The organism is Streptomyces sp. NPDC046122 (assembly GCF_056429965.1).
Genome location: NZ_JBWKLQ010000003.1, coordinates 545,937 through 602,231, shown reverse-complemented (window position 1 = coordinate 602,231; position 56,295 = coordinate 545,937). Strand labels below are relative to the sequence as shown.

52 protein-coding genes (1 of these 52 cut by a window edge) are annotated in these 56,295 nt (G+C 72.0%); 28 read left to right on the top strand and 24 right to left on the bottom strand.

Annotated features, from left to right (window positions below):
- On the top strand, positions 1-388 hold the 3' portion of the coding sequence (locus AC07FK_RS12015) for a hypothetical protein (RefSeq protein WP_479104752.1). 254 nt of this gene lie to the left of the window's left edge; only the last 388 of its 642 coding nucleotides appear in the window; its start codon lies off the left edge, out of view; the stop codon is at positions 386-388.
- Between the two features lie 804 nt (positions 389-1,192).
- On the opposite strand, the gene AC07FK_RS12010 is transcribed toward AC07FK_RS12015, so the two are convergent.
- From AC07FK_RS12010 to AC07FK_RS11990, 5 genes are all read right to left on the bottom strand, one after another.
- Positions 1,193-1,777 (bottom strand): isochorismatase family protein, encoded by a 585-nt coding sequence (locus AC07FK_RS12010; protein WP_479104751.1) that lies wholly within the window; start codon positions 1,775-1,777, stop codon positions 1,193-1,195.
- A 220-nt stretch (positions 1,778-1,997) separates the two neighbouring features.
- Entirely contained in the window at positions 1,998-3,179 is a 1,182-nt protein-coding gene (gene istB, locus AC07FK_RS12005) for an IS21-like element helper ATPase IstB (RefSeq protein ID WP_479104750.1), read from the bottom strand.
- Positions 3,180-3,346: 167 nt separating this feature from the next.
- Positions 3,347-4,180 carry a class II glutamine amidotransferase gene (locus AC07FK_RS12000; protein WP_479104749.1) on the bottom strand — a complete coding sequence of 278 codons (834 nt, stop codon included), beginning with the start codon at positions 4,178-4,180 and terminating at the stop codon, positions 3,347-3,349.
- A 72-nt stretch (positions 4,181-4,252) separates the two neighbouring features.
- Positions 4,253-4,948: a L,D-transpeptidase family protein gene (locus AC07FK_RS11995; RefSeq protein ID WP_479104748.1), complete on the bottom strand. Its 696-nt coding sequence runs from the start codon at positions 4,946-4,948 to the stop codon at positions 4,253-4,255.
- A gap of 101 nt (positions 4,949-5,049) precedes the next feature.
- Positions 5,050-5,454: an ATP-binding protein gene (locus tag AC07FK_RS11990; protein WP_479104747.1), complete on the bottom strand. Its 405-nt coding sequence runs from the start codon at positions 5,452-5,454 to the stop codon at positions 5,050-5,052.
- A gap of 293 nt (positions 5,455-5,747) precedes the next feature.
- Here AC07FK_RS11990 and AC07FK_RS11985 point away from each other — a divergent pair, with 293 nt between their 5' ends.
- The 5 genes from AC07FK_RS11985 (at position 5,748) to AC07FK_RS11965 (ending at position 16,082) form a co-directional block, all read left to right on the top strand.
- Positions 5,748-6,524: a restriction endonuclease gene (locus AC07FK_RS11985; protein ID WP_479104746.1), complete on the top strand. Its 777-nt coding sequence runs from the start codon at positions 5,748-5,750 to the stop codon at positions 6,522-6,524.
- Positions 6,525-6,607: 83 nt separating this feature from the next.
- Positions 6,608-7,495 carry an RNA polymerase sigma factor SigF gene (locus tag AC07FK_RS11980; protein WP_479104745.1) on the top strand — a complete coding sequence of 296 codons (888 nt, stop codon included), beginning with the start codon at positions 6,608-6,610 and terminating at the stop codon, positions 7,493-7,495.
- A gap of 358 nt (positions 7,496-7,853) precedes the next feature.
- Entirely contained in the window at positions 7,854-12,155 is a 4,302-nt protein-coding gene (locus tag AC07FK_RS11975; RefSeq protein ID WP_479104744.1) for a HAMP domain-containing protein, read from the top strand.
- Positions 12,140-14,476 carry a SpoIIE family protein phosphatase gene (locus AC07FK_RS11970; protein WP_479104743.1) on the top strand — a complete coding sequence of 779 codons (2,337 nt, stop codon included), beginning with the start codon at positions 12,140-12,142 and terminating at the stop codon, positions 14,474-14,476. The genes AC07FK_RS11975 and AC07FK_RS11970 overlap by 16 nt, the downstream gene beginning before the upstream one ends.
- Positions 14,477-14,573: 97 nt before the next feature.
- Positions 14,574-16,082: an alpha/beta hydrolase gene (locus AC07FK_RS11965; RefSeq protein WP_479104742.1), complete on the top strand. Its 1,509-nt coding sequence runs from the start codon at positions 14,574-14,576 to the stop codon at positions 16,080-16,082.
- An 88-nt stretch (positions 16,083-16,170) separates the two neighbouring features.
- On the opposite strand, the gene AC07FK_RS11960 is transcribed toward AC07FK_RS11965, so the two are convergent.
- A complete protein-coding gene (locus AC07FK_RS11960; RefSeq protein ID WP_479104741.1) occupies positions 16,171-17,367 on the bottom strand; it encodes a phospholipase D-like domain-containing protein in 1,197 nt (398 codons plus the stop codon).
- A 99-nt stretch (positions 17,368-17,466) separates the two neighbouring features.
- Positions 17,467-18,033 (bottom strand): DUF6328 family protein, encoded by a 567-nt coding sequence (locus tag AC07FK_RS11955; protein WP_479104740.1) that lies wholly within the window; start codon positions 18,031-18,033, stop codon positions 17,467-17,469.
- Positions 18,034-18,186: 153 nt separating this feature from the next.
- On the opposite strand from AC07FK_RS11955, the gene AC07FK_RS11950 reads away from it, so the two are divergent.
- From AC07FK_RS11950 to AC07FK_RS11935, 4 genes are all read left to right on the top strand, one after another.
- Positions 18,187-18,990, top strand: a complete 804-nt coding sequence (locus AC07FK_RS11950; RefSeq protein ID WP_479104739.1) for a maleylpyruvate isomerase family mycothiol-dependent enzyme — start codon at positions 18,187-18,189, stop codon at positions 18,988-18,990.
- Positions 18,991-19,025: 35 nt separating this feature from the next.
- Positions 19,026-20,117 carry a DNA glycosylase AlkZ-like family protein gene (locus AC07FK_RS11945; RefSeq protein WP_479104738.1) on the top strand — a complete coding sequence of 364 codons (1,092 nt, stop codon included), beginning with the start codon at positions 19,026-19,028 and terminating at the stop codon, positions 20,115-20,117.
- 88 nt (positions 20,118-20,205) lie between these two features.
- Positions 20,206-20,859, top strand: coding sequence for a lipoprotein (locus AC07FK_RS11940; protein ID WP_479104737.1), 654 nt, complete (start codon positions 20,206-20,208; stop codon positions 20,857-20,859).
- Positions 20,860-21,080: 221 nt separating this feature from the next.
- Positions 21,081-21,587: a MarR family winged helix-turn-helix transcriptional regulator gene (locus AC07FK_RS11935; RefSeq protein ID WP_479104736.1), complete on the top strand. Its 507-nt coding sequence runs from the start codon at positions 21,081-21,083 to the stop codon at positions 21,585-21,587.
- 41 nt (positions 21,588-21,628) lie between these two features.
- Here AC07FK_RS11935 and AC07FK_RS11930 read toward each other — a convergent pair whose 3' ends face one another.
- The 9 genes from AC07FK_RS11930 to AC07FK_RS11890 form a co-directional block, all read right to left on the bottom strand.
- Positions 21,629-22,837: a PP2C family protein-serine/threonine phosphatase gene (locus AC07FK_RS11930; RefSeq protein ID WP_479104735.1), complete on the bottom strand. Its 1,209-nt coding sequence runs from the start codon at positions 22,835-22,837 to the stop codon at positions 21,629-21,631.
- Positions 22,838-22,960: 123 nt separating this feature from the next.
- On the bottom strand, positions 22,961-23,482 hold the full coding sequence (locus AC07FK_RS11925) for a MarR family winged helix-turn-helix transcriptional regulator (protein WP_479104734.1): 522 nt from the start codon (positions 23,480-23,482) through the stop codon (positions 22,961-22,963).
- A 75-nt stretch (positions 23,483-23,557) separates the two neighbouring features.
- A complete protein-coding gene (locus AC07FK_RS11920) occupies positions 23,558-24,133 on the bottom strand; it encodes a pyridoxamine 5'-phosphate oxidase family protein (RefSeq protein WP_479104733.1) in 576 nt (191 codons plus the stop codon).
- Positions 24,134-24,168: 35 nt separating this feature from the next.
- Positions 24,169-25,353, bottom strand: a complete 1,185-nt coding sequence (locus AC07FK_RS11915; RefSeq protein ID WP_479104732.1) for a globin domain-containing protein — start codon at positions 25,351-25,353, stop codon at positions 24,169-24,171.
- Positions 25,354-25,511: 158 nt separating this feature from the next.
- Positions 25,512-26,810: a PP2C family protein-serine/threonine phosphatase gene (locus tag AC07FK_RS11910; RefSeq protein ID WP_479104731.1), complete on the bottom strand. Its 1,299-nt coding sequence runs from the start codon at positions 26,808-26,810 to the stop codon at positions 25,512-25,514.
- The gene (locus tag AC07FK_RS11905) at positions 26,807-27,820 is read right to left on the bottom strand and encodes a SpoIIE family protein phosphatase (protein WP_479104730.1); all 1,014 of its coding nucleotides are present in this window, start codon (positions 27,818-27,820) and stop codon (positions 26,807-26,809) included. Before AC07FK_RS11905 ends, AC07FK_RS11910 begins: the two co-directional genes overlap by 4 nt.
- On the bottom strand, positions 27,817-28,323 hold the full coding sequence (locus AC07FK_RS11900; protein ID WP_479104729.1) for an ATP-binding protein: 507 nt from the start codon (positions 28,321-28,323) through the stop codon (positions 27,817-27,819). Before AC07FK_RS11900 ends, AC07FK_RS11905 begins: the two co-directional genes overlap by 4 nt.
- The gene (locus AC07FK_RS11895) at positions 28,307-28,717 is read right to left on the bottom strand and encodes an STAS domain-containing protein (RefSeq protein ID WP_479104728.1); all 411 of its coding nucleotides are present in this window, start codon (positions 28,715-28,717) and stop codon (positions 28,307-28,309) included. The genes AC07FK_RS11900 and AC07FK_RS11895 overlap by 17 nt, the downstream gene beginning before the upstream one ends.
- The gene (locus tag AC07FK_RS11890) at positions 28,714-29,547 is read right to left on the bottom strand and encodes an STAS domain-containing protein (RefSeq protein ID WP_479104966.1); all 834 of its coding nucleotides are present in this window, start codon (positions 29,545-29,547) and stop codon (positions 28,714-28,716) included. The genes AC07FK_RS11895 and AC07FK_RS11890 overlap by 4 nt, the downstream gene beginning before the upstream one ends.
- A 447-nt stretch (positions 29,548-29,994) precedes the next feature.
- Between AC07FK_RS11890 and AC07FK_RS11885 the strand changes: the two genes are divergently transcribed.
- The 4 genes from AC07FK_RS11885 to AC07FK_RS11870 all read left to right on the top strand — a co-directional run bounded on the left by AC07FK_RS11885 (position 29,995) and on the right by AC07FK_RS11870 (position 35,612).
- Complete coding sequence (locus AC07FK_RS11885; RefSeq protein WP_479104727.1) at positions 29,995-31,680, top strand: ribonuclease J; 1,686 nt, start codon at positions 29,995-29,997, stop codon at positions 31,678-31,680.
- A 177-nt stretch (positions 31,681-31,857) separates the two neighbouring features.
- Positions 31,858-33,147, top strand: a complete 1,290-nt coding sequence (locus AC07FK_RS11880; RefSeq protein ID WP_479104726.1) for a D-alanyl-D-alanine carboxypeptidase family protein — start codon at positions 31,858-31,860, stop codon at positions 33,145-33,147.
- Between the two features lie 332 nt (positions 33,148-33,479).
- Entirely contained in the window at positions 33,480-34,697 is a 1,218-nt protein-coding gene (locus AC07FK_RS11875; protein ID WP_479104725.1) for a T4 RnlA family RNA ligase, read from the top strand.
- A gap of 3 nt (positions 34,698-34,700) precedes the next feature.
- Positions 34,701-35,612: a phosphatase domain-containing protein gene (locus tag AC07FK_RS11870; protein WP_479104724.1), complete on the top strand. Its 912-nt coding sequence runs from the start codon at positions 34,701-34,703 to the stop codon at positions 35,610-35,612.
- 193 nt (positions 35,613-35,805) lie between these two features.
- Here AC07FK_RS11870 and AC07FK_RS11865 read toward each other — a convergent pair whose 3' ends face one another.
- The gene (locus tag AC07FK_RS11865; RefSeq protein ID WP_479104723.1) at positions 35,806-36,141 is read right to left on the bottom strand and encodes an STAS domain-containing protein; all 336 of its coding nucleotides are present in this window, start codon (positions 36,139-36,141) and stop codon (positions 35,806-35,808) included.
- A 170-nt stretch (positions 36,142-36,311) separates the two neighbouring features.
- Here AC07FK_RS11865 and AC07FK_RS11860 point away from each other — a divergent pair, with 170 nt between their 5' ends.
- From AC07FK_RS11860 to AC07FK_RS11820, 9 genes are all read left to right on the top strand, one after another.
- Positions 36,312-36,692, top strand: coding sequence for a J domain-containing protein (locus AC07FK_RS11860; protein WP_479104722.1), 381 nt, complete (start codon positions 36,312-36,314; stop codon positions 36,690-36,692).
- Positions 36,693-36,728: 36 nt separating this feature from the next.
- Complete coding sequence (gene dnaK / locus AC07FK_RS11855; protein ID WP_479104721.1) at positions 36,729-38,606, top strand: molecular chaperone DnaK; 1,878 nt, start codon at positions 36,729-36,731, stop codon at positions 38,604-38,606.
- On the top strand, positions 38,603-39,235 hold the full coding sequence (gene grpE, locus AC07FK_RS11850) for a nucleotide exchange factor GrpE (protein WP_479104720.1): 633 nt from the start codon (positions 38,603-38,605) through the stop codon (positions 39,233-39,235). Before dnaK ends, grpE begins: the two co-directional genes overlap by 4 nt.
- Positions 39,236-39,312: 77 nt before the next feature.
- The gene (locus tag AC07FK_RS11845) at positions 39,313-39,765 is read left to right on the top strand and encodes a YbhB/YbcL family Raf kinase inhibitor-like protein (protein ID WP_479104719.1); all 453 of its coding nucleotides are present in this window, start codon (positions 39,313-39,315) and stop codon (positions 39,763-39,765) included.
- Positions 39,766-39,913: 148 nt separating this feature from the next.
- Positions 39,914-40,174: a hypothetical protein gene (locus tag AC07FK_RS11840; RefSeq protein WP_479104718.1), complete on the top strand. Its 261-nt coding sequence runs from the start codon at positions 39,914-39,916 to the stop codon at positions 40,172-40,174.
- A gap of 40 nt (positions 40,175-40,214) precedes the next feature.
- The gene (locus AC07FK_RS11835) at positions 40,215-41,360 is read left to right on the top strand and encodes a CapA family protein (RefSeq protein WP_479104717.1); all 1,146 of its coding nucleotides are present in this window, start codon (positions 40,215-40,217) and stop codon (positions 41,358-41,360) included.
- A 92-nt stretch (positions 41,361-41,452) separates the two neighbouring features.
- Positions 41,453-41,644 (top strand): putative ATP-grasp-modified RiPP, encoded by a 192-nt coding sequence (gene tgmA / locus AC07FK_RS11830; protein WP_479104716.1) that lies wholly within the window; start codon positions 41,453-41,455, stop codon positions 41,642-41,644.
- A 19-nt stretch (positions 41,645-41,663) separates the two neighbouring features.
- A complete protein-coding gene (tgmB, locus tag AC07FK_RS11825) occupies positions 41,664-42,602 on the top strand; it encodes an ATP-grasp ribosomal peptide maturase (protein ID WP_479104715.1) in 939 nt (312 codons plus the stop codon).
- Between the two features lie 76 nt (positions 42,603-42,678).
- Entirely contained in the window at positions 42,679-44,730 is a 2,052-nt protein-coding gene (locus tag AC07FK_RS11820; protein WP_479104714.1) for a transglycosylase domain-containing protein, read from the top strand.
- Between the two features lie 155 nt (positions 44,731-44,885).
- Here the strand turns inward: AC07FK_RS11820 and AC07FK_RS11815 are convergent, their stop codons facing one another.
- The 4 genes from AC07FK_RS11815 to AC07FK_RS11800 form a co-directional block, all read right to left on the bottom strand.
- Complete coding sequence (locus AC07FK_RS11815) at positions 44,886-45,278, bottom strand: hypothetical protein (RefSeq protein WP_479104713.1); 393 nt, start codon at positions 45,276-45,278, stop codon at positions 44,886-44,888.
- Between the two features lie 128 nt (positions 45,279-45,406).
- A complete protein-coding gene (locus AC07FK_RS11810; protein ID WP_479104712.1) occupies positions 45,407-46,027 on the bottom strand; it encodes a hypothetical protein in 621 nt (206 codons plus the stop codon).
- 200 nt (positions 46,028-46,227) lie between these two features.
- Positions 46,228-46,701, bottom strand: coding sequence for a DUF5709 domain-containing protein (locus tag AC07FK_RS11805; protein ID WP_479104711.1), 474 nt, complete (start codon positions 46,699-46,701; stop codon positions 46,228-46,230).
- A 95-nt stretch (positions 46,702-46,796) separates the two neighbouring features.
- Positions 46,797-49,208 (bottom strand): ATP-binding SpoIIE family protein phosphatase, encoded by a 2,412-nt coding sequence (locus tag AC07FK_RS11800; RefSeq protein WP_479104710.1) that lies wholly within the window; start codon positions 49,206-49,208, stop codon positions 46,797-46,799.
- Positions 49,209-49,455: 247 nt separating this feature from the next.
- On the opposite strand from AC07FK_RS11800, the gene AC07FK_RS11795 reads away from it, so the two are divergent.
- The 5 genes from AC07FK_RS11795 (at position 49,456) to AC07FK_RS11775 (ending at position 52,682) form a co-directional block, all read left to right on the top strand.
- On the top strand, positions 49,456-49,623 hold the full coding sequence (locus tag AC07FK_RS11795) for a hypothetical protein (protein ID WP_479104709.1): 168 nt from the start codon (positions 49,456-49,458) through the stop codon (positions 49,621-49,623).
- A 69-nt stretch (positions 49,624-49,692) separates the two neighbouring features.
- Positions 49,693-49,989: a hypothetical protein gene (locus tag AC07FK_RS11790; protein ID WP_479104708.1), complete on the top strand. Its 297-nt coding sequence runs from the start codon at positions 49,693-49,695 to the stop codon at positions 49,987-49,989.
- 50 nt (positions 49,990-50,039) lie between these two features.
- Entirely contained in the window at positions 50,040-50,498 is a 459-nt protein-coding gene (locus AC07FK_RS11785; protein WP_479104707.1) for a CBS domain-containing protein, read from the top strand.
- 157 nt (positions 50,499-50,655) lie between these two features.
- Positions 50,656-51,654, top strand: a complete 999-nt coding sequence (locus AC07FK_RS11780) for a Gfo/Idh/MocA family protein (RefSeq protein WP_479104706.1) — start codon at positions 50,656-50,658, stop codon at positions 51,652-51,654.
- Between the two features lie 35 nt (positions 51,655-51,689).
- Complete coding sequence (locus AC07FK_RS11775) at positions 51,690-52,682, top strand: aldo/keto reductase (protein ID WP_479104705.1); 993 nt, start codon at positions 51,690-51,692, stop codon at positions 52,680-52,682.
- 68 nt (positions 52,683-52,750) lie between these two features.
- On the opposite strand, the gene AC07FK_RS11770 is transcribed toward AC07FK_RS11775, so the two are convergent.
- The 3 genes from AC07FK_RS11770 to AC07FK_RS11760 are packed head-to-tail and all read right to left on the bottom strand — an operon-like array spanning position 52,751 to position 56,192.
- Positions 52,751-54,205: a GH1 family beta-glucosidase gene (locus AC07FK_RS11770; RefSeq protein WP_479104704.1), complete on the bottom strand. Its 1,455-nt coding sequence runs from the start codon at positions 54,203-54,205 to the stop codon at positions 52,751-52,753.
- A gap of 59 nt (positions 54,206-54,264) precedes the next feature.
- Positions 54,265-55,191 (bottom strand): carbohydrate ABC transporter permease, encoded by a 927-nt coding sequence (locus AC07FK_RS11765; RefSeq protein WP_479104703.1) that lies wholly within the window; start codon positions 55,189-55,191, stop codon positions 54,265-54,267.
- Positions 55,192-55,208: 17 nt separating this feature from the next.
- Positions 55,209-56,192, bottom strand: coding sequence for a carbohydrate ABC transporter permease (locus tag AC07FK_RS11760; protein WP_479104702.1), 984 nt, complete (start codon positions 56,190-56,192; stop codon positions 55,209-55,211).
- Between the last annotated feature and the right edge of the window lie 103 nt (positions 56,193-56,295).

Here is a 56,295-nt window from a genome sequence, read left to right as displayed (position 1 = left end):
CCACTCGGTCACCACCGAGGAGGAGACCCCGGACCGCGTCGTCGACGCTCTGGAGGAGTGGTGGTACTGGCTGCGGGAGCTCGCCGAGAAGTTCGCGCGGCTCTCCCCCGCCCCCGACGCCCCGGCGGAGGACCGGCAGTGGGCGTGGGAACGGGCGGCCGCTCGGCTGGTGACGGTCGTACTCGACCGCACCTCCTGCGAGGCGGGCTGGTACGGACACTGCGAGCTGGTGCTGGGCTGGTACCTGGAGAGCAACGGCGTTTCGCCCGCGCGAGCGGAGGAGTGGGTGGAGCGAGCGGTGGGAGGCCGGTTCAAGAGCTGGACGGATCCGGGACCGCTGCTGGTCGGTGACGTGGCGGAACGGATCGCCGCCCATGCGGACCGCTGACGCCGCCGGGCCCGACGCCCTGCTGGTGTGGCAGGACGTGCGCGAGCGGGTCGGCTGGGCCCGGGCCTGCCCGGACGTGACCGGCCCGGTGCGCGGCGCCCGCGACGGCATCGCGGATCACGCCGCCGCGTCCGGACCCGCGCGGGGCGAGGAGCGGGCCGCGCGGCTGGGAGCGGCCTGGCGGCTGGCGTACGCCGACGCGTGCGCCGGCCGCCGGCTCGACTTCGAGCGGCTCGCGGCCCGGCAGCGGACCGTACTCGGCGTTCCCCGGGCGGTGTTCCGCACCGGCACGGCCTTCGCGAAGGGGGGACGGGAGCGCTACGGGCTGCACGACGACACGGAGCAGCGCTTCGCGGCCTGCCTCGCCCAGAGCCGCGAGCCGGCCGTCCCGCTGCCCGCGCGAGCCGCCCGCCTGTACCTCGACGTCGCCTTCTTCCACCCCTTCGAACGACGGCAACGGCCGCGCCGCGCTGCTGGCCCTCGGTCATCTCCTCGCGACCGAAGGCGTCGTGCTCGGGTGGGTCGCCCCGATCACGGTGGCCCGTTACGCCGACGACGCGCGAGCGGCGGCCGAACTGGCCCACGTCACGCACCTGCTCGTCCTCAGGACGGCTGCCGGCGCCCGGACCACCGGCGGTGGCGTAGAGCGGACACGAGGGCGAGCCGGCCGGCCGGAAGCCGGTTGACAGCGGGGGGCCTGCTGGGGCCAGTGGCCCCTACGTGAGGACGCGGGTGGGGCACGTCCTGTCGCTCAGGCCGTCCGGCCGGCCCGTGAGCCCCAACCGCCACGCGCCTTACGGCAGTTCACAGGACCGGTGAGGGCACGGCCGTGAACGAGACGTCTGCGGCGTGGGCGGCTATCTCGACCTCGTCGCCAAGGGCCCATTCCGCGACGCGTGAGACCACGGCGGCGGGGACGGCCTCGCTGATCCCGGGCGCCGCCGGGATGTTCTGCGTGGCGTGGGCGTCGTGCGGGACCACGACCCGGTACCCCAGCGCCAGCGCCGTGCGGGCCGTCGCCAGCACGCACATCTCCGACATGACTCCGCAGACGGCGAGCTCCCGTACCCCCGCGCCGGCGAGCACGCTTCCCAGCGAGGTGCCCGCGAACCCGTCGTCCTCGGGCTTGCGGATCACCACCTCGGCGGGACCTGTCTCCACCGGGTGGTGGAGCTCCCAGCCGGGTGTGTGCGGCTCGTCGTCCGCTCCGGCCGGACCGTCGTTCTGGATGTGGACCACGAGCGCGCCGCTCCTGCGCGCCCGCGCGATCAGGTCCGCCGTGCGGTCCACGAGACGGCCCGCGTCCGGCACCGCGCCGTCACCCCGCACGAACGCCGACTGCACATCCACCACGAGCAGAGCCTCCACGGGCTTCCCAGCATTGATCACACCGCCATCATGGCCGTCGGCACCACGTGCCCGCACATGATTTCCAACCGGCCCCGCCTGGACGGCAGTCCGACCGCCCTCCTGACGCTCCGCGCGCTCCGGCACGTTACGAGCCGTCCTCGCCGGGGCAGTGCGGCGCGACACCGTGACGGGCCCTGCCCAACCGGCGCTGCCCTCCGCGACCGTGCTGCCCGCGCTCACGGCGGCAGGTGCGTCGCCGTCAGAGACCGGCTCCCTCGCGTCCCGCGGCTACTACCGCCCCGAGCCCCCGCGTGCGGTAGCTGTCGGCGTCGAGGGTGACCACCTCGGCGTGGTGGGCCAGTCGGTCGACCGTGGCCGAGGCGATCCCGGCGTCCTGGAAGATCTCCTCCCAGCGCCCGAACGGCCGGTCGCTGGTGACGATCAGTGAGGCCCGTTCGTAGCGGTGGGAGACAAGCTGGAAGAGGAGGTGGGCCGCTTCCCCTTTCAGGGGCGCGTAACCGAGCTCGTCCACGATCAGCACGGGGTAGTCGTCCAGCCGAGCGAACTCCTTCGCGAGCCGGCCGACGGCCTTCGCCTCGCCGAGGCGTGCGGCCCACTCGGCCGCCGTGGCGAACAGCACTCGGTGGCCCGACTGGCAGGCCCGTACGCCCAGTGCGACGGCCAGGTGCGTCTTGCCGGTCCCCGGAGCGCCGAGGAAGACCACGTTGCGCCTGCTGCCGACGAAGTCGGCCTTGCCCAGCCGGGCGAGCGTCTCGGGTCCCGGCGAGCGCAGGAGACTGTCGTCGAACATCTCCAGGGCCTTGCGCGCGGGGAAACCGGCCGCCTCGATCCGCGCTTCGGCCGCGCTGCCCGGCTCGTCGGGCGCAGCGTCCCGCTGGCGCGGCAGGACGACCGGCTGCGGGACGGCGGCGGCCTGCCCCCGGTGCTCGTGCGAAGCCATCGGGCCGGACATGTACGCGAGGATCGCGGCCGAGGCGATGAACGCCATGTGGATCACCGTCCCCCACAGGAGGTCGTGCTGGGGCGTGTGGTGCACGTCCACGAACATCTGCAGCAGGTGGACCGACGAGATGCCCACGATGGCGGTGGCAAGCTTCACCTTCAGGACGTTGGAATTGACGTGCGAGAGCCATTCCGGCTGGTCGCGGTGGCCCTGGAGTCCGATACGGGAGACGAAGGTCTCGTACCCGCCGACGATCACCATGATCAGCAGATTGGCGATCATCACGACGTCGACCAGTTTGAGAACGGCGAGCATGACATGCGTTTCGTCCGCCCGCCCGCTGACCACATGGTCGATGAGGTGCCACAACTCGTTGAAGAACTTGTATACATAGACCCCTTGTGCGGCCACCAGGCCGAAATACAGCGGAGCTTGCAGCCATCGGGTGGCGAACAGCGCGCATCCGAGCGTGGTCATGGTCGGTGGGGGCGAGGCGGGGTGGGACACAGGACCTCCGGCCGTGGGAGAGGTTCGTATTCTTGTGGTCCACGGCCGAAAATCTGAATTCGCACCACCCGTTGGGGTTAATAGAATTCCAGTAGGACAGCCCTCGGCGCACCCGGGGCGACGCGCGGCCCGCCCGCCTACACCGGCTGGGGGGCGAAGGACATCAGCTCGTCCGCGCCCGGCTGGACGACGGCGCACGTGGCCTCGGGGAGCTCGTTCCAGACGCCCGGCAGGTCGCCGAGCGGCTCGGACACGATGAGGCGCGTGTCGGGCGAGACATCCCTCAGGAACGCGAGGTCGGGGTGGAGCTCGCGTACGGTGGCCGCCCGGGTGCTGTAGAACAGCGACCGCGACCGCATCTGGCTGGAGTACCGGAAGGCCCACAGCCGCTCACTGTCGGTCACCGCGACGGTCATCTGGAGCGGGAACTCCACCCCGTGCTCGTGCCCCATCTCCTCGACCAGGCCGGCCATGCGCGCCACCGCGCCCGGGGCGTCCTGATCCAGGCCCAGGGTGATGGCCAGGTAGAACATCACCTCGGAATCCGTCGAACCCTCGAGCGACGAGAACAGGGCGGGGTCGATGGCCATGCACAGGTCGCGCCGCATCCGGTGGAAGTCGGTGATCACGCCGTTGTGCATCCACATCCACCGGCCGTGACGAAAGGGGTGGCAGTTCGTCTGCTGGACGGCCGTTCCGGTCGAGGCCCGGACGTGGGCGAAGAACAGCGGCGAGCGGACGTGGTCGGCGATCTCCTGGAGGTTCCGGTTGTTCCAGGCGGGGCCCGTGTCCCGGACGATGGCGGGAGTGGCGGCGCCGGATCCGTACCAGCCGATACCGAATCCGTCGCCGTTGGTCGTCTCCACGCCCATCCGCGAATGGAGGCTCTGGTCGATCAGGGAGTGAGCGGGCTTGTACAGGATGTCACCCAGCAGTACGGGAGTCCCGGAGTAGGCAAGCCATCGGCACATGGAGCACACTCCCTGCCTCGACGCAGTTTCCCCTGGCGGATGCCCAGCGGGACCGCCGGGAAACGGGTCTCCTCAGGTACCGGGCTTGCGGCCGTAGACGAAGACGTCGTCGCCGTTTCGGAGCATGTTCCAGTACTTCGAGGCGTCACCCTTGGTCATGTTCACGCACCCGTGCGAGCCGGGCGGCGCCCAGACGCTGATGCCGACGGAGTGGAAGGCCTGCCCGCCGTCGAAGAACTGGCTGTACGGCATCGGCACGTCGTAGATGCTGGAGACGTGGTCGATGTTGCGCCAGTAGATCTTCTTCAGGCCGGTGCGCGTCTCGTATCCGTTACGGCCGGTGCGCACCGGGACCGGTCCGTACTTCAGCTCCCTGCCGTCCTGGATCCAGCTGAGCTGGAGCGTCAGGTCGACGCAGGCGATACGGCCCTTGTTCGTCGGGCAGTTTCCGGCTCGGTTCGGGTTCGTCCCTACGGCCTTCTGCTTGTTCATGAGATTCATGACGCCCCAGGTGACGGGGCCCGCATAACCGGCGTTCGGGCTGATCGAGTGTTTCGTCTGGAATGCCTGGATCGCCCGGCAGTCTGCCGCCGACTGCCTTCCGTCGACCGGCCGGCCGAGGAACTTCTCCACCTGCTTCTGGTGGGGACCGGTCTGCGTCGTGCACGAGGCGGCCTGAGCCGGCGCGGCGCCCATCGCCACCGTGAGCGGAGCCACCAGCGCGGTAATTCCGGCTGCCACGATTCCTCTTCGGCGTATGTCCCTCACTGCGTCCGCCTCCCTGAGCGCCCGTGATTCACGTTTCGCCTAATAGACGGCGGAAAAGCGGCCGCAGTTGCACAGAAGAAGGAGACAGTTCGGTAACCGGCTCAGCGCGGTGAGGTGACGGCGCCGGGCACGAGGGCCCAGATGCACTTGCCGTCCGTGTGCGTTTCGACACCCCATCGCGAGGTCAGCCGGTCCAGAATGTGCAGCCCGAATCCGCCGACGCCGCCGTCGAGGTCGGGAACGCGCCGGGAGGGCGGTTTGGGGCTGGCGTCGCGGACGGTCAGGCGGACGCCGTCGTCGGTCGGGGCCATGTGGAGCCAGGCGTCCGTGCCGGCGTGTCGGTGGGCGTTGGTGACCAGCTCGGAGACGAGGAGCACCACGACCTCGATGCGTTCCGCCGGCCAGCTCCACGCCTCCAGCGTTTCCCGCGCGAGATCGCGGGCACGGCCGAACGCGCCGGGCCCCTGAGCGATACACCAGCCGTGGCCGGTCACGGCGTCAGACATCGCTTTCGCGCGTCCGTCTGGAAATGATCACGTCCATGGGTCCCTCGGCCGAACTCCAATGATGGGGCAAAGGCTACGGGATTGACGGCGGATTCCGTCAGGCCCTCGCATCGAGCCCCCGTCCGCCCCTTTTGCCCGGCCACTCCCCCGCCCGCCCTACCCCAAGTCGTCAGCGTGCGGAGCGTGGTGGGGATTTTCCCGGTTGTTCAAATGGCCCGATCGGGGCAGACGGCAGCAATAGATGATCTTCACACTGCCGCATTCAGGGGTGACCTTCACATATGACCATATCCATGCGCAGGCCGGGACGGACCGAGCGGAGAAGGGCATTCAGCCTCCGGCAGACGATTCTCTGCTTCGGCCTGGTGGCCGTCGTGCTGTGCGGCGCCGGGCTCACCGTCAGGCTCGCCGTGCGAACCGCCGACAGCCGTCCGCTCGTTGCCGTGGGTGTCGCGGTCGCCGTCGCCTGGGCGGTGGCGGCCTCGCGCAGGGCACGCGGGCGCCGGAGTGCGGCGCGCGTCGCCGAGGCCGTGGTCGACGCCACGTACGAGATGGCCGAGGGCGCCTCGGCCGAGGCGCGGCGCGAAGCTCCCACGACCGTCCTGGTGACGGAGGGGCAGGCGGCCGTGGAAGTCCCCGTCGAGACCTTCGCCGCCGCGGACTACGCCGCCATGGACCCGGCGGACTTCGAGCAGGCCGTCGCCGCGCTGTGCGAGCGGGACGGCTGCCGGGGCGTCGAGGTCGTCGGAGGAGCCGGGGATCTCGGCGCCGACGTCGTGGGCACCACGCCCGACGGACGGCGCTTCGTCATCCAGTGCAAGCGCTACGGCCCCATGAACAAGGTCGGCTCCCAGGACGTCCAGCGCTTCGGCGGCACGTGCTTCGCGGTGCACGAGGCCCAGGTCGCGGCCGTCGTGACCACCGGCGAGTTCACCCAGCCCGCCGCCGAGTACGCCGAGCAGTGCGGGATCCTCTGCGTCGACCACGCGGGGCTCGCGGCATGGACCGACGGCACCGGCCCGGCCCCCTGGGAGGCGCAGGTGGGAGCGTCCGCCGGCGATTGCCCCTGATTCATTGCCGTACAGCATGAATACAAAATTAAAGCCAGGGCACACCGTCGTGGGAACACGCTCTACCAGGGAGGGACAAAGACATGACAGCGACTTCCGCCCAGGCCGACACCGACGCCACGCGGGCCGCGGCCCCGTCAGGCGTCGGTTCACCGGCCGGTGCCGAGGAGTTGCCTTGGATCGAGGACGCGGGGAAGGTCGCCCCGAAGGACGCTCGAGCACTGTCGAAGCTGTTCTTCGAGCGGCTCCAAGTCCTTGAAGAGGGCACTCACGAGTACCAGTACGCCCGCAACACCCTCGTCGAGATGAACCTCTCTCTCGTGCATTTCTCCGCGCGCCGGTTCCGCAACCGCGGCAGCGGCGAGATGGAGGACATCATCCAGGTCGGGACCATCGGTCTCATCAAGGCCATCGACCGGTTCGACCTCTCGCGCGAGGTCGAGTTCACGAGTTTCGCCCTCCCCTACATCATCGGGGAGATAAAGCGCTTCTTCCGTGACACCTCGTGGGCCGTCCATGTTCCCCGGCGGCTGCAGGAACTGCGGGTCGAGCTCGCGAAGGCCAAGGAGCGCCTCTCCCTCGACCTCGGCCACGAGCCGACCGTCAAGCAGCTCGCCGACCACCTCGACCTCAGTGAGGAAGAGGTCATAGAGGGCATAGTCGCCTCGAACGGCTATGTGGCGGGCTCCCTGGAGACGCCCAGCGACGGCGGCGACCACGGCGAGGGGGCGCGGACCGTGGCCGACGTGCTGGGCGAGCCGGACCCCGCCATGGAGACGATCGAGGACCTGCACACGCTGGCTCCCCTCCTGGACAAGCTCGAGGACCGGGAACGCCGTCTCATCGAGATGCGTTTCGGCCAGGAGCTGACACAGGCCCAGATCGGGGAGCACCTGGGCGTCTCGCAGATGCAGGTCTCACGCCTGCTCAGCCGTACGATCGCGAAGCTTCGGGCGGGCATGCTCGCCTGACCCTCCGCCCCTGCCGGGCCGACCGGACAGGCCGCCGCAGGGCCATGAGCCACTCCGTGGGCGCTCATGGCCCTGCGGCGGCCGTACGCGTGCGCGCCCGGGTGGGCGCGCCGTCGGCCGGCGGGCGGCCACGGGGCCCGACGGTCGCGCGCAGGACTGTCCCGCGCCGGGTTTCGGCCGGGGCCCGGGCGTACAGAAACCACTGCGGGGCCGGCGGCGCACCAGAATGCTTGCCGCATAGCAACTGTGGCAGGATGAGTCCGACCGTACATCCGGACCATTCGGCCCAGATTCGCCGCGGTCGGTTCCCTGACGGTCGGTCCACGGGGGCTTGCAGAACGAGGGGCGGGAAAACACGATGGCTGTGGGCCAGGGGCAGGGAAAGCGTGCCGCGGTACGGGTACGAGACGCCGAGCGGAACGGCACCGCCGGGGCCGTGGGCGAGCCGGAGCTGCGGCAGCTGCTCGCCGGCCTGACCGCGGTGCGCGACGGCGACTTCGGCACCCGCCTGCCGGCGGACAGTGACGGGCTCCTCGGGGAGATCGCCAGCGTCTTCAACGGCATGGTCGACCAGCTGTCGCTGTTCACCTTCGAGGTGACACGCGTCGCGCGCGAGGTCGGCACCGACGGCAGGCTCGGCGGCCAGGCGCACGTACCCGGCGTGGACGGTACGTGGAAGGACCTCACGGACTCCGTCAACGCCATGGCCGGCAACCTCACGACCCAGGTGCGGGACATCGCCCAGGTGGCGACCGCCGTGGCCAGGGGCGACCTCTCGCAGAAGATCACCGTGGACGCGCGCGGGGAGATCCACGCGCTGAAGAAGACCATCAACACCATGGTCGACGAGCTGTCCGCGTTCGCCGACGAGGTGACCCGGGTGGCCCGCGAGGTCGGCACCGACGGCCGCCTCGGCGGCCAGGCGCAGGTCCCCGGAGTCGGCGGGACCTGGCGCGACCTCACCGATTCGGTGAACTTCATGGCCGGCAACCTCACGGCGCAGGTGCGGTCCATCGCCCAGGTCGCGACCGCCGTGGCCCAGGGCGACCTCACGCGCAAGATCGATGTCGACGCGCGCGGCGAGATCCTCGAACTCAAGACCACCATCAACACGATGGTCGACCAGCTCTCGTCCTTCGCCGCCGAGGTCACGCGCGTCGCCCGCGAGGTCGGAACCGAGGGACGGCTGGGCGGCCAGGCGGACGTCAAGGGCGTCTCAGGCACCTGGAAGGACCTCACCGAGTCCGTCAACGTGATGGGCGACAACCTGACCGCACAGGTGCGGTCCATCGCCCAGGTCACGACCGCCGTCGCCCAGGGCGACCTCTCGCAGAAGATCCGCGTGGACGCGCGCGGCGAGATCCTGGAGCTGAAGGAGACCATCAACACGATGGTCGACCAGCTCTCCGCGTTCGCCGACGAGGTGACCCGGGTGGCCCGCGAGGTCGGCACCGAGGGCAACCTGGGCGGCCAGGCCACCGTGCGCGGTGTGTCGGGCACGTGGAAGGACCTCACCGACAACGTCAACGTCATGGCGTCCAACCTCACCAGTCAGGTGCGGTCCATCGCCCAGGTCGCGACCGCAGTGGCCCGCGGCGACCTGTCCCAGAAGATCACCGTGGAGGCGAAGGGCGAGGTCGCCGCGCTCGCCGGTGTGATCAACACCATGGTGACGACGCTCTCCGCGTTCGCGGACGAGGTGACCCGGGTGGCCCGCGAGGTCGGCACCGAGGGCATTCTCGGCGGTCAGGCGCAGGTGCCGAACGTGGCGGGCACCTGGAAGGACCTGACCGAGAACGTCAACTCCATGGCGAACAACCTGACCGACCAGGTCCGGAACATCGCGCAGGTGACCACCGCCGTGGCCCAGGGCGACCTCACGCGCAAGATCGATGTCGACGCGCGCGGCGAGATCCTCGAACTCAAGACCACCATCAACACGATGGTCGACCAGCTCTCGTCCTTCGCCGCCGAGGTCACGCGCGTGGCCCGCGAGGTGGGCAGCGAGGGCCGCCTCGGCGGCCAGGCCGAGGTCGAGGGCGTGTCCGGGACGTGGAAGCGCCTGACGGAGAACGTCAACGAGCTGGCCGGCAACCTCACCCGGCAGGTACGTGCCATCGCCGAGGTCACCGGCGCCGTGGCCGAGGGGGACCTCACCCGCTCCATCACGGTGGACGCGTCCGGTGAGGTGTCCGAGCTCAAGGACAACATCAACTCCATGGTGGAGTCGCTGCGCGAGACCACCCGGGCCAACCATGAGCAGGACTGGCTCAAGACGAACCTGGCGCGCATGTCCGGCCTGATGCAGGGCCGTCGCGACCTCAAGGTCGTGGCCGAACTCATCATGGACGAGCTCACGCCGCTCGTCGGGGCGCAGTACGGCGGCTTCTACCTCGCCCAGGAGCAGGGCGGCGTCAGCGAGCTGGAACTCATCGGCTCGTACGGTCATCCGGGCGACGCCTCGGACACCGGGAGCCCGGTGCGCTTCCGGTTCGGGCAGTCGCTGGTCGGGCAGGCGGCGCGCAGCCGCCGTACGATCGCGATCGACGAGCTGCCGGCCGGATACATCACGATCTCCTCCGGCCTCGGGTGCACCGATCCCGCCAGCCTGATCGTGCTGCCCATCGTCGTCGAGGGCCAGGTGCTCGGCGTGATCGAGCTGGCCTCGGTCACCGCGTTCACCCAGGTGCACCGCGACTTCCTCGACCAGTTGATGGAGACGGTCGGGGTCAACGTCAACACGATCGTGGCCAACGCCCGCACCGACGAGCTCCTCGGCGAGTCCCAGCGCCTGGCCGCGGAACTCCAGGCCCGGTCCGGGGAACTCCAGGTGCGCCAGGAGGAGTTGCAGAACTCCAACGCGGAGCTGGAGGAGAAGGCCGCTCTCCTGGCCTCGCAGAACCGTGACATCGAGACGAAGAACCTGGAGATCGAGCAGGCCCGCCAGGAGCTGGAGGAACGCGCCCGGCAGTTGTCGCTGGCCTCCAAGTACAAGTCGGAGTTCCTGGCCAACATGAGCCACGAGCTGCGCACGCCGCTCAACAGCCTGCTCATCCTGGCGCAGCTCCTGTCGCAGAACCCGACCCGCAACCTGACGCCCAAGCAGGTGGAGTACGCGGGCATCATCCACTCGGCCGGCTCGGACCTGCTCCAGCTCATCAACGACATCCTCGACCTGTCGAAGGTCGAGGCCGGGAAGATGGACATCAGTCCCGAGCGCGTCTCGCTGCGTCGTCTGCTGGACTACGTGGAGGCGACCTTCCGGCCGATGACCGCCCAGAAGGGCCTCGACTTCCGTATCAGCGTCGCGCCCGGCGTGCCGACCGACCTGATCACCGACGACTCCCGGCTGCGGCAGGTCCTGCGCAACCTGCTCTCGAACGCGGTCAAGTTCACCGAGGAGGGGGCCGTCGAACTGCGGATCGCCCCGGCCGCCGACTCGGACGTGCCGCCGCAGGTGCGCGAGCACGGACCGGCCCTGACCTTCCGCGTCCTGGACACCGGCATCGGCATCGCCGAGCCGCAACTCGAAGCGATCTTCGGGGCCTTCCAGCAGGCGGACGGCACGACCAGCCGCAAGTACGGCGGCACGGGCCTCGGGCTGTCCATCAGCCGGGAGATCGCGCACCTTCTGGGCGGCGCCATCCAGGCGACCAGCGTCCTCGGCGAGGGCAGCACGTTCATCCTGCACCTTCCCGTGGCGAGATTCGAGGAACGCGAGACGGTGGGGGACGAGGACGCGCAGCAGCCGCTGGCGCTGTCCGCGCCCCAGCTCATTCCGGCGCAGCGCCGTCTGCTCGTCATAGAGGACAGACCGCGCGGTCTGCTCTCCCTCGTCGCCGAGAGCGCCGTCGCCGAACTGGCCGAGAACCAGAGCCTCGTCGACGCCCGCGGGCCGGTGCGGCTGCGTACCGCCGTGGGCCCGGAGGAGGCGGCAGCCGCCCTGGCGGCGGAGCCGTGCCACTGCGTCGTCCTGGGACTGGACATGGCCGGCGGCGCCGCCATGCAGCTGCTGGAGGCGCTCAACGGCGACCCCGGCCTGCGTCAGGTGCCGGTGCTCGCCCACCACACGCGGCGCCTGGACCAGCAGCAGGAACGCCGGCTGCTCGAACTGGCCCGTATGAAGCCCCTCGAACTGCTGCCCAGCCTCGACGAGCTGCGGGAGCGCATCGCGCTGCACCTGACGGCCGAGCGGCCGTCCGACGTGCTGCCCCTGGCGCGTTCGGCGGACTCCGCGGCGCTGACGGCGTCCGCCCCGGATCTGGGCGACAGCCCGGACGGTCAGCTGGCGGGCCGCGTGGTCCTGGTCGTCGACGACGACGCCCGCAACGTCTACGCGCTGACCGGGATCCTGGAGATGCACGGTATGCAGGTGCTGCACGCCGACAACGGCCGCAAGGGGCTGGAGGTGCTGTCCCGGCACGACCACATCGAGCTGATCCTGATGGACGTCATGATGCCCGAGATGGACGGGTACGCCGCGACTGCGGCGATCCGTGCCATGCCCGAGCACGCCGACCTCCCGATCATCGCCGTGACGGCCAAGGCAATGGAGGGCGACCGGGAGAAGAGCCTGGCCGCCGGCGCCAACGACTACATCACCAAGCCGGTCGACGCCGATGTGCTCGTCGCCTGCATGCTCCGGTGGCTCAACCGGTGACGCGGCACAACCAGCGGCTCGACGCACTCGCCGCCACCGTCGAACAACTGCGCCAGGACCTGGCCCTGGCGCAGGAGTCCACCGACGCCCGCGCCCTGATCGGGATCGCCACCGGCATCCTCGTCGAGCGCGGCCACGGCGGACCGACGGAGGCGGCGCAGCACCTGGAGACCCTGGCGGAAGCCGCCCGGCTTCCGCTGCTGGAACTCGCGGCGGACGTGGTCAACGCCGCGTCGGGCGACGCCGTCACCGAGGTGCTGCCGCCGACCGCGGCGCACGGGGACAGGCAGGGCGCGCCGGGTGCGGTGCTGCGACTGCGGGCGGCGGAGGCCGGCTCGCTGTCCAGCGATCCGCAGTCCGCCGCGGAGTCGCTGCTCGACAAAGCGCTCGCCCCCCTCGGGGCGGACTCACTGGCGCTGTGGGCGGCCGGACAGGACGGGGCCCTGGTCCTGGCGGGCCACGCCGGTTTCCCGCGCGGGGAGGCGGAGCGGTGGAGGTACGTCCCGCCCGGCGTCGGAACGCTCGCGCAGCGTGTGCTCGGCGCACGCAAGCCGCAGTGGTACGGCAGCCTGCCCGCCGGCTCCCTCGGCATCGGCGTACGCGCCGGCGGAGCCCGGGCCGTGCTGCCCGCGGAGAGCGCCGGCCGCCTCCTCGGCGTACTGGAGATCTGCTGGCCGCACCCGCAGCCGCCGCTCACGCCCGCCACCACCCGGCAGCTCGACGCGCTGGCCGACCTGTGCGCGCACACGCTGCCGGGCGCGGACATGGCGGGCACCTCCACGGACCAGCACCCCGACGACGCCAAGAACGCGCTGGGCGACCTCGCGGACGGGCTGCTCGATCCCGCGCTGGTGCTGCTTCCGCTGATCGACGGCCAGGACGCGGTGTCGGACTTCCGCATCGCGCACACCAACACCCACTTCACCGATCTGGCGGGACGCCCGCGCAGCGCCGTCACCGGCATGAGTCTGCTGGAGGCGTACCCGCTGACCGCCCGCGAGGGCGGTCTGTACGAACACGTCGTGCGGGTCCACGCCACGGGTGAACCGTTTCGCTCCGAGCGGATGGCGCTCGGCACCCTGGTGGCCGACGTCCCGCTCCGGACGATCGCCTCGGTGGGCATGGCCCGGTTCGGCGACGGCGTTCTGCTGACCTGGCGCGTGGAGAGCGAGACGACGCGGCTGGCCGAACTCCTCCAGCACGCGCAGCGGCTGGGACGCATCGGCGGCTTCGAGGAGAACCTCGTCAACCGGCAGGTCATATGGAACAGTCAGCTGTTCTCCCTGTTCGGGCTGCCGCCGACCTCGTCGCCCGTACCGCTGGAAAGGCTGCACAAGCACGCCCACCCGGACGACTCGGTGGCCATCGGCCGCTTCCTGCGTACCCTGATGCACCACCGTCACTCCGCCTCCACCGCCTTCCGGCTGCAGCGCGCCGACGGAGTGGTGCGCCACATCCGTATCGTCGCCGAGCCCGTCATCGGCCCGGTGGGTCAGCTGGTCGCCGTCCGCGGCGCGTACCAGGACGTCTCCTCGCAGCACTGGACCGAGGTCGCGCTGGCCGCGACCCGCGACCGGCTGGCCGACTCGGAGCAGCAGTCCGCCGAACGCAACCGTCTCGCCCTGCAACTGCAGCAGGCGATCATGCCGCCCTCTCCCCCGGCGGTCGACACGTCCGGGCTGCGGGTCGCCGTGCGGTACCGCCCGGCCGAGGAGGGCCACCTGGTGGGCGGCGACTGGTACGACGCCGTCGTGCTGCCGTCGAAGATGGTCATGCTGGCGGTGGGCGACGTCGCCGGGCACGGCATCAAGGCGGCGACCGGCATGGTCGTCCTGCGCAACGCGCTCCGGGGCCTCGCCGCTACCGGCGCCGGTCCGGCGCAGCTGCTCGGCTGGCTGAACTCGGTTGCCCACCATCTGACCGACCAGGTGACGGCCACGGCGATGTGCGGCATCTACGACCCCGACACCCGGCAGTTGCGCTGGGCGCGCGCGGGGCACCCGCCGCCCGTCCTGGTCCGCGGCGGTGAGGCCACCGCGCTGCCGCTGCCGGGCGGCATCCTGCTCGGGGCCGTGGCGGAGGCCCCGTACGAGGAGCACCTCGTGACGCTGCGGGCCGAGGACCGGCTGCTGATGTACACCGACGGGCTGATCGAGCGGCGCGACCTCTCGGTGCAGCAGTCGCTGGAACACCTGTTGTCGATCGCCAAGGATGCGGCCGCGGAGACCGCTGAGCTCGACAAGTACCTGGACCAGTTGCTGACCCACAGCCGTTCGGACACCGACGACGACACGTGCCTGATCGGCGTGCGTGTGCGATGAGTTGAATCTCCCTCAGGGGGAGTTCCTAACGTAGCGGCGAGCGCGGAGCGGCCCGTACGTACGGGTCCCGCGGACCACGGCGTACGAGGAGTGACTCATGACGGCATTCGTCCTGGTGTCGGACACCTTCACCGGCGGCTGGATATGGCACGGGGTGGCCGGACGGCTGCGGGAGGCCGGGGCAGAGGTCCTTCCCGCGCTGCTGACCGGCATGGGTGAGGGCCACCCGCCGGCGGGCCCCGGCACCGATCTGGAGACGCACGTCCAGGACGTGGCGCGGCTGATCGACGGTGCGCGGGCGTCCCAGGTGGTGCTCGTGGGTCACGGGTACGGCATCCACCCGGCGCTCGGCGCGGCCGGCCGGCGCCCGGGGCGGATCTCCCGGATCGTGTACCTGGACGCGGGCATGCCCCAGGACGGCGACCCGGCCGCCCGTCTGGTGGCCGACCAGGCGGTCCGCGAACGGCTGCTGGACCCGGCCGGGCCGATCGGCGGCGATCCGCTCGTCGCCCCGCCGTCGGGCGACGGGTGGCAGCGCTGGGGCAGCACCGCAGGAGTCCCCGCCGAAGCGCTGGAGCGACTGTCGCGCCGGGCCGCACCGCAGCCGCTCGGCACGCTGACCCAGCCGCTGCGGCTGCCGCCGGAGGTTGCCGCGCTGCCGACGACCGGCGTCCTGTGCACGGCGAACGGGTCGAGCATCGCCATGGTCGAGAGGCTCGTGGGCTTCGGCGACCCGCGCCTGCGCACCCTCACCGACCCGCGCGTGACCTTCTTCGAACTCGACACCGGGCACTGGCCGATGCTGTCCTGCCCCGACGAGCTGGCGGGCGTACTGCTGAGGGCCGGGGCGGGAGAAGGCCGCCGTCTGAGCACGGAGGCGGGCGAACAGCCGGCGCATCTGCGGCCGTTCCTGCTGGACGTCGAGCGGCGGCGGCGCGAGCGGACGGGCCGGATCGATCTCCACCTGCCCGACGCCGAGGGCCCCCGTCCGGCGGTCCTGTTCGTCCACGGCGGCCCGGTCCCCGCCGGGGCGCGGCCCACACCGCGGGACTGGCCGGCCCTCGTGGGGTACGGCCAGTACGCGGCGGCCCTGGGAGCGGTCGGCGCGACGGTGGACCACCGGCTGCACGACCTCGCCGACTACGGGCGCGCCGCCCAGGACGTCGCCGACGCGGTCGAGTGCGTACGGGCCGATCCGCGGGTCGACGGGGAGCGCGTCGCGCTGTGGTTCTTCTCCGGCGGCGGGCCGCTGTCGGCGGACTGGCTCGCAGCGCCTCCGCCGTGGCTGCGGTGTGTGGCCGCGACCTATCCGGTCCTCGGGCCGATGCCGGGCTGGGGGCTCACCGATTCCCGGTTCCGGCCGTCGGCCGCCGTCCGGGGAGCGGGGCGGCTGCCGGTCGTGCTGACCCGGGTGGGGCTGGAGCGGCCGGAGATCGCGGCGACGGTCGAGGAGTTCCTGCGCGCCGCCGAGGACTGCGACGCCGCTGTCGAGGTGGTCGACCTGCCGCTCGGCCACCACGGGTTCGAGACCGTCGACCGGACGGAGGAGGCGCGCCGGGCGGTGGAGCGGGCGATGCGGTCCGTGCTCGGGCACCTGGAGCGCTGAGGCGGGCCGCCTGGACGTCGCGGGCGGGCCCGAGGCTCGCCGGCGTACGCGTCCTGGTCCGTCCGGTGCCGCGGCACCGAGAGCGGCGTCACAGAAAACGGCGTATGGGCTGGACGGCCAGTTCGCGGGCGCGCTGGGCCAGCGAGCGTCTCTTCCAGCGGCCCTTTTTGATGAGTTCGCTCACCGCCACGTCGTCGTCGAAATGCGCGTCCAGCGTGGCGGTGAACTCCTCGTCCAGGACGGCGAGCATGACTTCCTCGTCGTGGTCGAGGGAGCGCCGGTTGAAGTTCGTCGAGCCGATGAGCGCGGCGGTACGGTCGACCGTGATCACCTTGGCGTGCATCATCGTCGGCTGGTACTGGTAGATCTTCACGCCGCAGGCGGTGAGTTCTTCGTAGAAGTGCTGACCGGCCAGCTTGCAGACGCGCTTGTCGGTGTGCGGGCCCGGCAGGAGGATCTCCACCTCCACCCCGCGCCGCGCGGTGGCGCAGAGCAGTTCGACGAAGAACGCGTCCGGGGAGAAGTAGGCGGTGCACAGCCGCAGGCGTTCCTCGGCCGACTCCAGCATGACCCGCATGAGGGTCTGCATGTCCTGCCAGCCGAAGCCGGCCGACCCCCGCACCACCTGCACCACCGCGTCGCCCTGCGGGCGGTGCTCGACGAACCGGTCGCGCTCGTCGAAGAGTTCGTCATGGCACTCGGCCCAGTTCTGCGCGAACGCGGCGGCGATGCCGTCCACCGCGGGTCCGGTGACCCGCACGTGGGTGTCGCGCCACTCACTCGTGTCACGGGCGTCGCCGCACCACTCCTCGGCGATCCCCACACCGCCGGTGAACGCGGTCTGCTCGTCGACGACGAGAACCTTGCGGTGGCAGCGGTGGTTCTGCTTGAAGGGGGACAGGCGCAGCGGCTTGCGGAACCACATCACCTGCACTCCGGCCCGCTTCATGGTGTCCAGTTGGTCGGTCTCGATCAGACGGCTGCCGAAGCCGTCCAGCAGCAGTCGCACCCGCACCCCGGCGCGCGCCCGCTCGGCAAGCGTCTCGGCGAACTGGCGGGCGATGTCGCCCTTCCAGTACACGAAGGTCATCATGTCCACGGTGTGCCGGGCGGAGCGGATGCCCTCCAGCATCGCCGTGAAGATCTCGTCGCCGTTGCGCAGGGGGACGACCGCGTTGCCCTCGGTCGCCGCGATGCCTATGAGCCGCTCCAGCCGTCGGCGTATGCGCGCGCTCCGGTCCTCGCCGGACACGGCGGCTTGTGCTCCGAGGGTACTGGCGGTCATCTGCGACGGCTCCTTGGTACTGGTCGGGGACAGGCGGCGGTGCGTTACGGGGCCCTGGCCGCCCGGTCGAGGCGCGGCGTGCGGCCGTCGCGGCCGGGCCTAGGCGTCGCCGTCGGCCCCGGCGCGCTTGGCGGCGCGGCGCCGCAGCCACAGCGGCAGCGCGTACCAGCACAGGCCGAACCAGAGCATGACGCCGCCGACCAGCGTCCCGGCGAGGAAGTTCGGTGCCACGACGCGCAGTATGAGCAGGAGCGTGCAGCCGATGGTGAGGGCGAGGAACACCATGCCGCACATCATCAGGCGGCCGGCGACCTCCACCACGTCGTCCTTCAGCCGCTGGCCCGACAGGAAGCGGTGGATCGACACGGGGGCTATCAGCGACCCGGTGGCCGCCGCGCCGAGGACCACGGTGACGACGTAGACGGCCCGGTCGAACGTGGCGAGATCGTGGAACAGCGGGGTGAAGGCCACGCTGAGCAGGAAGCCGAAGAGGATCTGCACACCTGTCTGCGCGACCCTTGTCTCCTGCAGGATCTCGTTCCAGCGGCGGTTGACCCGCTCGCGCGCGCTCTCGCTCGATGCGTCACGGGGGTCACTGACACCGCCGGCTCTGCAGGCGTCGCAGACGGCTTCTCCCGTCTGCGACTCCACGGTCTGTCCAGTCATGGTCATGGCATCCTCCAGGCTCCAGCACACCAGTTGCCCCGTCCGGACGGATCCATGCGGGTGCGGCCCCGGGAGGAGGGCCACGCCACACGCGACCCGTGCCGTCTGCGACGTGCGGCGTAGCCTGAGACTGAGGGGAAAGGAGCGTGCGGCATGGCCACTCCCGCTGTCACCGCCCAGGACATCCCCCGTACCTCCCCGGCACGAGCGCGTGAGGTCAACGCGGCGGAGATTCGCGCCTCGCTCGCCATGCTGGCCACCCTGGACCGCGAAGCCTGGTCGAAGCCGACGGCGTGCACGGGCTGGACCGTACGGGACATGGTCGCCCACGAGGTGGGCCAGTACGAGGAACTGCCCAAGCCGTGGCTCATGATCACCCGGGTCCGGCGGGCCCGTCGTGCGCACCCCGAGCTCGGCTCGCTCGACGGTCACAACGCGGCCCAGGTCGAGGACCGCGACGGCGTGCCCGGACGCCAGCTGGTCAACGAGCTGGCCCGGATCGCCCCCGGGGCGGTGCGCGCCCTGGACCGGATGCCGTCCGCGATGCGCCGCCGGGTGCGGACCAGCCTGATCTTCCCGGAGGCCAAGCAGCTCGTGGAGGACTCGGTGGAGTACCTGAACAGCGTCCTCGTCGCGCGCGACACGTGGATGCACCGGGTCGACATCAGCGACGCCACCGGGGCCCCGCTCGTCCTCGACGCCCACGACCGCGAGATCGTGAACCAGGTGGTGCTGGACCTGGGACTCGAATGGACCGGCCCGCCCTGTCTGCTGGACCTGTCGGGTCCGGCCGGTGGACGCCACCGGCTCGGGAGCGGACCGCCGGTCCTCACGCTGCGGGCGGACGCGGTCGCGTTCGCCCGTCACCTGGCGGGCCGGCCGCCACGCGGCGAGCTGGAGTTCGAGGGCGACGAGGACGCAGCGGAGGTCCTCAGGGCGGCCCGCGTCATGTTCTGACTCCGGCGGGACACGCGCGTACGAAGAGGGCGGTCATGGGGCGGACACAGCGGAGCGGCGTGGCCGTGACCCGGGAACAGGCGCTGGCTCACCGGGTGGCGGTGCACGGGTTCGCGCGCTCCTCCCCCGCACCGGACGTGCTCGTCCTGGGCGTGCAGGACACACCGAACGGATCCGCCCGGCAGGCCCTGGCCGCACGGGGCGCGTCCGCCGGAGGGCTGGAACGCGTGTGGACGTTCCGCGGCGCGCCGTACCTGCACCGCCGCACCGACCTGCCGGCGCTCGCCGCCGCCCTGTGGCCGGTGGACGACGCCGACGCCACGGCCCGGATCGACACGGCGGTGATCAAGGAAGGGGCGCGCCTCGGCATCGAGGCGTTCCGGGTGACCGCCGAGGCGTTTCGCGCGGTGGTGACCGCGCCGGTGGCCAAGGGCGAGGTCAGTACGGCGGTCAGTGCGGCCGTGCCGGAGTCGCTGACGTACTGGTGCGAGCCGTGCGGCGCGCGGCATATCTCCGGGCTGCTGTTCCAGCAGGCCGGGATCTTCGGGGGCGTCCGCGTCCGGCCGGAGGGCGGCGGGACCGTGCTGGCCCCGCTGGGGGCGGAGTACCCCGTACCGGTCACGGCGTCCGGGACGGCCGGGCTGGTCCGCGCCTATCTGCGTTTCCTCGGCCCCGCCACCCCCGCCGAGGTGGCGAAGCACCTCGGCACGAAGGCGTCGGCCGTCCGGCGGGTGTGGCCGGACGACCTGGCCGAGGTGGTGCTGGACGGCAGGAGGGCGTGGCTGCCCGCCGGTGACCTGGACCCCCTGCTGTCGGCGAGGAGCGGGAAGCTCGTACGACTGCTCCCGCCGGGTGATCCGTTCCTGCAGGCGCGCGACCGGGATCTGGTCGTGCCGGACAGGAACCGGCAGAAGGCGGTCTGGCGTGCGGTCGGCGGTCCGGGGGCGCTGCTGGCCGGCACGGAGATCGCCGGTACGTGGCGGGCCAGAGTGGCCGGCCGCGGGATCGACCTGACCGTCACGCCCTTCGCGCCGCTGCCCTCCGCCGTGCGCCGGGAACTGGAGGCGGAGGCCGACACGGTGGCCGCCGCGCGTGGCGCGGCCGGGGCGCGGCTGCGCATCGTCTAGCGGTTGCCGCCGGCGGACCGCCCCGGGAGCCGGCGGCGTCGCCTGGGATAGCCTGCGGCGATCGATCAAGCTCAGGGGTGGGGTTGCGATGGGGCAGGACAGGACACGGGGCGTCGTCCCGGCGGCGCTGGCGGTACTGCTGCTGGCGGGCTGCTCGCCGGCGCCGGACGCCGGCGCGGCGGGTGGCAGACCGGCCGAGGAGCCGGGTGGGAGCGCGAAGGGCGGCGCGGGGGTGAAGGTCACCGCCGGGGAGGCGGCCGTCGGGGGCGCCGGAACGCCGTGCGCCCTGCCCGTGTCGTTCCGTACCGCGGCCGACTGGACGGCGGAGAAGGTGACGGCGGGCGACGAGGACGACGCGTTCGCCTCGCTCGCCCGGCAGGGGCCCGTGAAGCTCGTGTGCGAGATCGACGCCAAGCCGGCCGGGAACATCGGCTTCCTGCGCGTGTGGACCGGCCCGAGCGCCGGCACACCGCGCGAGGTGCTCGAAGCCTTCGTGTCGGACGAGAAGAACGCCGGGACCGTCCGCTACCGGGAGACCAAGGCCGGCGGCCTTCCCGCCACCGAGGTCACCTACGTCGTCACCAGCGAGTTCCTGGACGAGCCGAAGAAGGAGCGCGCGCTCGCCGTCGTCGCCCCCGACGGCGCGGTGGTGCTGCACCTGGGCGGGCTGGACACGGCGGAGCACGAACAGATGCTCCCCGCGTACGAGCTGGCCAGAAGCACGATGGCGGTCACGGGCTGACAAGCGCCGCTCGTTCGTACGCGCTCACCCCCAGTGTGCGCACGGGTGTCGAGGGCGACGGCGCGATCGGCTGAATTCCGGTGGGCCCCCGGCGCCGCCCGTCCCGGCACGAGCGAAAGACACCTGTGCGGGGATACTTTCGACAGAGCGGGCAGACGACCCGTACTAGAGTCGGCGAATGCGTGCGACGACAGCGTCGGCCTCCTGCAGGAGGTGCGCGGATGTTTCCTGGGAGTGACGGCCGTATGCAGCGCGCGGGACCACCGGACGACCCCGTCGACGACATCGCCGTCCAGGTGGCCGCGGCCGCCGAAGCGGTGGTGTCCACCTGGACGCAGGCCTCGCGCACCGCGTCTCCACGGCTGTCCGCGCTCCAGTTGGAGGCGCTGCTGTTCGTCCGGCGGTGGCCGGGCGTCAACCTCACCGGACTGGCCGAAGAGGTCGGCGCCGCCCCGCCCGCCGTGAGCCGGCTGTGCGACCGGCTGGAGGCGGCCGGGCTGCTGCGCCGCGAGCCGGTTCCCACCAGCCGGCGGGAGATCGGGCTCGTACTGACGTTGCAGGGGCAGGAGCTGATCGACGCCCTGTTCGCCCGTCGCCACGCGATGTTCGCCGCGGTCCTGGCCCGTATGCCGTCCGCGGAACGCGAGAAGCTGCTGTCCGGGCTACTGGCCTTCTTCCAGGCGGCTCAGCCCGGCGGCATCGACACCGACCGGCAACCGCCGGGCTAGCCGGTGCTTCCGGCGGGCACCCGGCCGGCCGGTCCTCACGGCTACCGGCGAGTGCCGGGCCGGGCGGTCCTGCCGCGCCAGTCCAGGCAGACGACCGCGGCGTCGTCGGGCAGGTCGTCGCTGCCGTGGTACTGCATCAGCGCCTCGACGACGGCGCGGGCGGTCTCGTGAGCCGTGGAGCTCCCGGTCGCGGCGATCGTCTCGCACAGGGCGTCCTCACCGAAGACGCCGGCCTTCTCACCCGACCGCGCTCTGTGCACGCCGCTGCTCACGACGACCAGGCGGTCGCCGCGTTGCAACTGGAACGACTCCTCGTGGTAGTCCGTCTCCTCGAACATGCCCAGCGGGATCTGCGTCTCCAGCTCCAGTCGTTCGACGCGGTCGTCCCGCCGGCGGAACACATGGGGCGAGCCCGCGTCGACCGCCCGCACCCGGCCGGTGGCCAGTTCGCACTGCAGCAGGAGCGTCGCCGAGTACCGCTCTCCGCCGTATTCGCCGTAGATGGCCTGGTCGGCGAGGCACGCCTGGTCGGCCAGGGAGACTCCGCCCCGGCGCGCGTTGCGCAGGGCGCTGACGGTGAGGCCGGCCAGCAGAGCGGCCTGGATGCCCTGCCCCTTGCCGTCCGACACGGTCAGGTGCAGGTGCTCGTCGGTGACCGACCAGTCGAAGTTGTCCCCTCCGATCGCGTAGGCCGGCTCCAGGTGAGCGCCGAGAGTGAACTCGGCCTCCTCGATCCCCCGGCCGGGCAGCAGCTGCCACTGCATCTCCGCGGCCAGGGTGAGGCGCTTGCGCCGGCGGGCCTGGAGGTAGAGGTCGGTGTCGCGTTCGGCGACGATCAGTTCATGACCGACCGCCGTGGTGAAGTCGGCCAGCTCCAGCACGCCCGGCGCCCCCGCCGACGGCTCCGGCAGGTGCACGGACAGGACGCCGAGGCGGTCTCCCCGTACGGTGACGGGGAGATGCACCGTGACCATGCCGGGGTCTCCCGTGACCTCCATGACCGGGGCCTGTGCCGAGAAGGCGCGTGCGGCGGGGTGTCCGCCGCGTACCGGGAGCGTCTCGCCCGTGTGGGGCAGGCGTGTCACCGGCTGAAGCACCGCCAGGCCGTAGTCGGCGAGCAGCAGTGTGACCGAGCGGGCGTCCACGGCGTCGGCGAGCAGCGAGCGGGCGATGGACAGCAGACCGGTGGGCGGCGCCGCCCGCAGCGCGCTCTCAGCCGCGCCGAGCCATCGGCCGGGCTGGTTGTTCATGTCTCTTCCCTCGGGTCCGACGAGCTCCACGCGGACGGCGACAGGGTTTCGCTTTCCATCGCCGCGCCGTACGCAGATCTCATCTGCCCGGCCGACGGCCGGACATGCTCGGCCGCCCGGGCGTCAGGCGATGTCCGCCGAGTGCCCCGCCATGTCCGCCGTGTGCGCCGCGCCGGGCGCGCCGCCGGGGCCGATGCGGGCGGCGGCCGCGGTGTGGAAGGCTTCGAGCCCTTCGGCGAGGGACACCAGTTTCGCGGGCTCCATCTCACGAAGGACGGCTTCCAGTTCGCGCACCCGGAACGTACGGAAGTCGGCGAGCACAGCGTGCCCGCGCCGGCTCAGCCGTACCTCGATCTCCCGGCGGCTGGTCGCGCTCGGGAACCGCTCGACGAGGCCGGCCGCCTCCAGGCGGTCGCACAGGCGGCTCACTGACGAGGGCCGCGATCCGAGCGCCTCGCCCAGGGCGCGGAGGTTGACGCCCTCCTGCCCTTCCAGCGCGGTCAGCGCGCGCAGCTGCGAGGGTGACACCGGGCCGGAGGGAACGGCTTCCTGGCCCCGGCCCCACAGAAGCTGCAGCAGTTCCAACGCCGCGCATGCGTCATGGGCCACCTGCTCATGGCCGGTGGAGTGCAGAGTGCGGAGCATCGCACCACTCTCTCACTCCGGTGGGTGATTTGTCAGCCGCCGTTTTGTGCGGCCCCTCGGGCGAGACGCCCGGGGCTACCGGTCCGCGACGAGACGGTCGGCCGGCGCGGCGACGAAGTAGTCGGCGTCCTTCGGGCGCTTGAGGGACGGGCTCTGCGGACGGCGGGCGGGCTCGAGGTGGGGTATGTGCTTGGAGCAGTGGATGTACGCCTCGACGACGGTGACGCGGACCCAGAACTCGGGCTGCCTTCCCGGGGCTGTGTCGACCGGCAGGAAGGGGTGGGCGGCCCGCAGCTCCCGCTCGTCCACCAGCCGGGCGGAGCCGTTGACGTGCAGTCCGATGTGGTGATGGGTGAAGTCGAGGAACAGCAGTCCCAGGTGCGGGTTCTCCGCCATGTTGCCGGCGCTTGCCATGACGCCGTTCCCCCGGTACTCGGGGTAGGCGAGGGTGTGGTCGTCGAGGACGGTCACGAACCCCGGCGGGCCGGCGCGGAAGCTGGCGTCGCAGTGGCCGCGGGCGTCCGACGTGGAGAGGAAGAGCATCGACTGACGGCCGATGAAGTCCCGCATCGTGTCGGTGAGACGGGGATGGACCTGCCGGTCGTAGAAGGCGTCGGCTCTCTGCACGGTGCCGAGGTGGTCTTGCAGCATGCGCTCCCCGCGCGAGGGTGAGGCGTCGTGGCTGTTCACAGGTTTTCGCTCTCGGGCTGGTGTCGGGGCGGTGCCAGGGGCGTGGTCAGGACGGGATCGCCGAGCGGGTCGTGGTGGATGCGGGCGGCGGGGACTCCCTCGTTGCGCAGGATCCGGGCAGCGGCGGTGACCATGCCCGGAGGCCCGCACAGGAAGGCCTCATGCTGCCCCCAGGGTCCGAATTCGCGCAACACCTGCGGCAGGGTGCCCTCACGGCCGGCTATGTGCTGGTGCGAGACGGCGGCCCGTACGGAGAGCCAGTGCTGACGCTGCGCCATCCGCAACATGTCGTCCAGGCCGTAGAGTTCCTCGGCGGTGCGGGCGCCCACGAAGAGGTCGACGTAACGCCGCATGTCGCCGAGGGCCGCCTGTTCGAGGAGGGCGCGGATCGGGGCGAGTCCGGTGCCGCCCGCGACGCACACCAGGTCGCGGTCACCGGCCGCCGTCAGCGTCATGTCGCCCTGCGGCGGTCCGAGGGTGACGACGTCGCCGGCGGCCGCACGGTGCACCAGGGCGTTGCTCACCCGGCCGCCGGGCACGGCACGGATGTGAAAGGTGAGTGTGGAGTCCGTGCGGGGAGCGTTGGCGGGCGAGTACTGACGCCATGCTTTGGGCTCCCAGGGCGTCCGCAGGCTCACGTACTGGCCCGCCTCGTAGGCGTAGGGCACGTCCGTCCGTACGGTGATCTCCGCGATGCCGTGGCCGCGGTGTTCGTGCCGGACGATCTGCGCCTCCCAGGTGGCGGGGCGCAGGCGGGTGTCGTCGGCTGCGGCCAGGATCATCACACGCGCCGCCGTGGTGTACGCCCGCGTCCAGGCCGCTTCGACGTCCGCGGTCCACGCGGCGCCGGCGTAGCGGGCCAGGGACGCCAGGAGACACTCGCCGACCGCGGGGTAGTGGGCTTCGAGGGCCCCGAACTTGCGGTGGTCGCGCCCCAGCAGGGTGCAGAAGCGTACGAGGTTCTCCGGGTCGTCGACCAGCTCGACGATGCGCAGGAGGCCGCGCAGGAGCCTGTCGCGCTGTCCGTCCATGTTGTCCGGGAAGAGCTCTCTGACCTGCGGGTAGCGGGCGAAGAGAATGCTGTAGAAGTACACCGTCAGGTCGGCCGCGTGCGGTGCGACCACGGCGAGCCCGGCGCGTACGAGCGCGATCTCGTGGGCGGTGAGCGGTGTGGGCGCCATTCCGGGGACGGGACGGTCGGTGGGCGCGTGCGCCCCCGCCGAGAAGCTGTCCGGGTGCATCGGGCGTGCAGGCAAGAAACGTGTCGCAATCGCGCAGGGCCGGCCGTGGGCAGGGCCGGGCAAGGATGGTCGGTCGGGCGCCCCGTGGGCCGGGAGGGTCAGGCGCCGCTCCGCGCGGCGGGCACCCCCACCCGGGAGGGTCCGGTGCAGCGGATGGCCAGGGCGAGGGTGTCGTCGGGGTGCAGGACGACGGTGTGCATGTCGGCGGCGATGGCCGCGGGGATGTCGGTCAGCGGCTTCGTCGCGTGCCGGCGCGCCGCCTCGACGAGGCGGATCTCGCCCTCGGTGGGATCCCTGCGGCTCTCGGTGAGACCGTCGGTGTAGAGGATGAGGAGGTCTCCCGCCTCGACGTCGAGGTGCAGGATCTCCTCGCTCCCGGGCAGGGGGAAGCCGATGCCTCTGCCGCGCAGCTCGAGGTAGCGGGCGGTGCCGTCGGCCCGGAGGAGGAGGGCGGGCGGGTGGCTGCCGTTCGCGATGCGCAGTTCCCCGGTGGCCGGGTCGAGGCGGGCCAGCAGGACGGTGGCCATGAGTTCGGGGTCCAGCGGCATGAGGATCTCGTGGGTGCGGGCGAGAATCGACTTGAGGGGGTGGCCCTCCAGAGCGAGAGTGCGCACCGCGTGCGTCACGTTGAGGGCGCTGCGGGTGCTGCGTACGCCGTGTCCGAGGGCGTCGACGACGGTGATGTGCAGAGTGCCGTCGGGGAGCACGAACCAGTCGTAGTGGTCGCCGCCGGTGGGGGCGTTCGAGTCTGCCGGGGCGTAGTGGACGGCCAGTTCCAGACCGTCCACGGTGAGTGGTCTCGGGCGCAGGGCGTCTTCGAGTTCCTGGAGTATCTGACCGTGGGCCTGGCGCAGCTGCTCGTCGCGTTCCTCGAGCTGGACGTACAGGGCGAGGACTCCGGCGTTGGTCTCGGCCAGCTCGTGCTTGAGGCGGCGGTGTTCGGCGACGAGGCCGTCGGTGCGGGCGAAGGCCGCGCGCAGCTCCTCTTCCACGGCGCGGGTCTCCGTCCAGCGGGCGTCGCCGGGCGGATGCGTGCCGGGCGCGGAGCCGTCCTCCGGTGCGGGCACGGGGATCCGCCAGGTGACGGAGTCGTGGGACGGGTTCGCCGCGGGCAGGGGCAGGTCCGCCGTGGCGAGCGGGCCGGCTGCCTCGGGCAGGCGCAGCGTGACGGCCAGCACGTGGGAGTGCGGCGTCTCCGTACCGGCGTCCGCGCCGGGGTCCGGTTCGTGCGCGGCACTCAGGGCGGCCGGCCGGCCGGCGCGCAGCTCGCTGTCGGCCACGTCGGTCACGGACAGCACGAGGCGGGCCCTGACGTCGGCGGGCAGGCCGTGTTCGCGCGCGATGCGGCGCACGGCCCGGCGCAGCGGCGGCAGGCTGCGGAAGAATCTGTCGGTCATCGGGGCCCTTGGTGAGGCTTGGCGGCGAGCACGGTCGCGTCGTCGCGGCCGGAACGGTGTCCGTGGGCGACGGCTGTGGCGAGCAGCGGGGGTGGCAGGCGCAGGTGGAAGGGGGACGGGGCGTGGGCCCATGAAGGTGTGATGCCGTCGCTGTGGAGTACGGCTGTTGTGCCCGGGTCCAGAGGGATCATGCGTGACTGCGGTATAGGCATCTTCCAGCCGACGACGCCAGGCTGGCCGGTCAGCCTGTGGTGGACTCCGCGGGGGGAGAGGGCCAGGGCCCGGACGTTGCCGATGCCGCAGTACTCCGCGTGGTCCGGGCGCAGGCGCAGGAGTCCGACCGCGGCGCCGCGGGTGTGGCGCAGCGACCGGTGCAGGGCGGTGAGGATCTGGGGCAGCGCCCGGTCGGCGGCGGGGCCGAAGGCGCGCAGGGCGGTCTGGGCGGCCTCGGCGGCGTGCGGTCCGTGCCCGAGTCCGTCCAGGACGATCGCGGTACGGACGCCGTCGTCCTCGACGAGGGCGGCGGCGTCCCCGCAGTCCCGCTCGCCCTCGGCGGGCAGGCAGACGAAGCCCGCGTCCTGGAAGACCGGCCGGGGCAGGCCGGGCAGGACGAGCCGGGCGCAGACCAGGGTGCCGACACCGACCCGGGTGCGGATGGTGAAGTCCGACGCGATGCGCTTCACCGCCCCGAGCCCGGCGCCGAGGGTGCCGGTGGTGGTGTATCCGTCGGCGAGACAGCGCTGCAGTTCGGGCATGCCGGGACCTCGGTCGGCCGCGAGAACCTCCAACCCGGCGCCCTGCGGCAGCGCCTGGATGTACAGGGCTCCGTCCTTGGCGTGCTTGTCGAGGTTACTGGCCAGTTCGGAGGCCAGCACGGCGGCCCGGTCCGGCATCGCGCCGGGGAGGCCGCACTCCTGCGCCAGCGAGCGGGCCGTCGCCGCCGCCAGGTGCACGGCGCTGTAGTGATCGATGCGCACCAGGGCGGTGGGCGGCACGATCTGACGCGTCAACGCGGCACCCACCGCGTGGCGATCACGGTCGTCCCGCGACCCGGCGCGGTCCGGACCTCGAACTCGTCCATGAGGCGGCGGGCGCCGCCCAGGCCGTGGCCCAGCCCCGCTCCGGTCGTGAAGCCGTCCACGAGTGCCGCTTCCACGTCGGGGATGCCGGGGCCCTGGTCACGTATCGTCAGCTTCAGCCCCTGCCCGCCGTGGCGACGCGGGAAGTCGATCGTGAGCACCCCTCCGCCGCCGTGGATGTAGGCGTTGCGGGCCAGCTCACTGGCGGCGGTCACCACCCGCGTCTGGTCGACGATGCCGAACCCGACCGCGAGAGTGGCCGCGCGCACCGCGTGGCGGACCGTCAGCAGGTCCTCCTCCGTGTGCAGGGCCACCCGCGTGACGGGCTCCGCGGCGGCGTCGGGGTCCGCGGCGCCGAGGTGTGCGGTGTCCGGGCGCCCGGCGTCCGGGCGGTTGTCGCGCGAGGTGGTGGAGGTGTTAGCGAGTTGAGTCACGGTGGGCCCCTTCCGGGGGCTGCGGACTTTGGTGCCAGCCCAGGGCGGCCATCCCTTGTTCTGCGTTCAGGGCGGTTTCCACGCCGACGAGTTCGATGCCCAGTTCGACCAGGGTGATGGCGACGGGCGGCCGCATGCCGGCGACGACCACCCGCGCTCCGAGCAGCTTGGCCATCGTGGTCAGTTCCATCAAGGTACGGGCCACGAAGGAGTCGATGATCTCGAGACGCGAGATGTCGATCAGGACGCCGCGTACCCTGTCCGCCGAGATGCGCTCCGTGAGTTCATGGGTGAAGGCGAGAGCGGCCTTGTCGTCGAGCTCGTTGAGCAGCCCGGTGATCAGGACGTCACCCAGGCGCAGTATGGGTACGCCGGTCGATGCGAACCCACTCATCGCGATGCCGGTCCGTCGGGGGTGGGCAGGGGACCGGCGGTGAGTTTGATGGCCTCGGACAGCGCGTCGGAGAGCGTGGCCCGCGTCATGATGGTCGACAGGTCGATGCCCAGCTGTGCGATGGTCTGCGCGATCGGCGGCCGGATGCCGCTGATGATGCAGTCGGCCCCCATCAGCCGTACCGCGTTGACCGTCTGCATCAGATGCTGCGCCACGGCGGTGTCCACCGTCGGCACACCGGTGATGTCGACGATGGCGACCGTCGCCTCCTGGTCCTGGATGGCCTGGAGGAGGTTCTCCATCACCACCTGCGTGCGCGCCGTGTCCAGCGTCCCGATCAGCGGTACGCCCAGAACCTGACGCCAGAGCCGGACCACCGGGGTCGACAACTCCAGCAGCTGCCTGCTCTGCCGGCGGATGATCTCCTCGCGGCCCTCGACGTACGTGTCGAAGGACAGCGCCCCGGCCGAGTCCAGCAGCCGGTTGATCAACAGGGCCGCCGAGAACAGCTCTCCGCTGTCCTGCGTCGTCTCCTGCACGGCCTCCAGCAGCGCCTCTTTGAGCACGAGAACGGCCAGCGCCGTAGCGGTGGGAGACTCCCCTCCCCTCGCCCTGCGCAGGGAGAGGTCGGTGACCGCGCGGTTGAGCTCGGCGTGCGAGTTCGCGATGCGGTCGATCGGCAGCGCGCTGTCGAGACCGGTCACCAGGGCGGCGACCACCGTGTCCGCCTCCTCGCGCAGTTCACTCTCGCTCGTCATGCCGCTCAGGGCAGCCTGCTGCACCTGCAGCCGCACCCACCGGTCCGCTATCTCCTCGACGCGCCCCCGCATGGCGTTGGCGACGTGCTTCCGGGCCACGGCCTCGCTGCTCCTGCTCACCAGACTTCCCTTCACGACCCCCACCGACGCCGCCGACCTGGCAGTCGGCCGGGGTGATCTTGCTCCGTTCGATTGTTGTCGTGCGGCAAATATAAGCACGGGACGCTCACACAAGAAAAGCAGGGCCACCGCCGTCACTCGATCGATCGATCGCGCGGCGGCCTGTCCCCTCCTGCCCCTGCCCCGTGATCGCGTTCACGAACTGAGTCCACCGTCACAACCGGGTGATGTCCGGGGACCCCGTGGTGACCCCCCGCCTTCCCGAACGGCCGACGGCCTGGTCGGCGGCCGGTCGAGGGCGCTCTCGGGCGGGTGGAGGCCCGCTTCGGGGGTCCTGGTGAATCTGCTGGGTGAACCCGTAAAGGATCTGCGGCGCGCCCTCCGGTAACGTCACAAGCTATGAGCCATCCGCATCCCGAACTCAAAGCCGCCCCTCCTCTGCCCGCCGGAGGGCTGAGGGTCGTCGCCCTGGGCGGTCTGGGGGAGATCGGCCGCAATATGACCGTCTTTGAGCATGCCGGCAAGCTGCTCATCGTGGACTGCGGCGTGCTGTTCCCCGAGGAGACCCAGCCCGGGGTGGACGTGATCCTCCCCGACTTCACTTCGATCCGCGACCGTCTGGACGACGTCGTGGCGGTGGTGCTGACACACGGCCACGAAGACCACATCGGCGCCGTTCCGTATCTGCTGCGCGAGCGCTCGGACATTCCCGTCGTCGGCTCGAAGCTGACGCTGGCGTTCCTCGAAGCCAAGCTCAAGGAGCACGGCATCAGGCCGCGCACCGTGCGCGTGCGTGAGGGCGACCGGCGGTCGTTCGGCCCCTTCGACTGCGAGTTCGTGGCGGTCAACCACTCCATCCCGGACAGCCTCGCCATCGCGATCCGCACCGGCGCCGGGATGGTGCTGCACACCGGCGACTTCAAGATGGACCAGTTCCCGCTGGACGACCGGATCACCGATCTGCGCGCCTTCGCCCGGCTCGGCGAGGAGGGTGTCGACCTCTTCCTCACCGACTCGACCAACGCCGAGGTGCCGGGCTTCACCACCTCCGAGCGCGACCTGAACCCCGCGATCGAGCAGGTCATGCGTACGGCCCCGAGGCGGGTCATCGTCTCCAGCTTCGCCAGCCACGTGCACCGCATCCAGCAGGTGCTGGACGCGGCCCATCAGCACGGCCGCAAGGTCGCCTTCGTCGGCCGGTCGATGGTCCGCAACATGGGGATCGCCCGCGAACTGGGCTACCTGAAGGTGCCGTCCGGCCTGATCGTGAGCATGCGGGAGCTGGAGAAGCTTCCCGACAACAAGATCACCCTGGTGTGCACCGGTTCCCAGGGCGAGCCGATGGCCGCCCTGTCCCGGATGGCCAACCGCGACCACATGATCCGCATCGGGAAGGGCGACACCGTCCTGCTCGCCAGCTCCCTGATCCCGGGCAACGAGAACGCCATCTACCGGGTGATCAACGGACTGACCCGGTGGGGTGCCCACGTCGTCCACAAGGGCAACGCCAAGGTGCACGTCTCCGGGCACGCGAGCGCCGGTGAGCTCGTCTACTGCTACAACATCGTCAAGCCCCGCCACGTCATGCCCGTGCACGGCGAGTGGCGCCACCTGCGGGCCAACGGCGACCTGGCCATCCGTACCGGGGTCGACCCCGACCGGGTGGTCATCGCCGAGGACGGAGTCGTGGTCGACCTCGTCGACGGCCGCGCCTCCATCACGGGCAAGGTGCCGGCCGGTTACGTGTACGTCGACGGCATGACCGTCGGCGGCGCGACCGAGGCCTCGCTCAAGGACCGCCTCACCCTCGCGGAGGAAGGCGTCGTCACGGTCGTGGCGATCGTCGACGCCGACACGGGGGCACTGGCCGAGACTCCCGACTTCCTGGCCCGGGGCTTCGTCCACGACGACACGACGTTCGAACCGGTCGTGCCGGTCATCGAGAAGGTCCTGGCCAAGGCCGCCGAGGAAGGCGTCGGAGACGCCCACCAGCTCGAACAGCTCATCGCCCGCGCGGTGGCGTCCTGGGCGTTCCGGACACACCGCCGCAAGCCCCTCATCATCCCGGTCATCATCGACGCGTGAGAGGGCGGCCCGGCTCCGGTGCGGGGGACGCCACGACCGGCGTCCCCGGCACCGGGCCGGGCCGACGAGGTGTGCGTGCCGGCCGGCCGACGGCGCCCGCCACCGCACCCCGGCCCCCATTCCGCCGGTCGGCCCAGCGGCCCTGCGCGTGAGGCGGTCCGTTTTTACGCTGGTCGCATGATCACCAGGTCCAGTGTTCGCGGGGCTCTCACCGGTGCGGCGTTCGCCCTCGGTGCGCTGGCCCTCCTTCAGCCACCGGCTGCCGCCACCCCCCACAACGACCCGCTGCCGCCGCCCCGGCCCGCGTCCGTCGGCAAGGCCCTGTTGCACCGGATGGGCACCCACGTACGCCCGAAGCCGGGGGCGCCCGCCCTTCCGCGCAAGCTGTCAGCCCTGTCGTGGCTGGTGGCGGACGTCGACACGGGTGACGTACTGGCCGCCCACGACGCGCACCGGCGGCTGCCGCCGGCCAGCACCATGAAGACCCTCTTCGCCCTCACCGCCCTCCCCCGCCTCTCCGGCAGCGCCCTGCACACGGTCGACGACGCCGAACTCGCCGCGGTGGGCGAGGGCAGCAGCATGGTGGGCGTGCAACCGGGACGCACGTACCGGATCGCGGATCTGTGGCGGGGCGTCTTCCTCAGCTCCGGCAACGACGCCGTCCACGTGCTGGCGAAGCTCAACGGCGGCTGGAAGGCCACGGCGGCGCAGATGCAGGCCAAGGCGCGGACACTGGGCGCGCTGGACACCCACGTGGTCTCGCCGGACGGCTACGACGCTCCCGGCCAGGTGTCCTCCGCGTACGACCTGGCGGTCTTCGGGCGGTCCGGGCTGGCCGACCCGCAGTTCGCCCAGTACGCGGCGACGGCCGCCACACGCTTCCCCGGCGGCACGCGCCGGGACGGGAGCCCGACCTGGACGTTCGGCATCCGGAACACCAACCGGCTGCTGACGGGCAGCGACGGGGTGAAGAGATACCCGGGCATCATCGGCCTCAAGAACGGCTACACCACCCGCGCCGGCCACACCCTGATCGCCGCCGCGCAACGCGACGGCCGACGCCTGCTGGTGACGGTGATGAACCCGCGCAAGGGCGGCGGCCACGCCGTGTACGAGGAGGCCCGCTCCCTGCTCGACTGGGGCTTCGCCGCCTCCGGCCGGGTCCACCCCGTCGGATCGCTGCTCCCGCCCTCCCTGCACCGGGATCCGGGCGCCACAGCCGTGTCCGCCGCCCAGGCGGCGGCTCTGCAGCGCGAGGAGCCCGGCTCCGGCATCGCGTACTCCTCGGTGGGCGCGCTCGTCGGCGCGGCGTGCCTGACGGCGGGCGTCATCCTGTGGACCCGGGGCGGCCGCCGCCGGCCGGCGTACGCGGGCCGGTTCTCCTCCGCTCTCGGTTCGCTCCGGAACCGGGCGTCGAAGCGGCCGCCGCGTGGCCCGCGGCCTCCGTCCCGGCCCGGGCCGCAGTAGGACGGCCACCCCGGCCGACCGGCTCCGGGCGCCGGCCTCTCCGGAGGACGACGCCGAGCCGTACGGCAGAGAAGCGCAAGGCCCGGTCCGCATGTGCGGTCCGGGCCTTCCAGCTGTGGAAGCACGCGTGGGGCGCTGCCCCCAACGCAGTTCCCCGGCCCGCCGGTCTCAGCCGGCGTCCGCCTGTCCACGGGCCGACGGAGAGCCGCGTCGCGAACCAGCCGGGTCCTGCCCCGCACGACGCGTCCCGCACACCCTTTGACGACGGCTTATTCGCTGTCTGCCGGAACCTCCCGCACGAGAGAATGGCGCATCTGAATCTGGGAGGAACCATGAGCCAGGTCTACCTGACTCTCGAAGAGCTGCTGCCGCGCGCGGAGTTGGCGGCGGCGCTCGACGCCGGGCACGTCACCCGCAAGCCGCACCCCGAGCTGCCGCTGTCGATCTACACGTACACACGGACGTGTCAGTACGAGCGGATCTGGAACGAGGTGACCACGCGGTGCCGCGGACTCGTGGCCGACGACGCCACGGGCGAGATCGTCGCGCTGCCGCTGCCGAAGTTCTTCAACGTCGGTGAGCACGAGTCCGGTCAGCCGTACGCGCCCGCCCTGCCGGACGAGCCGTTCGAGGTGTACGACAAGGTCGACGGCAGCCTCGCCGTCGTCTTCCACTACGCCGGCCGGTGGCGCGTCGCGTCCAAGGGTTCCTTCATCAGCGCGCAGGCCGGGTGGGCGCAGCGCCGGCTCGACGCCCGGGACACGTCGGCCCTGTCGCCGGGCGTGACGTACCTGGCGGAGGTCGTGTACCCGGAGAACCGCATCGTCGTCGACTACGGCGACCGCCGGGACCTGGTGCTCCTCGCGGCGTTCGGCCGTGACGGCTCGGAGATACCCATGGCCGAAGCCGGGGCAGCCTGGAAGGGCGTCGGTTCCGTGGTCACGGTGTGGCCCGCCATGCCCCTCGCCGACCTGATGGCGCTGACCGCGTCCAACACCATGCCCGGCGGCCGGCGGGCCTCGGGAACCGACGCCGAGGGTTTCGTGCTGCGCTTCGCGTCCGGCGTGCGGGCGAAGGCCAAGCTTTCCGAGTACGTACGTCTGCACAAGGTCATGACGGGGGTCACGGAGCGGGACATCTGGCGCAGCCACGGCATCCAGCGGTTCGCGGGGATGTCCGCGAACCGGCTGGCACAGGGCCTGGGCTGCTCGCGCGCCGAGCTGGGGGGCGTCACGGCGGCGGGCGGACGTCCGCTGGACGCGCTGCTGGAGCAGGTGCCGGACGAGTTCGACGCCTGGGTGCGCGGGGTGATCGCGCGCCTGGAGGCCGAGGCGGCGGCGCTCGAGTGCGCCATCGACGAGGCGTACGGGAAGCTCGTTCCTCTCGCCGCCGACCGGGGCGCCTTCGCCCGCGCGGTCAAGGAACTGCCCGACGCCCGGATCCGGGCCGCCATGTTCCTGCGACTCGACGGCCGCTCGACGGACCTCGTCGTGTGGCGTGCCGTGCGGCCGGAGGCGTCCGACCCGTTCAAGACCGATGAGGAGAACTGACCCGTGCCCGTAGTACATGTCATGACGGGGCTGCCCGCGTCGGGCAAGACGACCGCCGCGCGCGAGCTCCAGGCGCAGGCCGACGGCCGGATGCGCCGGGTCAACCTCGACGACCTGCGGGCGATGCTCGACCTGCCCGCGGCCGAGCGCAGGTCGTGGGCGCACGAGCAGACGGTGCTGGAGATCCAGGACGCCGCGGTGCGGGCCGCCGTCGACGGCGGGTTCGACGTGGTGGTCGACAACACGCACATGACGCCGCACATCCCCAAGCGGCTGAAGGCGGCGGTCGCCGGCCTGGCCGAGTTCACCGTGCACGACTTCACGGACGTACCGGTCGAGGAGTGCATACGCCGCGACTCCGAGCGGGAGAAGCGCGTCGGCGAGGAGATCATCCGGATCCTGGCCGACCGGCACGCGCAGGCCAGGCGTGGCGGGTGGCGGCTCACCGACGCGTGGCTGAACGACCAGGCGCCCGTCGAGCCGTACGTGCCCGACCCGTCGCTGCCGGCGGCGGTCATGTGCGACATCGACGGCACGCTCGCGCTCACGGGCGACCGCGGACCGTACGACTTCACGCGCTGTGAGGTCGACCTGCTGAACGTCTCGGTCCGCCAGGCCCTGCACTCGTTCCGGCGCGCCGACAACGACGTGATCGTGCTGCTGTCCGGACGGGGCGAGGAGTACCGGACGCAGACCGAGTCGTGGCTGCGGCGGCACGACGTGCCGTACGACGAACTGTGGATGCGCCCGGCGGGCGACGGGCGTCGCGACGACGTCGTGAAGGCCGAGCTGTTCGACCGGCACGTGCGTCACCGGTACGCGGTGCGGGTGTCGCTGGACGACCGCGACCGCGTGGTCGCCCTGTGGCGGCGTATGGGACTGCCCACGTGGCAGGTCAACTACGGCGCGTTCTGAGGGGGGACGGCGGGGGGGGGGGGGGGGGGGGGGGGGGGGGGGGGGGGGGGGGGGGGGGGGGGGGGGGGGGGGGGGGGGGGGGGGGGGGGGGGGGGGGGAGAGCGTACAGAACCAATCGCCCTCTCCCCCCCCCCCCCCCCCCCCCCCCCCCCCCCCCCCCCCCCCCCCCCCCCCCCCCCCCCCCCGCCGCCGTCTACCGTGCTTGGGCCGGCTCTTGATCGATCGTGAACGCCCCCGAGGTGTGGGAGAGGCACAGGAGCCGGGCCAGCGCGCGCGGCACGGCGCACAGCCGGAAGTCGGCTCCACCGCTTTTCGCCGCACGGGCGGCGAAAAGCAGCGCGTTGAGCCCGGAGCAGTCGCAGAACGTCAGGTTGCGGCAGTCCACCAGGACCTGCCGATGGCCGGCCACGGCCGCCTGCACGGCTTCTCTGAGCTCCGGGGCGCCGACGACGTCGAGGTCGCCCGCCAGGGTGATCCGGCAGGTGCCGGGGCCGGTGGCCTGGACACCGACCTGAAGCGTGTCGTTCACGGCGCCCCCTTGCGATCACGGTGCGGGGTGTACCGGCGGTTTCGCTCCTCCAGGGAAACCCCTGACCGTGCGTCCTGTCCACCCGCCGGCGCCCTTGACAAGCGCGTCGGCGCGTTTTATGCAGGATCTTGTAGGGATTTCCTCCATATCCGCAGGTCAGAGCCGGGGAGGTGAGCGCAGTGGCAGGGCTGGAGCCGTCCGGTCGCCGACGCGACCACTACGCGGTGCTCGGCGTGGATCCGACCGCTTCGGCCGGACAGATCGCCTCGGCGTACCGCAGGCTCGTGCGCGCGCTCCACCCCGACGCCCACCCGGGCCGGACGGCGGCGGACAGCCGGTTCGCGGACGTCGTGGCCGCCTACGGGACCCTGCGCGATCCCGTCCTGCGTGCGGCGTACGACTCCCGGCTCGGCCGGAGCCACGACCGGGGCGCGCGCCCCGGCGACGGCACGGGCGCGCGCCCGGTCAAGGTGACGCTGCACCCCCCTCCTCCGCCCCGGCCCGGTGAGCCGCCGCTGTGGGCGGGTCCCACCCGGTGGAGCGCGGGGTGAGCCGGTGAGCAGCGTGAGCAGGGTGAGGAGAAGGCAATGGCACGTGCAGTGGGTATCGACCTGGGGACGACGAACTCGGTGGTCTGCGTGCTGGAGGGCGGTGAGCCGACGGTCATCACCAACACCGAGGGCGCCCGTACGACGCCGTCGGTCGTCGGTTTCGCGAAGAGCGGCGACGTTCTCGTGGGCGAGATCGCCAAGCGGCAGGCCGTGACGAACATCGAGCGCACGGCGCGGTCGGTCAAGCGCCACATGGGCGAGGCGCAGTGGCGTTTCCCGGAGCACGGGGACATCGACGGCAAGCGCTACACGGCGCAGGAGATCTCCGCGCGCGTACTGCAGAAGCTCAAGCGGGACGCGGAGAGCTATCTCGGCGAGGATGTGACGGACGCCGTGATCACGGTTCCGGCGTACTTCAACGACTCCCAGCGCACCGCGACCAAGGAGGCCGGGGAGATCGCCGGCCTGAACGTCCTGCGGATCATCAACGAGCCGACGGCGGCGGCCCTCGCGTACGGGCTCGACAAGGAGAACGATCAGACGATCCTCGTGTTCGACCTCGGCGGCGGCACGTTCGACGTGTCGCTCCTCGAGATCGGCGAGGGCGTGGTCGAGGTGAAGGCCACCAACGGCGACACGCATCTGGGCGGCGACGACTGGGACCAGCGTGTCGTCGACCACCTGGCCAAGCAGTTCAAGAACGCGTACGGCATCGACCTCTCCCAGGACAAGATGGCCACGCAGCGGCTGCGGGAGGCCGCCGAGCGGGCCAAGATCGAGCTGTCGGCCGCGACCGAGACCAACATCAACCTGCCGTACCTGAGCGCGTCGGCCGAGGGACCGCTGCACCTGGACGAGAAGCTCACGCGCTCGCAGTTCCAGCAGCTGACCGCCGACCTGCTGGAGCGGTGCCGGGCGCCGTTCCACAACGCGGTCAAGGACGCGCGGATCAAGGTCGCCGACATCGACCACGTGATCCTCGTGGGCGGCTCCACGCGCATGCCGGCCGTGACCGAGCTGGTGCGGGAGCTCACCGGCAAGGATCCGCACAAGGGCGTCAACCCCGACGAGGTCGTCGCGATGGGCGCGGCCCTGCAGGCCGGTGTCCTCAAGGGCGAGGTCAAGGACGTCCTGCTCCTCGACGTCACGCCCCTGTCTCTGGGCATCGAGACCAAGGGCGGCATCATGACGAAGCTCATCGAGCGCAACACGACGATCCCGACCAAGCGCTCGGAAGTCTTCACCACGGCCGAGGACAACCAGCCGTCCGTGCAGATCCAGGTCTTCCAGGGCGAGCGCGAGATCGCGGCGTACAACAAGAAGCTCGGCATGTTCGAGCTGACGGGCCTGCCGCCGGCCCCGCGCGGTCTGCCGCAGATCGAGGTGACCTTCGACATCGACGCCAACGGCATCATGCACGTGACCGCGAAGGACCTCGGGACGGGCCGCGAGCAGCGGATGACCGTCACCGGGGGTTCCTCGCTGCCGAAGGACGACATCGAGCGCATGGTCCGCGACGCGGAGCAGTACGCGGAGGAGGACCACAGGCGCCGCGAGGCCGCCGAGACGCGCAACCAGGGCGAGCAGCTCGTCTACCAGACGGAGAAGTTCCTCAAGGACAACGAGGACAAGGTTCCGGGTGACGCGAAGACCGAGGTGGAGACCGCCGTCACCGAGCTGAAGGAAAAGCTCAAGGGCGAGGACACGACCGGGATCCGCACGGCGACCGAGAAGGTCGCGGCCGTCTCGCAGAAGCTCGGCCAGGCCATGTACGCCGACGCGCAGGCGCAGGGCCCGGGGTCCGGTGGCTCCACGGGTGGAGCGGGTGACGGCGGGACCCGTGCGCAGGGCGAGGAGGAGGTCGTCGACGCGGAGATCGTCGACGACGACAAGCAGCAGGGAGGCGCGGGATGAAGCGCCCGACCGGCGGTGGCGGCCGCCCCCGTGTGCCGTCGCTGGAACTCGTCCAGGACGGGCGACGCGGCGGCGGCGCTCCGGCGGCCTTCCCCGCTCGTACGGCGGAGCGCGGAGAGGTGCGCTCCGAGCGGGCCGCCGGTGCGCCCGGCGGCGGCCCGGGAGACAAGCCTCACGCGTCCCGTGAGGAGGCGCTCGGCGTACGGCTGCGGGAACGCACCGCCGACCTGCAACGGCTGAAGGCCGAGTACGACAACTACCGCAAGCGGGTACGCCGCGACCGCCTCGCGGTCCGCGAGATCGCCGTGGCGAACGTGCTCGGGCGGCTCCTGCCGGTGCTCGACGCCCTCAACGAGGCGGCCGCGCAGGGCGAGGTGACCGGCGGCTTCGAGCGCGTCGCCCGGGAACTGCGGTCGGAACTGGCGGCCCTGGGGCTGGAGTCGTTCGGCGCGGTGGGCGACCCGTTCGACCCGTTCGTGCACGAGGCCGTGTCGTACCGCCGCACCGACACGCTCGAGCGCCCCACCTGCACCGCGATCCTGCGGCCGGGCTACCGCGTCGGCGGCCATCTCCTGCGGCCCGCCCAGACAGCGGTCGCCGGGCCTCCGGCGCGCGGCCCGCAGGGGTAGCACCGCCGCTGCGCCAGTCGGTGCATCTTGCGGGCCCCGACGGCGGTGGGGCGCCGCCGCGGGGTAGCACTTCGTGCATGGCCGGTATCGAGCTCAGGAGTTCGGCGTTCGACAACGGTGCGCCCGTCCCGCGCCGCTACGCCAAGGAGGGTGACGACGTCTCCCCCGACCTGTCGTGGTCCGGGGTTCCGCAGGAGGCCGCGGAGCTGTTGCTGCTGTGCGAGGACCCCGACGCGCCCTCGGGGACGTTCGTGCACTGGCTCGTCACGGGCATCGACCCGGCGGCCGGCGGCGTGGAAGCGGGGCGGACGCCCGAGGGCGGACAGCCCCTGATGAACGGGTTCGGGGAGTCCGGCTGGGGCGGCCCGCTTCCTCCGCCCGGCGACAGGGCCCACCGGTACGTGTTCCGCCTCTACGCGCTGCCGGAGCCCCTCGAGCTGCCCGAGGAGGCCGGTGCCGAGGAGGTGCACGCGGCGGTGGACGGGCGGCAGTTGGCCGAGGGCACACTGGTCGGTCTCTACCAGCGCTGAGGTGCTCGGGGAGAGGGCCGCGCCGCGTCCCACCGGAGTTCCGGCGTACGCGGGTCCCGTACGCTGAACCGCGGCAGCGGCCGGGGCGATCAGCCCGGCCGCCCCCATGCCACCCCTCTCACCAGCGACTTCAGGATGGAAACAGCTCATGGGAATGCTGATTGCCATCGGTGCGGGAATCGTGGGCGCAGTGGTCCTCGGCCTCGTCGTCACACTCGTCGTGGTCCGGCGCAACCGCCGTGGCGGCGGCGCGGCGCCCGTTCACGGCGGCTACCCGCACCAGCCCCCGCAGTACCCGGCGCAGCCGCGCCCCCCGGCTCAGCCGTACCACCCCAACCAGCCCCCGTACCCGTCGAATCCGTACGCTCAGCAGCCCTCCGGGCAGCAGCCTCCCTACCCGGGGCAGTAACCAGCTCCGGCGACGGGCCCCCGGTGGGAGAATGGGGCGTATGGGCCGGGATTCCGTCACGCTCGTGCTGAGCGGCGACGTGATGACGGGCCGGGGCGTCGACCAGATCCTTCCGCACCCCGGCGACCCGGCGCTGCGGGAGGGGTACATCCGTGACGCCCGTGACTACGTGGCGCTGGCGGAGGCCGCCAACGGCCCGGTCCCCTCGCCCGTGGACCCCGCCTGGCCGTGGGGCGCGGCGCTGGACGCGATGGAAACGGTGGCGCCCGACGCCCGGGTCGTGAACCTCGAGACGAGCGTGACCACGAGCGACGACTTCGCCCACGGCAAGGCCGTGAACTACCGGATGCACCCGGACAACGTCGCGTGCCTGACCGCGGCACGGCCCGACGTGTGCGCGCTCGCCAACAACCACGTACTGGACTTCGGCCGCCGCGGCCTGGAGGAGACGCTGGACGTCCTGCGCGCCGCGGGTCTGCCGTACGCCGGTGCGGGCAGGGACGCGGCAGAGGCGCGGCGGCCGGCGGCCGTCGCCACCAGAGGCGGCGGGCGGGTGCTCGTGCTGTCGTGCGGCACGGCGTCCAGTGGCGTTCCGGCCCGCTGGGCGGCCGGGGAGCGCCGGCCGGGCGTCGACTTCGTACCCGATCTGTCCGTCCGCGGCGCGGACGCCCTCGTACGACGGCTGCGGGCGGTACGCCGGGACGGGGACATCGCGGTCGTCTCGATCCACTGGGGATCGAACTGGGGTTACGCCGTTCCGCCCGCCCAGACCGCCTTCGCGCGGCGGCTCGTCGAAGGCGGCGTGGACGTCGTGCACGGTCACTCCTCGCACCATCCGCGCCCGATCGAGGTGTACCGGGGCCGACTCGTCCTCTACGGCTGCGGCGACCTCATCGACGACTACGAGGGAATCCGGGGCTACGAGCGGTACCGGGACGACCTGCGCCTGCTGTACTTCCCCACTCTGGACGCGCGTACGGGCGAGCTGACCGCGCTGCGGATCGCCCCGCTGCGCGCCCGCCGGATGACCCTGCGCCCCGCGTCGGCGGCGGAGGCCGACTGGCTGTGCGAGACCCTGACGAGGGCGGGGCGGGACTTCGGCACCCGGCTGGAGCGCGGTCCCGGCCCCGGCGGATTCCTCACGCTGCGGGCGGCGCGGACGCGGCGTACGACGCGGCAGGGTTGACGCGCGTCACACCGCGCACGCTGAACTCCCGCGCCGGTGCGTGCGTACTGCCCCGTGTACGCCCGATGATCAGGCCACGAGGAGCCCGTTCCATGCGACCGTTCGTACTGAACTACGCCCAGCAGAGCGCGGTGCCGGACGTCCCGGTTCCCTACGACTACAGCAGTGCTCTCCAGCTGAACCTGCTGCCCGACGGGCGTCCCGCCATCGGCGACCGGGCGCTGCTCCTGGCCGTCGGGACCACGACGTCGACAGCCGGTTCCCAGACGCACTTCGACGACTGACCGCTCCGGCAGCCCTGCGATGACCGTACTGATCCTGACCTGCCCTCAGGACGTCACGGCCGACATGGTGGTGGCCGAGCTGCACGCCCAGGGCGTCCCCCTGGTACGGCTGGACCCCGCGGACCTTCCCGTCACGGTCGGCCTGTCGGCCGAGTACGCGCGGGGCGACTTCCACTGCCACCTGTCGGCGGACGGGCGCGTGGTCAGCTCCGAAGCCGTGCGCTCGGTCTGGGTGCGCCGGCCGGGCGAGCCCGCGGGGCACGCGCCGGAGCCGTCGGGGTGGCTCACCGCAGAGACCGGACAGGCGCTGTACGGCGCGCTGTACTCCACCACCGCGCGCTGGATGAACCATCCCCGCCGGGCGGAACGGGCCCGCCTCAAGCCCTGGCAGCTGCGGACCGCCCAGCAGAGCGGCTTCGCCGTGCCGCCCACCGTCGTCACGACCTTTCCGCGCGTGGCCGAGCAATTCGCGGCGCAGTACGGCAGGGTCGTGGTGAAGTCCCTCTCCGGGCCGCCGCGCGCTGACGCCGCCCTCGCCCTGCCCACCGCCCTCGTCGAGCCGGGCACGGATTTCGGCGCCGTCGCGGCCTGCCCCACACTGCTCCAGCGGTACGTGGCCAAGCGGGCCGACATCCGGCTCACGAGCGTCGGCGGCCGGCTGTTCGCCGCCCGTAAGGCCGCCGCGCCCGGTCAGGTCGACGGGCGGTTCGGCGACTGCGGAAGCACCTGGGAGCCCGTGGCCGTACCCGGCGGCATCGCCCGCGCCGTGCACGAGTACACCGGCCTCGCCGGGCTCGCGTACGCGGCGTTCGACTTCGCCGAGGACGCCGAGGACGTGTGGTGGTTCCTGGAGTGCAACCAGGGCGGGCAGTTCGGCTTCGTCGAGCTGGAGAGCGGCCAGCCGATCGCGGAGGCCGTCGCGTCCTGGCTGGCCCGGCCGCCTCGCGAACGCCCCTGAACGGCGGACGGGCCCGCCGCGTAGTAGGGGGCGTCGGAGTGACCGGGATCGTGGAGAAATGGGGCGAGCGTCTGTGATGCGTCGAACGGGACGGAACGTGGGGGCGGCGCCGCGCCGGCCGTGGCGCGACGGGCGGCGGCTGCGCGTCGACTACCCCCGTCGGGGGCGGCGCGGCCTGGCACGTTTCGTGCCGTCGTGGCGCCAGCTGACCGGCCTGTTCCTGCTCATCTGCGGAACCGTCGCCGCCCTCTTCGGTTACGTCTACTCCACCGTGCAGATCGAGGACGTGAACGCCACCGCGCGGGCCGAGGCCACCGTCTACTACTGGGCCGACGGCACACAGATGGCGAGCGTCGGAGCGGTCAACCGCCAGAACGTCCCGCTGTCCGACATCCCGCCCGCCCTGCAGAACGCCGTGATCGCGGCGGAGAACGCCGACTTCTACAGCGACCCCGGCTTCTCCGTCGCGGGCGTGGGCCGGGCCGTGGTGAACATGGCACGCGGAGGGGAGGTCCAGGGCGGTTCGACCATCACCCAGCAGTACGTCAAGAACACGTACCTGACGCCGGAACAGACCCTGGACCGCAAGCTGCGGGAACTGTGCCTCTCGGTCAAACTGTCCCGGTCCCTCTCCAAGCAGGAGATCCTCCAGGGATACCTCAACACCAGCTGGTTCGGACGCAACGCCTACGGCGTGCAGGCCGCCGCCCGGGCCTACTACGGCATGGACGCCAGGGACCTCGACCCCGCCCGCAGCGCGCTGCTGGCCGCGCTGCTCAAGGGAGCGCAGGACTACGACCCGTCCCTGAGCCAGGCGAACCACCGCCGGGCCGAGGCGCGGTGGCGGTACGTCCTGGACCGGCAGGTGGAGCTCGGGCTCATGTCGCGGCAGGAGCGGGCCGCATACACCGTCTTCCCCGAGCCGCGCGCGCAGTCCGTGTCCACCGGGCTGTCGGGGCAGACCGGCTACCTGGTGGACGTGGCGAACAAGTACATCGCGAAGCGCACCGGGCTGACCGCCGCTGACCTCGGACGCGGTGGCTACCGGATTCGCACCACCTTCGACCGGAACAAGGTGGAGCGACTGCGCCGGACCGTCGACGACGTCACGGCTCGGACGCTGGACCCCGGACGCCGCAGCGGCGACCGGCACGTCCAGGTCGGCGCCGCGTCGGTCCGTCCCGACGACGGGGCGGTGCTGGCGCTGTACGGCGGGCCCGACGCGACCGAGCACTTCACCAACAACGCCGACACGGCGGGGGTGCCGGTGGGTTCGGCCTTCAAACCGTTCGTCCTGGCGGCGGCCCTCCAGCACGGTGTCCGCCCGGCCGACGGTGTCGCGGTCGCACTGCCGGTGACCGCCGACAGTTTCTACGACGGGACGGGCTCGCTGACCTCCGGGACGCCGTTGCCGCCGCAGGAACAGGTCTCGGACGCCGGCCCGTTCGCGCGCGGCGTGCTGCCGTTCGCCGCCGGCCTGCCCACCTTGCGCGAGGCGCTGGTGCGGGACGGCGACAGCGTCTACAGCCGCCTCGGCGAGGACGTCGGCCTGGCGCGGGTGCGCGATCTGGCGGTCGGTACGGGCCTGTTGCCGCAGAGCATGGCTCCCCTGGAACGCCGCTTCTCCGTCGGCACCTCCACCCCCAGCGCCATCCGCATGGCCGACGCGTACGCCACCTTCGCGCAGGACGGCCGGCGCACGGACCCGTACTCGGTCACCGCGGTCACCTACCGGGGCACACCGCTCGAGGGCCTGGAGCGGCCGCCCGGCCGGCAGGTCCTGGACACCGAGGTGGCCCGCGAGGTGTCGCGGGCGATGCGGGACGTCGCCGTGGACGCGCTGGCTCCGGGCACGCTCCGCGCGCTGGCTCCGGTCGCGGCGGGCCGCACCGGCGCCGACGACCAAGTCCGGGCCGCGTGGTTCGTCGGCTACACCGACGAGCTGTCGACCGCGGTGACCGTCTTCCGGACCAGGCCGGGCGAGGCCGCCCTGCTGCCGGTGTCGGGTGTGGGCGGACCGGACACGGAGCGGGGCGATTTCCTGCCGCTGCGGGTGTGGTCGGCGTACATGGCGGCGGTGTCATCCGAACGGGGCGGGGCGGCTACGGCGGCCGACACCGCCCGGTAGACGGGCGGCCGCGCCGCGTCGTCCCTCGCGGGGCACGCGCAGGAGTACGCCGAAGGGGCCGGCGTCCTGGACAGGACGCCGGCCCCTTGTCGTCCGGCTCCGGGGGGTGAAACGGACGCCTCACCGCCGGCGGCCGCCGGGCGGACCGGCGGTGTTCACCGCTGGGCCGTGGTGCCCGCCCCCACCGGGGTCTGCGCCGAGTGGGCGGCGTGCGAGGGAATGGAGGCCACCGGCGCCGTCTCGCTCAGGTGCCCCACGTGCGGCCGGGGCCGGTCCGCCGCGGACGTGCCGGTGAGGGCGGCGGGCGGCGGGCCCGGTGGAGACACCGTGCCCTTCCGTTCGTCCGGGGCGTTCGCCACCGACGACCAGGTGCGGAGCCGGTGACTGGCGGCCTCGTCGAGCGTCACGGGCGCCCCGCGCTGCTCGGCCAGCCGGCTCGCCTCGCGGCCGAGCGCGGCGACGTCGTCCCACCGCAGGGTCAGCACCACCGAGAGTTCGGCCCCGCCGCCTGGGAGACCTTGCATCATCGATTCCACGCGATCCGTCATGTCCGCTCCTGTCGTCGACACAGAGACGTTTCACCACACCTGGCTCGGGCGCAGGTAGCCCGTAGTACGCACGGTGGGGACGGCGTGTTCAGTGCGTGTTCGATTCTCTGCGGTCGCGGCGGGGGCCGTTACGCGCCGGTCCCGGCGCCCGCGGCGGCCGGCTCCTCCGTCGCGCCGTCGTTCTTGACGGCCCGGTAGTACACGGACTTCTGCTGCTTGGACCGTTCGCTCTGGTTCTTCGCGACGGAAGCCTCCAGTGCGTTGCGCACCACGGTGACACTCAGCGCGCGTCCGGGGTGTGCCTCCGTCAGTTCCTTGGTGACTTCGGCCGCCGACCGGGGTTCGTCGTGCTTGGCGAGGACCGCGACGACGAGTTCGCGCAGGGGAGGCGTGGCCTTGTCCGCCTCGTCCGCCTTGTCCGCCTTGGCGCCGGCGTTCGGCTGTGACGTCCCGCGGGCGCTCTTGTCGTCACCGGACGCCGGCTTCGCGCGGCGGGCCCTGGGCACCTTCGCCGCGGGGGTGGCCGCCTTCGCCGCCTTGGCCGGCCTGGCCTTCTTCGCGGGCGGCGTCGTGCCCAGGGCCGCGCGCATGCTCACCAGCAGTTCGTGGTCCTTCTCCAGCGCCTCCAGCCGCTTGCGCAGAGCGTCCACCTCGGAGCGCACACGTTCTTGTTCGGCGGTGTTGCGCGCCAGGTCGGCGTCGACCTGGCCGGCGTACTGGGCCTGCAGCGTGGGATTGTCCTCTGCCATGACAGCTCACTTTCCTTGCACGACTGTTGGGGGCGGATGGTACTCACATCTGTCGTCCACGCAGAACCACGTGCGTGCCACCATTCGACATCACCCCTGCGTACGCCGTCGAGCAAGGCGCCGGGTTTCACTCGGTGTAGTGCCCTCGCGGTGTCACATTCCGGCGCGCGGCCGCCCGGGGGTGCGACATGCCGCCGGCGCTACAGCGCCTCTTCGCCATCCGCCGGTTCGACGTGCATGGCCGCCTCCTCGGCCGACGCCGCACCTCCGTCGACACCGACGTCCCGTCCCACCACGCCGATGTTCCGCCGGGGCGCCTCCTCCACCACCGGGGCGATGCGACCCGCACGCGCGTCGGCGGCCTGTTCCTCCAGGGGTTCGCCCTCGCCCTCCGGCAGGTCCCCCACCTCGTCGCCGTCCGGCGGCCGCACGTCGGGAATCTCCTGTGCCAGACGCTGGTCGAGGGACTCCCCCTCGCGCTGTTCCTCGCCCGTGGTGCCGAACTTCGTGACCCCCAGGGCCCGCTCGGGCGGTGAATACCCTTCGTCCAGCATCTCGTCGAGGTCGCGCTCCCCGATCGCGTTCTCGAGGTCCAGGTCGTCGGTCGGCCTGTTCTGCGCGTCGGAGTTGTCGGGCTGGTACACGTCGTCGCCGCGCGCGGCTTCCTCGGACATGCGCTGTTCCTTTCCGCGGGGGGGGTGTGATCGTCGTTCGGGCATCTGGGTACCCGGCCGGGCCACGGGCACACCGTTTCTCCGGCATTTCGCCCTCATGAGGAGGGCGGCAGGGGCTGTTCCGTCCAGATGGTCTTTCCGTGGCGGGTGTACCGGCTGCCCCACCGTTCGGTGAGCTGCGCGATCAGGAAGAGGCCGCGCCCGCCCTCCTCCGTGGCGCGTGCGCGCCGCATCCTGGGCTGCGTACTGCTGGGGTCGGACACCTCGCAGATGAGTGTCGACGTACGGATGAGCCGGAGTTCGACGGGGCCGCCACCCGCGTAGCGGATGGCGTTGGTGACGAGCTCGCTCGCCACCAGTTCCGTGGTGAAGGCGAGTTCGTCCAGGCCCCAGCGGGTCAGCTGGCGCACCACCAGCGCGCGGGCGTCCGACACCACCGCCGGATCGGGCTCCAGCACCCACCGCACGCTGTGCTCCGGGGACACCCCGCGGGTGCGGGCGAGCAGCAGTGTCACGTCGTCCGACAGCGGGCTCGGCGCGAGGTCCGCCACCACCTCCCGGCCGACGTCCCGCAGCGGACGGTCGAGGGCGCCCGCTGTGGTGAGCCGGGTGCGCAGGGCCGCCATCCCCTCGTCGAGGTCGGCGCGGGGCCGCTCGACCAGTCCGTCCGTGTAGAGCGCCAGTACGCTGCCCGGTTCGACCTCGATCTCCACGGGCTCGAAGGGCAGTCCGCCGACGCCCAGCGGCGGGCCGGGGCTGACGTCGACATAGCCGGCCGTGCCGTCGGGGGTCAGCAGGGCCGGCGGAGGATGCCCGGCGCTCGCCATGGCGCACTGGCGGGACACCGGGTCGTAGGTGACGTACAGGCAGGTGGCGCCGAACGAGTCGTACGCGCTGCGCGGTCCGGTGGCGGCCGTGCCGTCGTCGAAGCTGCTTTCGACCGTGAGCTGCGAGACGAGGTCGTCGAGGTGGGTGAGCAGCTCGTCGGGTTCGAGGTCGAGGTCGGCCAGGGTCCGCACGGCGGTGCGCAGCCGCCCCATCATCGCCGTGGCCTGCAGGCCGTGGCCGACGACGTCCCCCACGACGAGGGCGACCCGCGCGGACGACAGGGGGATGACGTCGAACCAGTCGCCGCTGACTCCCCCGGCCGTGTCCGTGGGGCAGTAGATGCTGGCGCTGTGGACCGCGGCCGTCTCGGTGGTCGTCGGTGGCAGCAGGCTGCGCTGGAGGCTCACCGACGCGTGGCGTTCGCGGGCGTACCGGCGCGCGTTGTCCACCACCAGGGCGGCGCGGGAGGCGACCTCCTCCAGCAGGGCCAGGTCGTCGGCGCCGAAGGGGCGGCGGTTGCCGGTGCGCCACACGGTGACCCGGCCCAGGAGCCGGCCGCGGGCGCGCAGGGGTGAGCTCATGCCCGAGTGCGCGTCGGCGCCGGGCACGGGAGGAGGCATGGGGCCGGGCCCTTCGCCGGTGTCGCCGTCGTCCGGGCGCCGGGGCCAGCGGTGGCCCCTGAGGGCCTCGCTGATGTCCACCCGTACGGAGGCGCCCACCAGCGGCGCCATCTCCTGCCCGGCGCCCGCCACGGCCGACCTGCGCAGGACGTGGTGCCGCTGGTGGGCGGGCCCCGGCTCCTCGTGGGCGAACACCGCCTCGGCGATGTCGACGGCGGCCAGGTCGGCCAGTACGGGGACGAGCACGTCGGCCAGGTCCTGCGTGGTCTCGGCGACGGACAGCGAATTGCCGAGTACGGCGGTGGCGCGGTGCAGGAGGTCGAGGCGCTCCTGCGCGCCGCGTTGCTCCGTGACGTCGGTGAACAGGGCGGTGACGCCCATGACCCGCCCGTCCGGCTCCTGGAGCCGGAACGCGGACAGCGCCATGATCCGGCCCGTCCCCGGTTGGATCCTGGTCCGTACGAGAGCGTCCATCGACACCAGCGGCGTCCCGGTGGAGAGCACTTCGCGCAGCCGCTGCTCGATCACGTGCGCGTCCTCGGGCCACAGGAACTCCTCGAGGCGCAGGCCGCCCAGGTCGTCGGGCACGCCCGTGTAGGGAAGCAGCTGGGTGTTCGTCCGCACCAGCCTCAGTTCCCGGTCGAACATGGCGAATCCGACGCGCTCCTGGAGGAACAGCTCCTGCATGAAGGCGTGGTCCTGGCGCCACCGCACCATGAGGGGCCAGGGCGCCACGAGGAGGAAGAAGCGCGACGAGCGCCGGTCCGGCTCCTCGGGTTCCAGGGGCAGGACGCGGAAGACGATGTCCGCCTCCCGTCCGCCGCCCTCGCGCACCAGGACCCGGCCCTCCCACACCGGGCCGCTGCGGCGCGCCATGATCTCGGGCCAGCGGCCGGGGTCGGCCATCAGGTCCTGGAGGCGCCGGCCGCACAGGTCCTCGGTCCGCCGGTCCAGGAGCGCCTCGGCCGCCGGTGTGCAGCCGAGGATCGTCCCGGCGCCGTCCACCAGCAGCCCGGCGGCGTTGCCTGCGTCGAGGGGATCCTCGTTGCTGCGAGCCATGCGCACACGCACCCCCGAGATCGGCATCTCATCGGTCCTGATCCGGCCGGACGGTCGGCGCCCTTGATCCGTCGGTGTCCTGGGTCTCCCGATCAGGCTATCGACCGCTACGGCCGCCCGCCTGCCCGGAGGGGCCGAACGGCCGGTGCGGACGGGGCGATCGCCGCGCGGACGCCGGGGTGCGGGCGTGGCGGGGCTGTGTGAATCTGGCCGCGAGACGAGGCCGTACCGACCGCGGAGTGGGCGAATGAACCAGCTCGGAGAAAAGCCGGAAGAGGTCCGCAGGCAACTGGAGGAGGAGAAGCGGCGCGCCCGTGAGCAGGAACGGAAGTCCTCCGAAGGGACGGCCGGGCCCGGCGAGCGGTCCGGGGAGCCGGAGGACCGGGCACGGCCGGAGCAGCGGGACGAGGACTGACCGGCCCGCTCCTCCCCCTCCGTCCGTAGGCCGGTCGCGGATGCGGCCACAAATGCGAGACTGGGAAACATGGACTGGGCTTCATGGACGACGCTCGGTGTGCTGACGGGCCGCGGCGGGGTCCTCACCGACGAGGTGGGCGTGCTGACCGGTGACCTGACGGTGCACACCACATGGGCCGACGGCGAGGCGCGGATCGCCGTGCAGTACAGCGGATCGTCGGACTGGTTCACGATGTCGGGCAGTCCCGTGCCGTCTCCCTCCGAGGCCGACAGCCGGAACCTGCACGACGCCGTGGTGGCGGCGGTCCGCGCCGGCGGCGCCGCTACCGTGCCCTCTCCGCCCCACAGCTCCACGGCACAGTGACGCCGCCGCCCTTACGGCCGTAGGGCTCCGCTCCGGCAAGGAGAACGGCCATGCTCGCCCGAGACCTCGCGGAAACCTACCCCCACATCTCGGTGGACGCCGACGCGGTGGAGGCGGCCCGGCTGCTCGCCGGGAAGAGGCTGCCCGCGCTGCTCGTGGTCGACGCCGATCAGCGGCCGTACGCCATCGTGCCGGGCTCCCAGCTCATCAAGCAGCTGGTGCCCGACTACCTGCTGGAGGAGCCGCTGCTCGTCTCCGTGATCGACGACCGGCACCTCGGTGAGGTCACGGAGAAGATCTCCGGGCTGACGGTCGCCGAATGGCTGCCGCCGCGTACGTACGCGCCGCCGGTGGTCGGGCCCGACGCCGGTCTGCTGCAGGTGGCGGCGCTCATGGCCCGTACGCGCAGTCCGCTGGTCGCGGTGATCGAGCGCGACGGAAACGAGGTCCGGCTGCTCGGCGCCATCACGGCCGCCTGCCTGATGTCCCGCCTCGTCAGCGAACCCTGACCCCCGCGCACGCCGGGGCGGCGGCCGGAGCGGCGCACGCGATCCCTTGACAGCGGTGGGGCCGTGAGTGAGTCTTCGACCGTTCGGTGGGAACGTTCCCACCACGCTTCCCCGCTGCCTTCCGGCACTTCCCTTCCGGCACTTCAGGAGACACCGCATGCCCGAACGCCCGGTCCGCTGGGGCATCCTCGCTACCGGTCCCATGGCCGCCGCCTTCACCGAGGACCTCGCCGGGATCCCGGACGCCCAGGTGCTCGCGGTGGGGTCGCGCTCCGACCGGTCCGCCCGCCTGTTCGCCGACCGCCACTCCATACCCCGCGCGTACGGCGGCTGGCAGGAGCTGGCGGCCGATCCGGACATCGACGTCGTCTACGTCGCCACACCGCACGCCCAGCACGTCGCGGCCACCACCGCATGCCTCAGGGGCGGGAAGGCGGTGCTGTGCGAGAAGCCGTTCGCCCTGAACCGGGCGCAGGCGGCGTCGATGGCCGAACTGGCGGAGCGCGAGTCGCTCTTCCTCATGGAGGCCATGTGGACCTGCCTCAACCCCCTGGTCCGGCGCGTCCGTTCGATGATCGACGACGGCGTCGTCGGCGAGGTGCGCTCCGTCCACGCGGACTTCGGGGCGCGGGTGCCGTACGTCCCCGGGCACAGGCTGCGCGACCCCGCCGCCGGCGGCGGCGCCCTCCTCGACCTCGGTACGTACCCCGTGTCGTTCGCCCACCTCCTGCTGGGCCCGGCCCGCCATGTGGCGGCCTGGGCCGATCTGGGCGACACGGGGGTGGACGAGAGCACGGCGATGGTCCTCGGCCACGACAACGGGGCCATGGCCGTCCTGTCGTGCTCGCTGACCGCCGACAGCGCCCGGGGCGCCGTCGTCCACGGCACCGAGGGACGGATCGAGCTGCCGGCCGACTTCTACAACCCGCGTACTGCCATCGTGCGGCGGGACGGACAGGCGCCCCGCACGCTCGTCGCCGGCCCGCAGACCGGTCACGGTTACGTCCCGCAGGCCCTCGAGGTGATGCGCTGTCTGCGGGAGGAGCGGACGGAGTCACCGCTGGTGCCGTTGCGCGGCAGCCTCGACGTCATGGGGACCCTGGACCGGGTCCGCGAACTCGTCGGTCTGCGCTTTCCGGGCGAGCTGTCCGGGTGAGTGGCGGCGTGTGACGTCGGCATAGCCCACCTAGGATGTATTTCATGGATCAACGAATTCTGGGCAGGACCGGCCGCCGCGTCTCCGTGGTCGGCCTCGGCACGTGGCAGCTGGGCGCCGACTGGGGCGACGTGCGCGAACAGGACGCGCTCGCCGTCCTGGACGCGGCCGTCGAGGCGGGTGTGACGTTCTTCGACACGGCCGACGTGTACGGCGACGGGCGCAGCGAACGGCTGATCGGCCGCTATCTGCGCGAGCGGCCCGACGCCGGTGTGTTCGTGGCCACCAAGATGGGCCGGCGCGTCGACCAGCTGCCGGAGAACTACGTCCTGGACAACTTCCGTGCCTGGACCGACCGGTCCCGCGAGAACCTCGGCGCGGATACGCTCGACCTGGTGCAGCTGCACTGTCCGCCGTCGTCGGTGTACTCGTCCGACGCGGTCTTCGACGCGCTGGACACCCTGGTGGCTGAGCAGCGCATCGCCGCGTACGGGGTGAGCGTCGAGACGTGCGCCGAGGCGCTCACCGCCGTCGCGCGGCCGGGCACGGCGAGCGTGCAGATCATCCTCAACCCCTTCCGCCTCAAGCCGCTGGAGGAGGTGCTCCCGGCCGCCGCCGAGGCCGGGGTGGGCGTCATCGCCAGGGTTCCGCTGGCATCGGGGCTGCTGTCCGGCACGTACACCAAGCAGACCGTGTTCTCCGACGACGACCACCGGACGTACAACCGGCACGGCGAGTCGTTCGACCAGGGCGAGACGTTCTCCGGCGTCGACTTCGAGACGGGTGTCGAGGCCGCCGCCGAGTTCGCCGCACTCGCCCCCGCCGGGGCGACGGCGGCCTCGGCGGCGCTGCGCTGGATCATCCAGCAGCCCGGCGTGAGCAGTGTGATCCCGGGCGCGCGTTCACCCGAGCAGGCCCGCGCGAACGCGGCCGCCGCGGCCGCGCCGGAGCTGCCGCCCGCCACCCTCGACGCGGTCCGGGACCTGTACGACCGTCGGGTGCGCGCGCAGGTGCACCACCGCTGGTAGGACCGGACGTGCCTCGGCCCGGCGTGCGCGCGGCACGCCGGGCCGAGGCGTTGTGTGTCCCGCGGCGGTCAGGGCGCGTCGGACGCCGGCAGCGTGCCCGTGCGGGCCACCTCGGCGTACCAGCGGGCGCTCGCCTTCGGGGTGCGGCGGCCCGTGGGGTAGTCGACGTACACCGCGCCGAAGCGCTTGCTGTACCCGTACCCCCACTCGAAGTTGTCGAGCAGCGACCACAGGAAGTAGCCCCGGACGTCGACGCCCGCCTCGATCGCCCGGTGCACCGCCGCGAGGTGGCCGTGCAGGTACGCGATCCGGTCGGGGTCGACCACCTCGCCCCGGGGATCGATGTAGTCGTCGAACGCCGCGCCGTTCTCGGTGATCACCAGCGGCATGCCGGGGAAGTCGTCCTTGAGCCGGAGCAGCAGCTCGTACATGCCGCTGGGGTCGACGGCCCAGCCCATCGCGGTCCGGTCGCCCGGCGGCAGGTGGAAGTTCACCGAGTCGGCGCCCGGCCACGGGCTGTGGGCGCTGTTGCCGTGTCCGTCGGAACCGTGCTCGGCGCCGTCGGCGGCGGCGGAGACGAGAGTCGGCGTGTAGTAGTTGACGCCGAGGAAGTCGAGCGGCTGCCGGATGGTGGCCGTGTCGCCGTCCCGTACGAACGACCAGTCCGTCAGGTGGGCGGTGTCGCGCAGCAGGTCCGCCGGGTACTCGCCGCCGAGGAGGGGGCCGGTGAACACGCGGTTGGCCAGCGCGTCGATGCGGCGGGCGGCGTCCGCGTCCTCGGGGCTCGCGGTGAGCGGCCGTACATGGTGGACGTTGAGCGTGATGGAGACCTGGGCGTCGCCGGGCAGGCTCGCGCGCAGGGCCTGAACGGCCTGCCCGTGGGCGAGGTTGAGGTGGTGCGCGGCGCGCAGCGCGGCGACGGGGTCGGTGCGGCCGGGCGCGTGCACGCCGGACGCGTACCCCAGGAAGGCGCTGCACCAGGGCTCGTTGAGGGTCGTCCAGGTGTAGACGCGGTCGCCGAGGGCGTCGGCGGCCAGGCCGGCGTACTCGGCGAAGCGCTCGGCGGTGGCACGCTCCGGCCAGCCGCCCATGTTCTCCAGTTCCTGCGGCAGGTCCCAGTGGTAGAGCGTGGCGACGGGCTGGATGCCCTTCTCCAGCAGTTCGTCGGTCAGCCTGCGGTAGAAGTCGAGTCCCTTCTGGACGGCGGGCCCCCGGCCGGTGGGCTGGACGCGGGGCCACGCGAGGGAGAAGCGGTAGGCGCCCACGCCGAGGTCGGCCATGATGGCGACGTCCTCGCGCCAGCGGTGGTAGTGGTCGGTGGTGATGTCCCCGGTGTCGCCGTTGCGCACCTTGCCGGGGGTGCGGGAGTAGGTGTCCCAGATGGACGGGGTGCGCCCGTCCTCCGCCGCTGCTCCTTCGATCTGGTACGCGGCGGTCGCCGTGCCCCAGAGGAAGTCGGGCGGGAACACACGGCTGTCGGCGTTCTGGGGGACGGTCGCGGTGCGTCGGATTGCGGTGACCACGTACGTAGGTCCTTCCGAGGGGGAGAGGGGTCGGGTGCGTGCGTGAGGGGCGGGCCGGCTCAGCCCTTGACCGCGCCCTGCATGATGCCGCCGACGATCTGGCGGCCGAAGACGATGAACATCGCCAGCAGCGGCAGCGTGCCCAGGAGGGCGCCGGCCATGATGAGGGACTGGTCGCGGATGTAGCCCGCGCTCAACTGGGTGAGGGCGACGGGGACGGTCGGGTTGGTCATGTCGAGCACGATGAACGGCCAGAAGAAGTCGTTCCAGGCGTGCACGAACGTGATCATGAACAGGACCGCCATGGGGGCTCTGGCGATCGGCAGGACGATGCTCCAGAAGATGCGCAGCGAGTGGGCGCCGTCCACCCGGCCCGCCTCGACGAGCTCGTCGGGCAGCGCCTCGGTCAGGTACTGCCGCATGAAGAACACGCCGACCGCGCTGACCAGGGTGGGGAAGATGACGGCGGGGAGCTTCTGTCCCCACCCGAGGTCCGTCATCATCATGAACAGGGGTACGACGCCGAGTTGCGGCGGCACCATCATCGTTCCGATGACGAGCACGAGGAGGATGTTGCGTCCCTTGAAGCGCAGCTTGGCGAAGGCGAAACCGGCCAGGGTGGCGAACAGCACCGTGGACAGGGCGATGACCCCCGCCACGACGAGGCTGTTGAGCATCGCCTTGCCGAGCGCGGCGTCCTGCCATGCCGTGCCGAGGTTCTCCAGCAGGTGCGGTCCCGGCAGGAACGGCGGCGGGGTCTGGCTGACGCGGGTGTTGTCGCTCGACGCCGCGACCATCGTCCAGTACAGCGGGAAGAGGGAGAACAGCGCGGCGACGGTGAGCAGGAGGTAGGTGACGGGGCCGGCGTGGTGCTGGCGGCCGGCCCCCGGCCGCAGCCGCGTGAGCAGCCGTCGCCGGGCCGGCACGCCGCTGCGGGGCGGCTGCGGGCGGACGTCCGTCCGGACGTGGAGACTGTCGGTGGTCATGGCGGGCTCGCTCCTGGTCAGGACGTACGTACTGAGGACGCTCGGCGGGACGCGAGACGTTGGACGACCCGCTGGACGACGAAGACGAGGATCAGCAGCAGGAACATCACCCAGGCGACGGTGGCCGCACGCCCCATCTGGTAGTTCTTCCAGCCCTCCTCGTACAGCAGCAGTCCGAGGGTCTGGTACTGGTTGTCCGCTCCGCCGGTGACGCCCATGGGGCCCTGGCCGAAGATGAGCGGCTCGCCGAAGAGCTGGGTGGCGCCGATGGTCGACAGCACGATGGTGAAGACGATGGTGGACCGGATGCCGGGCACCGTGACCGAGATGAACTGCTGCCAGCGGGAGGCGCCGTCGATGGCGGCCGCCTCGTAACGCTCACGCGGAACGGCCTGCATCGCCGCCAGGTAGAGCAGCGCGTTGTAGCCGGTCCAGCGCCAGATCACGATGGTGGAAATGGCGATCTGCGCCGCCCACTTGTTGTTCTCCCAGTCGACGTTGTCGACACCGACCAGGCTCAGCATCCAGTTGATCATGCCGAAGTCGCGTTCGAAGAGCATGGTGAAGACGAGCGCCGCCGCGCCGACCGACGTCGCGTACGGGGTGATGGCGGCGACGCGGAAGAACGTCGAGCCGCGGAGCCGGTAGTTGAGCAGGTGGGCCAGGCCCAGCGCCATCATCAGCTGCGGCACGGTGGAGAGCACGCCGAGGGTGATGGTGTTGAGCAGCGCGTTCCAGAAGCGTGCGTCCTGCCACAGGGCGGTGTAGTTGTCGAACGCCACCCACTCCATGACGTCCATGGTGGCGAGTTCGACCCGGTGCAGGGATATCCAGGCGGTGTACACGAGCGGATAGAAGCTGAAGGCCGCGAACACCACGAAGAACGGTGTGATGAAGGCGTACGGCGCTCCGCGCAGGTCCAGCCGGTGGAGCAGCGTCCGCCGCCGCTGGCGCGGGCGTTCCCGTTCGCCGGTCCGGGTTGTCGGGAGGGAGGTGGCCACGAGAGGGCATCCTTCGTGAGACGTGGGTGGGGCTGCGGGGGGGGGGGGGGGGGGGGGGGGGGGGGGGGGGGGGGGTGGGGGCGAAGAAACAGAGGCGCAACAT

Bases quoted from the DNA above. Each gene is read 5' to 3' on its own strand.
- AC07FK_RS11790 (WP_479104708.1), top strand. From the start codon at position 49,693: ATGGACTGGGCTTCATGGACGACGCTCGGTGTGCTGACGGGCCGCGGC.
- AC07FK_RS11990 (WP_479104747.1), bottom strand. From the start codon at position 5,454: ATGTCTGACGCCGTGACCGGCCACGGCTGGTGTATCGCTCAGGGGCCC.
- AC07FK_RS11950 (WP_479104739.1), top strand. From the start codon at position 18,187: ATGGCCACTCCCGCTGTCACCGCCCAGGACATCCCCCGTACCTCCCCG.
- AC07FK_RS11840 (WP_479104718.1), top strand. From the start codon at position 39,914: ATGGGAATGCTGATTGCCATCGGTGCGGGAATCGTGGGCGCAGTGGTC.
- AC07FK_RS11890 (WP_479104966.1), bottom strand. From the start codon at position 29,547: ATGCGGGGGCGCGTCGAGGAGATAGCGGACCGGTGGGTGCGGCTGCAG.
- AC07FK_RS11955 (WP_479104740.1), bottom strand. From the start codon at position 18,033: ATGACTGGACAGACCGTGGAGTCGCAGACGGGAGAAGCCGTCTGCGAC.
- AC07FK_RS11930 (WP_479104735.1), bottom strand. From the start codon at position 22,837: ATGAACAACCAGCCCGGCCGATGGCTCGGCGCGGCTGAGAGCGCGCTG.
- AC07FK_RS11810 (WP_479104712.1), bottom strand. From the start codon at position 46,027: ATGGCAGAGGACAATCCCACGCTGCAGGCCCAGTACGCCGGCCAGGTC.
- AC07FK_RS11880 (WP_479104726.1), top strand. From the start codon at position 31,858: ATGATCACCAGGTCCAGTGTTCGCGGGGCTCTCACCGGTGCGGCGTTC.
- AC07FK_RS11845 (WP_479104719.1), top strand. From the start codon at position 39,313: ATGGCCGGTATCGAGCTCAGGAGTTCGGCGTTCGACAACGGTGCGCCC.
- AC07FK_RS11785 (WP_479104707.1), top strand. From the start codon at position 50,040: ATGCTCGCCCGAGACCTCGCGGAAACCTACCCCCACATCTCGGTGGAC.
- AC07FK_RS11800 (WP_479104710.1), bottom strand. From the start codon at position 49,208: ATGGCTCGCAGCAACGAGGATCCCCTCGACGCAGGCAACGCCGCCGGG.
- AC07FK_RS11775 (WP_479104705.1), top strand. From the start codon at position 51,690: ATGTATTTCATGGATCAACGAATTCTGGGCAGGACCGGCCGCCGCGTC.
- AC07FK_RS11920 (WP_479104733.1), bottom strand. From the start codon at position 24,133: ATGCTGCAAGACCACCTCGGCACCGTGCAGAGAGCCGACGCCTTCTAC.
- AC07FK_RS11895 (WP_479104728.1), bottom strand. From the start codon at position 28,717: ATGAGTGGGTTCGCATCGACCGGCGTACCCATACTGCGCCTGGGTGAC.
- AC07FK_RS11765 (WP_479104703.1), bottom strand. From the start codon at position 55,191: ATGACCACCGACAGTCTCCACGTCCGGACGGACGTCCGCCCGCAGCCG.
- AC07FK_RS11885 (WP_479104727.1), top strand. From the start codon at position 29,995: ATGAGCCATCCGCATCCCGAACTCAAAGCCGCCCCTCCTCTGCCCGCC.
- AC07FK_RS11815 (WP_479104713.1), bottom strand. From the start codon at position 45,278: ATGACGGATCGCGTGGAATCGATGATGCAAGGTCTCCCAGGCGGCGGG.
- AC07FK_RS11945 (WP_479104738.1), top strand. From the start codon at position 19,026: ATGGGGCGGACACAGCGGAGCGGCGTGGCCGTGACCCGGGAACAGGCG.
- AC07FK_RS11910 (WP_479104731.1), bottom strand. From the start codon at position 26,810: ATGACCGACAGATTCTTCCGCAGCCTGCCGCCGCTGCGCCGGGCCGTG.
- AC07FK_RS11795 (WP_479104709.1), top strand. From the start codon at position 49,456: ATGAACCAGCTCGGAGAAAAGCCGGAAGAGGTCCGCAGGCAACTGGAG.
- AC07FK_RS11875 (WP_479104725.1), top strand. From the start codon at position 33,480: ATGAGCCAGGTCTACCTGACTCTCGAAGAGCTGCTGCCGCGCGCGGAG.
- tgmB (WP_479104715.1), top strand. From the start codon at position 41,664: ATGACCGTACTGATCCTGACCTGCCCTCAGGACGTCACGGCCGACATG.
- AC07FK_RS12000 (WP_479104749.1), bottom strand. From the start codon at position 4,180: ATGTGCCGATGGCTTGCCTACTCCGGGACTCCCGTACTGCTGGGTGAC.
- istB (WP_479104750.1), bottom strand. From the start codon at position 3,179: ATGACCACGCTCGGATGCGCGCTGTTCGCCACCCGATGGCTGCAAGCT.
- tgmA (WP_479104716.1), top strand. From the start codon at position 41,453: ATGCGACCGTTCGTACTGAACTACGCCCAGCAGAGCGCGGTGCCGGAC.
- AC07FK_RS11975 (WP_479104744.1), top strand. From the start codon at position 7,854: ATGGCTGTGGGCCAGGGGCAGGGAAAGCGTGCCGCGGTACGGGTACGA.
- AC07FK_RS11935 (WP_479104736.1), top strand. From the start codon at position 21,081: ATGTTTCCTGGGAGTGACGGCCGTATGCAGCGCGCGGGACCACCGGAC.
- AC07FK_RS11965 (WP_479104742.1), top strand. From the start codon at position 14,574: ATGACGGCATTCGTCCTGGTGTCGGACACCTTCACCGGCGGCTGGATA.
- AC07FK_RS11985 (WP_479104746.1), top strand. From the start codon at position 5,748: ATGCGCAGGCCGGGACGGACCGAGCGGAGAAGGGCATTCAGCCTCCGG.
- AC07FK_RS11960 (WP_479104741.1), bottom strand. From the start codon at position 17,367: ATGACCGCCAGTACCCTCGGAGCACAAGCCGCCGTGTCCGGCGAGGAC.
- AC07FK_RS11820 (WP_479104714.1), top strand. From the start codon at position 42,679: ATGCGTCGAACGGGACGGAACGTGGGGGCGGCGCCGCGCCGGCCGTGG.
- grpE (WP_479104720.1), top strand. From the start codon at position 38,603: ATGAAGCGCCCGACCGGCGGTGGCGGCCGCCCCCGTGTGCCGTCGCTG.
- AC07FK_RS11835 (WP_479104717.1), top strand. From the start codon at position 40,215: ATGGGCCGGGATTCCGTCACGCTCGTGCTGAGCGGCGACGTGATGACG.
- AC07FK_RS11915 (WP_479104732.1), bottom strand. From the start codon at position 25,353: ATGGCGCCCACACCGCTCACCGCCCACGAGATCGCGCTCGTACGCGCC.
- AC07FK_RS11780 (WP_479104706.1), top strand. From the start codon at position 50,656: ATGCCCGAACGCCCGGTCCGCTGGGGCATCCTCGCTACCGGTCCCATG.
- AC07FK_RS11805 (WP_479104711.1), bottom strand. From the start codon at position 46,701: ATGTCCGAGGAAGCCGCGCGCGGCGACGACGTGTACCAGCCCGACAAC.
- AC07FK_RS11925 (WP_479104734.1), bottom strand. From the start codon at position 23,482: ATGCTCCGCACTCTGCACTCCACCGGCCATGAGCAGGTGGCCCATGAC.
- AC07FK_RS11940 (WP_479104737.1), top strand. From the start codon at position 20,206: ATGGGGCAGGACAGGACACGGGGCGTCGTCCCGGCGGCGCTGGCGGTA.
- dnaK (WP_479104721.1), top strand. From the start codon at position 36,729: ATGGCACGTGCAGTGGGTATCGACCTGGGGACGACGAACTCGGTGGTC.
- AC07FK_RS11980 (WP_479104745.1), top strand. From the start codon at position 6,608: ATGACAGCGACTTCCGCCCAGGCCGACACCGACGCCACGCGGGCCGCG.